Annotated in this window: 39 protein-coding genes and 1 pseudogene (1 of these 40 only partly in view); 14 read left to right on the top strand and 26 right to left on the bottom strand. The window is 35.8% G+C overall.

Features of this window, described 5'->3' with window-relative positions:
• Positions 1-336: 336 nt before the first annotated feature.
• The gene (locus RTP99_RS19060) at positions 337-693 is read left to right on the top strand and encodes a YgzB family protein (RefSeq protein WP_000511742.1); all 357 of its coding nucleotides are present in this window, start codon (positions 337-339) and stop codon (positions 691-693) included.
• Positions 694-889: 196 nt separating this feature from the next.
• Here RTP99_RS19060 and perR read toward each other — a convergent pair whose 3' ends face one another.
• From perR to RTP99_RS19030, 6 genes are all read right to left on the bottom strand, one after another.
• On the bottom strand, positions 890-1,318 hold the full coding sequence (gene perR / locus RTP99_RS19055; RefSeq protein ID WP_000237834.1) for a peroxide-responsive transcriptional repressor PerR: 429 nt from the start codon (positions 1,316-1,318) through the stop codon (positions 890-892).
• Between the two features lie 299 nt (positions 1,319-1,617).
• On the bottom strand, positions 1,618-2,073 hold the full coding sequence (bcp, locus tag RTP99_RS19050) for a thioredoxin-dependent thiol peroxidase (RefSeq protein ID WP_000633723.1): 456 nt from the start codon (positions 2,071-2,073) through the stop codon (positions 1,618-1,620).
• Between the two features lie 44 nt (positions 2,074-2,117).
• Positions 2,118-2,522 carry a potassium channel family protein gene (locus RTP99_RS19045; protein WP_000964350.1) on the bottom strand — a complete coding sequence of 135 codons (405 nt, stop codon included), beginning with the start codon at positions 2,520-2,522 and terminating at the stop codon, positions 2,118-2,120.
• A 72-nt stretch (positions 2,523-2,594) separates the two neighbouring features.
• A complete protein-coding gene (locus RTP99_RS19040) occupies positions 2,595-3,380 on the bottom strand; it encodes an ABC transporter permease (protein WP_000639354.1) in 786 nt (261 codons plus the stop codon).
• A 4-nt stretch (positions 3,381-3,384) separates the two neighbouring features.
• The gene (locus RTP99_RS19035) at positions 3,385-4,176 is read right to left on the bottom strand and encodes an ABC transporter permease (protein WP_000521517.1); all 792 of its coding nucleotides are present in this window, start codon (positions 4,174-4,176) and stop codon (positions 3,385-3,387) included.
• A complete protein-coding gene (locus RTP99_RS19030; protein ID WP_000843645.1) occupies positions 4,169-5,182 on the bottom strand; it encodes an ABC transporter ATP-binding protein in 1,014 nt (337 codons plus the stop codon). The genes RTP99_RS19035 and RTP99_RS19030 overlap by 8 nt, the downstream gene beginning before the upstream one ends.
• A 121-nt stretch (positions 5,183-5,303) precedes the next feature.
• On the opposite strand from RTP99_RS19030, the gene hemL reads away from it, so the two are divergent.
• The 3 genes from hemL (at position 5,304) to RTP99_RS19015 (ending at position 12,592) form a co-directional block, all read left to right on the top strand.
• Complete coding sequence (hemL, locus tag RTP99_RS19025; protein WP_011039977.1) at positions 5,304-6,608, top strand: glutamate-1-semialdehyde-2,1-aminomutase; 1,305 nt, start codon at positions 5,304-5,306, stop codon at positions 6,606-6,608.
• Positions 6,609-6,806: 198 nt separating this feature from the next.
• Complete coding sequence (locus RTP99_RS19020; protein WP_000932995.1) at positions 6,807-11,243, top strand: glutamate synthase-related protein; 4,437 nt, start codon at positions 6,807-6,809, stop codon at positions 11,241-11,243.
• 260 nt (positions 11,244-11,503) lie between these two features.
• Positions 11,504-12,592, top strand: coding sequence for an aromatic acid exporter family protein (locus RTP99_RS19015; RefSeq protein WP_000765784.1), 1,089 nt, complete (start codon positions 11,504-11,506; stop codon positions 12,590-12,592).
• Positions 12,593-12,605: 13 nt separating this feature from the next.
• On the opposite strand, the gene RTP99_RS19010 is transcribed toward RTP99_RS19015, so the two are convergent.
• The 4 genes from RTP99_RS19010 to RTP99_RS18995 form a co-directional block, all read right to left on the bottom strand.
• Entirely contained in the window at positions 12,606-14,366 is a 1,761-nt protein-coding gene (locus tag RTP99_RS19010; protein WP_001161621.1) for an ABC transporter ATP-binding protein, read from the bottom strand.
• A gap of 54 nt (positions 14,367-14,420) precedes the next feature.
• Complete coding sequence (gene ntdP, locus RTP99_RS19005; RefSeq protein WP_000506628.1) at positions 14,421-14,951, bottom strand: nucleoside tri-diphosphate phosphatase; 531 nt, start codon at positions 14,949-14,951, stop codon at positions 14,421-14,423.
• Between the two features lie 283 nt (positions 14,952-15,234).
• The gene (locus RTP99_RS19000) at positions 15,235-15,495 is read right to left on the bottom strand and encodes a YgaB family protein (protein ID WP_000997579.1); all 261 of its coding nucleotides are present in this window, start codon (positions 15,493-15,495) and stop codon (positions 15,235-15,237) included.
• A 189-nt stretch (positions 15,496-15,684) separates the two neighbouring features.
• Positions 15,685-15,966: a gamma-type small acid-soluble spore protein gene (locus RTP99_RS18995; protein ID WP_000039045.1), complete on the bottom strand. Its 282-nt coding sequence runs from the start codon at positions 15,964-15,966 to the stop codon at positions 15,685-15,687.
• A 124-nt stretch (positions 15,967-16,090) separates the two neighbouring features.
• Between RTP99_RS18995 and RTP99_RS18990 the strand changes: the two genes are divergently transcribed.
• Positions 16,091-16,315, top strand: coding sequence for a hypothetical protein (locus RTP99_RS18990; RefSeq protein ID WP_000275435.1), 225 nt, complete (start codon positions 16,091-16,093; stop codon positions 16,313-16,315).
• Between the two features lie 187 nt (positions 16,316-16,502).
• On the opposite strand, the gene mutY is transcribed toward RTP99_RS18990, so the two are convergent.
• Positions 16,503-17,600, bottom strand: a complete 1,098-nt coding sequence (mutY, locus tag RTP99_RS18985) for an A/G-specific adenine glycosylase (RefSeq protein WP_000171402.1) — start codon at positions 17,598-17,600, stop codon at positions 16,503-16,505.
• Between the two features lie 149 nt (positions 17,601-17,749).
• On the opposite strand from mutY, the gene RTP99_RS18980 reads away from it, so the two are divergent.
• Positions 17,750-18,730 carry a metal-dependent hydrolase gene (locus RTP99_RS18980; RefSeq protein ID WP_000379130.1) on the top strand — a complete coding sequence of 327 codons (981 nt, stop codon included), beginning with the start codon at positions 17,750-17,752 and terminating at the stop codon, positions 18,728-18,730.
• A gap of 24 nt (positions 18,731-18,754) precedes the next feature.
• On the opposite strand, the gene RTP99_RS18975 is transcribed toward RTP99_RS18980, so the two are convergent.
• Positions 18,755-19,021, bottom strand: coding sequence for a YfhJ family protein (locus RTP99_RS18975; protein ID WP_000998157.1), 267 nt, complete (start codon positions 19,019-19,021; stop codon positions 18,755-18,757).
• A 121-nt stretch (positions 19,022-19,142) separates the two neighbouring features.
• Between RTP99_RS18975 and RTP99_RS18970 the strand changes: the two genes are divergently transcribed.
• Both RTP99_RS18970 and RTP99_RS18965 read left to right on the top strand, forming a co-directional pair.
• The gene (locus RTP99_RS18970; protein ID WP_000517891.1) at positions 19,143-19,301 is read left to right on the top strand and encodes a small, acid-soluble spore protein K; all 159 of its coding nucleotides are present in this window, start codon (positions 19,143-19,145) and stop codon (positions 19,299-19,301) included.
• 38 nt (positions 19,302-19,339) lie between these two features.
• On the top strand, positions 19,340-19,492 hold the full coding sequence (locus RTP99_RS18965; RefSeq protein WP_000122093.1) for a YpzG family protein: 153 nt from the start codon (positions 19,340-19,342) through the stop codon (positions 19,490-19,492).
• Between the two features lie 64 nt (positions 19,493-19,556).
• On the opposite strand, the gene RTP99_RS18960 is transcribed toward RTP99_RS18965, so the two are convergent.
• The gene (locus RTP99_RS18960; RefSeq protein WP_001057035.1) at positions 19,557-19,874 is read right to left on the bottom strand and encodes a YfhH family protein; all 318 of its coding nucleotides are present in this window, start codon (positions 19,872-19,874) and stop codon (positions 19,557-19,559) included.
• Positions 19,875-19,883: 9 nt separating this feature from the next.
• Positions 19,884-20,696, bottom strand: a complete 813-nt coding sequence (gene recX / locus RTP99_RS18955) for a recombination regulator RecX (RefSeq protein ID WP_000268520.1) — start codon at positions 20,694-20,696, stop codon at positions 19,884-19,886.
• An 81-nt stretch (positions 20,697-20,777) separates the two neighbouring features.
• Between recX and RTP99_RS18950 the strand changes: the two genes are divergently transcribed.
• From RTP99_RS18950 to RTP99_RS18935, 4 genes are all read left to right on the top strand, one after another.
• The gene (locus RTP99_RS18950) at positions 20,778-21,683 is read left to right on the top strand and encodes a TIGR01777 family oxidoreductase (RefSeq protein WP_000684391.1); all 906 of its coding nucleotides are present in this window, start codon (positions 20,778-20,780) and stop codon (positions 21,681-21,683) included.
• 140 nt (positions 21,684-21,823) lie between these two features.
• Complete coding sequence (locus RTP99_RS18945) at positions 21,824-22,954, top strand: amidohydrolase (protein ID WP_000698300.1); 1,131 nt, start codon at positions 21,824-21,826, stop codon at positions 22,952-22,954.
• Positions 22,955-23,195: 241 nt separating this feature from the next.
• On the top strand, positions 23,196-23,753 hold the full coding sequence (locus RTP99_RS18940; protein ID WP_000914741.1) for a GNAT family N-acetyltransferase: 558 nt from the start codon (positions 23,196-23,198) through the stop codon (positions 23,751-23,753).
• A gap of 110 nt (positions 23,754-23,863) precedes the next feature.
• Positions 23,864-23,983: a YfhE family protein gene (locus RTP99_RS18935; RefSeq protein WP_000358480.1), complete on the top strand. Its 120-nt coding sequence runs from the start codon at positions 23,864-23,866 to the stop codon at positions 23,981-23,983.
• A 363-nt stretch (positions 23,984-24,346) separates the two neighbouring features.
• On the opposite strand, the gene RTP99_RS18930 is transcribed toward RTP99_RS18935, so the two are convergent.
• The 12 genes and pseudogenes from RTP99_RS18930 to nagE form a co-directional block, all read right to left on the bottom strand.
• On the bottom strand, positions 24,347-25,513 hold the full coding sequence (locus tag RTP99_RS18930; protein ID WP_000594712.1) for a diglucosyl diacylglycerol synthase: 1,167 nt from the start codon (positions 25,511-25,513) through the stop codon (positions 24,347-24,349).
• A gap of 412 nt (positions 25,514-25,925) precedes the next feature.
• On the bottom strand, positions 25,926-26,657 hold the full coding sequence (pflA, locus tag RTP99_RS18925; protein ID WP_000238472.1) for a pyruvate formate-lyase-activating protein: 732 nt from the start codon (positions 26,655-26,657) through the stop codon (positions 25,926-25,928).
• Between the two features lie 69 nt (positions 26,658-26,726).
• Positions 26,727-28,976, bottom strand: coding sequence for a formate C-acetyltransferase (gene pflB / locus RTP99_RS18920; protein WP_000195491.1), 2,250 nt, complete (start codon positions 28,974-28,976; stop codon positions 26,727-26,729).
• A 367-nt stretch (positions 28,977-29,343) separates the two neighbouring features.
• Entirely contained in the window at positions 29,344-30,906 is a 1,563-nt protein-coding gene (locus RTP99_RS18915; protein ID WP_001129987.1) for a glycosyltransferase family 2 protein, read from the bottom strand.
• Positions 30,899-31,864 carry an NAD-dependent epimerase/dehydratase family protein gene (locus RTP99_RS18910; protein ID WP_000037036.1) on the bottom strand — a complete coding sequence of 322 codons (966 nt, stop codon included), beginning with the start codon at positions 31,862-31,864 and terminating at the stop codon, positions 30,899-30,901. The genes RTP99_RS18915 and RTP99_RS18910 overlap by 8 nt, the downstream gene beginning before the upstream one ends.
• The gene (locus RTP99_RS18905) at positions 31,861-33,105 is read right to left on the bottom strand and encodes a nucleotide sugar dehydrogenase (RefSeq protein WP_001103214.1); all 1,245 of its coding nucleotides are present in this window, start codon (positions 33,103-33,105) and stop codon (positions 31,861-31,863) included. The genes RTP99_RS18910 and RTP99_RS18905 overlap by 4 nt, the downstream gene beginning before the upstream one ends.
• The gene (locus RTP99_RS18900) at positions 33,095-34,675 is read right to left on the bottom strand and encodes a glycosyltransferase family 2 protein (protein WP_000458459.1); all 1,581 of its coding nucleotides are present in this window, start codon (positions 34,673-34,675) and stop codon (positions 33,095-33,097) included. The genes RTP99_RS18905 and RTP99_RS18900 overlap by 11 nt, the downstream gene beginning before the upstream one ends.
• Positions 34,656-34,850, bottom strand: a complete 195-nt coding sequence (locus tag RTP99_RS18895) for an LSm family protein (RefSeq protein WP_000899480.1) — start codon at positions 34,848-34,850, stop codon at positions 34,656-34,658. Before RTP99_RS18895 ends, RTP99_RS18900 begins: the two co-directional genes overlap by 20 nt.
• A 16-nt stretch (positions 34,851-34,866) precedes the next feature.
• A complete protein-coding gene (locus RTP99_RS18890) occupies positions 34,867-35,268 on the bottom strand; it encodes an LSm family protein (RefSeq protein ID WP_000335523.1) in 402 nt (133 codons plus the stop codon).
• A 165-nt stretch (positions 35,269-35,433) separates the two neighbouring features.
• Positions 35,434-36,251, bottom strand: a pseudogene (locus tag RTP99_RS18885) (sugar ABC transporter ATP-binding protein).
• A gap of 238 nt (positions 36,252-36,489) precedes the next feature.
• The gene (locus RTP99_RS18880; protein ID WP_000349477.1) at positions 36,490-37,731 is read right to left on the bottom strand and encodes a serine hydrolase domain-containing protein; all 1,242 of its coding nucleotides are present in this window, start codon (positions 37,729-37,731) and stop codon (positions 36,490-36,492) included.
• Positions 37,732-37,995: 264 nt separating this feature from the next.
• Positions 37,996-39,489 (bottom strand): N-acetylglucosamine-specific PTS transporter subunit IIBC, encoded by a 1,494-nt coding sequence (gene nagE / locus RTP99_RS18875; RefSeq protein ID WP_000938882.1) that lies wholly within the window; start codon positions 39,487-39,489, stop codon positions 37,996-37,998.
• A 324-nt stretch (positions 39,490-39,813) separates the two neighbouring features.
• Here nagE and glsA point away from each other — a divergent pair, with 324 nt between their 5' ends.
• Both glsA and RTP99_RS18865 read left to right on the top strand, forming a co-directional pair.
• Positions 39,814-40,743, top strand: a complete 930-nt coding sequence (glsA, locus tag RTP99_RS18870; protein WP_001149853.1) for a glutaminase A — start codon at positions 39,814-39,816, stop codon at positions 40,741-40,743.
• A 172-nt stretch (positions 40,744-40,915) separates the two neighbouring features.
• Positions 40,916-41,212, top strand: the 5' portion of a protein-coding gene (locus RTP99_RS18865; protein WP_000766605.1) for a DUF3969 family protein. 45 nt of this gene lie beyond the right edge of the window; the window shows 297 of its 342 coding nt (coding positions 1-297); the start codon lies at positions 40,916-40,918; its stop codon lies beyond the right edge, outside the window.

The raw sequence follows: 41,212 nt of genomic DNA, 5'->3' as shown, positions 1-41,212 counted from the left end.
TTCAGTTTTCAAAGAACTACTTGGTCGCTCATTTGCGACTTCCTTATGTTAACACTTTCGTTTTTTGATGTCAACTAAGTTTTTTAATTTCTTTTTGTCGTTTTCTGCGTTTCTGCATCAGCGACGGTTATTAATATATCATGCAGTACATAAAGGGTCAATACTTTTCATAAAAAAATTTCACATCCCGTTAAAACTTTAAAATCATGTTCCAAAAGCCATTATAGCTTCCCTTCATCCTACTCCACATTTCATATCTTATCACTCTATCACATTTTTAGGCGAGTGAAAATTCTAAATTTTATGTTATATTATTATTATAGGAGCGTGGTGAGAATGGGCATTAAATATTCGAACAAAATCAATAAAATCCGGACCTTTGCATTAAGTTTAGTATTTATCGGTCTCTTTATTGCATACTTAGGAGTCTTTTTTCGTGAGAACATTATTATTATGACAACATTTATGATGGTTGGCTTTTTAGCTGTTATCGCTAGTACTGTCGTTTACTTTTGGATTGGTATGTTATCTACTAAAACTGTACAAATTATTTGTCCAAGCTGCGATAAACCTACAAAAATGCTCGGTCGTGTCGACGCATGTATGCATTGCAACCAACCTTTAACAATGGATCGAAATCTAGAAGGAAAAGAATTTGATGAAAAATATAATAAGAAGAGCTATAAGTCATAAGTATATACGGAGACAATGCATCCTTACAAAACTAAACATGAAAAGGTGATTTCTTAACCAAGAAATCACCTTTTGTATTTATCCTTAATTAAATCCTCCACTGAACATTTTAAATCATTCTGAACCTAACGTAATTCCCATATATAATAAAGAAAGAGGTTGACTTAAAGCCGTCAGCCTCTTTCTTTATTATATATTACGCCTTATGACACTCTGGACAAACGCCATAAATTTCTAAGCGATGACTATTAATAACGAAGCCTGTCGTTTTCGCAGCTTCCTCTTCAAGCTGTTCCAAACCTCCATAAGGAAAATCAACAATCTTACCACATTTTTCACAAATCACATGATAATGTTGACTTGTAACATAATCAAATCTACTTGAAGCGTCTCCATAAGTTAATTCCTTTACAAGTCCAACCTCTTTAAATACACGCAAGTTATTATAGACAGTTGCAACACTCATATTTGGAAACTTACCTTCTAATGCTTTATAAATTTCATCCGCTGTTGGGTGCGTCATAGATTCCACAAGGTACTCTAAAATAGCATGACGCTGTGGAGTAATGCGTACACCCGTATTTTTCAGCATTTCTAGCGCTTCTTTTAATTCTTCTTTGACCACCGTCATGCACCCCAATTCTATACGGATTATTATTTTATAATTCTTATAAAGAGTGTACTCCTTTTCTTATAAATCGTCAATATTTCTACTATAAGTATGTGGTTTATTTTTGTATATAGCCTTATTCTTATGTATCTTTCCCTATTTTTTATGCATTTACAATAGAAAAAAAGTGCGACATAATCGCACTTGGAATACTATCATCTGAGGAGGTATGCCCTACACTTCACTTTATGTAAGACAATAAAATATGTATAGACACTCGCCTTACTTCTATATATTTTATCTCCACAATGGATTTACTTTATATAAGAAAGAACATCTTCAACATGTCCCTTCACTTTCACTTTACGCCACTCTTTTACAAGCTCACCGTCTTTATTAATAAGGAATGTAGAGCGCTCAATTCCCATGTACTCTTTCCCAAAGTTCTTTTTCAACTTCCAAACATCATACAATTCCGCTACCTTATGATCTTCATCTACTAAAAGTACAAATGGAAGTTCATGCTTCTCAACGAACTTCAGATGTCTGTTCGCTGAATCAGGGCTTACACCAAGAATAACTGTGTCCTTCTCTTGAAATAATCCATATGCATCTCGAAAATCACATGCTTCAGTTGTACACCCTGGAGTCATATCTTTCGGATAAAAATATAGAACTACATTTTTACCACGAAAATCAGCTAAGCGAACTTGTTCCCCGTTACTTCCCTCTAATGTAAATTCTGGAGCCATTTCTCCTACTGTGATCATTGTTATCACTCCTACTCTTTTCTTTTACTATAACAAATGCTTCCTTATTTTTCATTGTCTATTACAGACCTCATTACAAAAGCAAACGGTAATGTATATCCAATTAGCGCTTCTCCAATCGCAATCCACCGCCCAATTCCAATCGGAGATATGTCTCCATATCCAACAGACAATAAAGTAACTGCGCTAAAATACAAACAAATTTCAACCAGTTGAAAAGAGTGAGCGTTTAAGCTTTCTCCATCCTCTTTCAAAACTGCAAAACCCATTTCCTCTAATACAACGTAACTTAATCCAAATGCAATCAATACTGTTGTATAAATCAAAAATAATGTAGCTAAATTATACAGCGAAAAAAAACGCGTTGAATCCGAATAGGAACTCCATAATAATTGGACACTCCTCAAAATAGCAATTGCTGCAATTAATAGAATAAATCCCCATAACATGTCCTCCACCTCATTTTATATGTATGAGACAGCCATTAGATTTATCCCTTAGAAACGAACAAGCTTTTATAATTAATTCCCTGCACCACGGTACCTTTTTACCCCTTGATTCCAAAGAGTAATTGCAATCGTAAAACAGATAACACCAACGAGCGGTGTTGCAAATGCATAGCTATTCCACTCTGTCTTCCTTAAAAAGTACGCTGCTGGATACACTCCGACAAACGCAAATGGTAGGACAAACGTTAAAATAAAGCGAATCACACGGTTATAAATATTAACAGGATAGCGGCCATAATTCCCTATGTTATACATTAGCGGCATAATCGAACTTTTCGCGTCCGACCAAAAACCAAGGCTTGCAAGCGTAACAAATATCCCTCCGTATACAAGTGCGCCCCCTCCTACCATCAACAAGAATAAGAAGATATCGTACCAGTAAAAAGATAATTGCAACTCCACTGCTGCGTAGCCCATTACAATCATTCCCGTAATCGCTCCAATTAAAGATTCAAGCTCCATTCTCTCTAATATAATTTGAAATAAACTATGAATCGGTCTCGTTAATATGCGATCCATTTCTCCTTTAATAATGTAACGATCATTAAAGTCCCATATGTTAAAGAAAGCTGAGAAAATGGCAAACGGCACTAAAAAGAAACCATAAATAAAGATGACTTCTTCTCTACTCCAACCTTTTAATGCTTGCGTATGTCCAAACACAACAAGAATAAAGATTAAATTAACAGCCTGTAGTGATAAATCAGAAAGTAACCCAACGATAAAATCGCCCCGATACTCCAATTTTGTTTTTATATATTGACTTGCATATTGCAAAAATAGTTTTATATATATCATCTCATCATCCCCCTTGTACAATTAGACGTTTTCTCGCCGTTCTCCACATGAGTACAATCGGAATAATAAGTACAATGGCCCAAATTACTTGGAATAATAATGCCTCATACAATTTACTTCCTTGTATACCTTCTGAGAAAATCATACTCGGAATATAACTAATAGCCTGAAACGGTAAAAACATCATTGCCTTTTGGGCCCATAACGGATAAAAACTAATTGGTAATAATAGACCTGAAAACAAATCAATAACAACACGTTTTGCATACATAATTCCGCTATTATTAAATAAGAAGAATGTGAGCATTCCCGTCATTAAATTAATTTGTGTATTAATAATAAAACTAAATATTAAAGATAAGAAGAAATATAACCACGTTTGAAAGTTCGTTGTAATTTGCAATGAAAATAATAAGGTAACGATGACCATACCCGGAATTGAAAAGAAGGCAAAGCGAAATATTCCTTCACCAAGACCTTGCATCACTTTCATCCCTAAATAGTTATATGGACGTATCAGTTCTACCGCTACACGTCCTTCTTGAATCTCCATCGCAATTTCCCTGTCTATATTATTAAAATAAAAAGCACGTGCCATCCACGCAATTGCGATATACGTAGTCATTTGCGAAATAGATAAACTTTCAATATTCTCTTTTCCGCTATAAATTGCTTGCCACAAAAAATAATATGCGCCGATATTAATTGTATAAATTAAAATCCCGCTATAGTAGTTTGTACGATACGCAAGCATCATTAAAAAGCGAATTCGAATCATTTCAATGTACTTACCCATGTTTAATACCTTCTTCATAAATGTTACGAATAATTTCCTCTGTAGACACTTCATTAATTTTTAAATCTTTAATTTGAAAGGCTTGTACCACTTTAGAAATAAGCATTGAAATAATAACTTCTTCATTCGGGATTTTGGCAATCCACGCGTTTTCCTCTTTCGCTTTCGACCAAACGACATGACTATCTGGCATAACCATTGATAAAGCCTGATAGGAAACTGGTGCGACAAACTGAAAATGTATTTCTTTCTCTGCTCCCCACTGCGTACGAAGATTATTTAAAGAACCGTCATACATAATATTGCCTTCATCCAGCATGATAACGCGCTCACATAAAGCTTCAATATCAGTAATATCATGAGTTGTTAATAAAATCGTTGTTTTATAACGTTCATTCATTTCTTTTAAAAATTCACGTATTTTCAATTTCACAAGTACATCTAACCCAATTGTTGGTTCATCTAAAAATAATAACGGCGGATTATGAATTAATGCTGCCGCTAATTCACAACGCATTCTTTGACCTAAAGATAGCTTTCGAACTGGCTTATCTAATAAAGGACCAATATCTAACGTTTCGATCACGTGCTCCATATGTTCTTTATACTGAGCGTCTGATACACCGTACACTTTTTTTAATAAACGAAACGATTCTTGTACCGCAATATCCCACCAAAGCTGTGAGCGTTGCCCGAAAACAACACCAATCGTTCTTACAAATTCTTCCCTCTGCTTATGCGGGTTCATCCCGTTTACTAAAATGTCTCCTGATGTCGGAGTCAAAATCCCCGTAAGCATTTTAATTGTCGTTGATTTACCAGCACCATTCTCACCGATATATCCAACCATTTCACCTTGTTTCACAGTAAAAGATACATCATTTACTGCTGGTACTATTTTATAATTACGATTTAATAAATCGCGAAATGCACCCTTTAAACCTGGACGACTTGAATAGGCTGTAAATTCTTTACGTAACCCTTGTACCTCAATTACCGATTTCATAACCGGACCCCCTTCCTAAATGTCACAACGAATAGTTTACCCAACTGCCTTCTCTATCACAAACAATACGTCTTTTCGAAAAACATGTTAGAATAATACATAGATTTTTGTAAGGAGATGAATGGTAGTGAAATTCACAAAATCAGAAGCATTACATAAAGAAGCTTTAGAACATATCGTTGGCGGTGTTAATAGTCCTTCTCGTTCTTTTAAAGCAGTTGGTGGCGGCGCTCCTGTTGCTATGGAACGTGGAAAAGGTGCTTATTTCTGGGATGTAGACGGAAATAAATATATCGATTATTTAGCAGCATACGGTCCTATTATTACTGGACATGCTCACCCGCACATTACAAAAGCAATTACAACAGCTGCTGAAAATGGTGTACTTTACGGAACTCCAACAGCGCTAGAAGTAAAATTTGCAAAAATGTTAAAAGAAGCAATGCCTGCATTAGATAAAGTCCGCTTCGTAAATTCTGGTACTGAAGCTGTAATGACAACAATTCGTGTCGCTCGCGCTTACACAGGCCGCACAAAAATTATGAAATTCGCTGGTTGTTACCACGGTCATTCTGATTTAGTACTTGTAGCAGCTGGATCTGGTCCTTCTACACTAGGAACTCCTGACTCAGCGGGTGTACCACAAAGTATCGCTCAAGAAGTTATTACCGTTCCATTTAATAATGTAGAAACTTTAAAAGAAGCATTAGATAAATGGGGACATGAAGTAGCAGCTATTCTTGTAGAACCAATCGTTGGAAACTTCGGTATTGTAGAACCAAAAACTGGCTTCCTTGAGAAAGTGAATGAACTTGTTCACGAAGCTGGTGCACTAGTAATTTATGATGAAGTTATTACTGCTTTCCGCTTCATGTACGGTGGTGCTCAAGACTTACTTGGCGTAACACCAGACTTAACAGCGCTTGGTAAAGTTATTGGCGGCGGACTTCCAATCGGTGCTTACGGTGGTAAGAAAGAAATTATGGAACAAGTTGCCCCTCTTGGACCTGCATATCAAGCTGGTACAATGGCAGGAAATCCTGCTTCTATGGCATCTGGTATTGCTTGTCTAGAAGTTCTTCAACAAGAAGGGCTTTATGAAAAATTAGATGAACTTGGTGCAATGCTTGAAAAAGGAATTTTAGAACAGGCTGAAAAACATAATATCGATATTACATTAAACCGCCTAAAAGGCGCTTTAACTGTATACTTCACAACAAATACAATTGAAGATTACGATGCAGCACAAGATACAGACGGAGAAATGTTCGGTAAATTCTTCAAACTTATGCTGCAAGAAGGAATTAACTTAGCACCTTCTAAATACGAGGCATGGTTCTTAACGACAGAACATACAAAAGAAGATATTGAATATACAATTGAAGCTGTAGGTAGAGCATTTGCCGCTTTAGCAAACAATAAATAATCCCGTCATTAAAAGGAAAAAAGAAAGCACACCTTTCTTTTTTCCTTTTTTCTATTTCATAAATCCCTTATTAATAGTATAATTATTCATAATTATCTGTTTAATTTTATTTTATATCCTTACTATCTTTGTATACAAGGCTGCTCACGCCTCGAATAGTAAGATTATTCAAACTTTCATAAGAGGGGGGATTGACGGATGCTCAATAAAACAAACACATGGACACCGTCTTTATTTCGAGATTACAAAAATGCAGAACACGATGCGTGTGGAATCGTTTCCGTTATGGAGAAACGAAAAATTCCTACAAAAGAAAATATTGACCTTTGCATACAATCGCTCGTCAAAATGAATCATAGAGCTGGTTTCATTAATGGCGAAGGTGATGGAATCGGTATTCACATTGATGTACCAAAAGCACTTTGGAATGAAAAATTAAAAAGTAGCGGATATAATCCAACGATCGTGGATCATCCCCACTTTATCGTTGGACATTTTTTTCTAAACAAAAACGAAAATATAGTTAATTTAAAAAATCATATTCGTACACAACTAAACAACGAAAACTTTGCAATTCTTTTCGAAAGTGATGATGTAATAAACTCCGATGCACTCGGTCCACTTGGTAAACAAGAAGAACCTTTATTTTGGCAAGTTGCTCTTATCGCAGAAAATGAAGTTACAAATATTGAGCAAACATTATTTACAGTAACGATAAAAATAGAAGAAAATGAAGCGATTCATGTTGCTTCCTTAAGTCGTGATCACGTTGTATATAAAGTTCTCGGTGCTGGTGATACACTTGTTGCCTATTACAATGATTTACAACACCCACTTATTGCTTCAACTATGACACTAGGACACAATCGCTATTCTACTAATACATTGTCTAACTTCTTTCGTGTACAACCATTTAGTATCCTCGGACATAATGGTGAAATTAACACAATTGCAAAATTACGCGATCAAGCTGAAATGATTCACGTTCCACTTACTGCTGGGGGCAGTGACTCCCAAGATTTAAACCGCACCTTAGAAACTCTACTTGTTCAATACAACTACAGTTTATTTGAAGCAATGGATATACTATTCCCGCCAATTATTAATGAAATTAAACTTTATGAACCACATTTACAAGATTTATATACGTATATACGTGAAGCATGGGGCCATTTTGCACAAGGTCCAGCTGGCATTATTTCACGTTATAAAGATGAAGCTGTTTTCAGCGTGGATTCCCTTGGGCTACGACCAGTATGGAAAGTAGAGACAGAAAGCTCTTATATTTTCTCTTCTGAACCTGGAGTTGTATCACCAACTGAATATGTAGCAGAACCAAAACCACTCGCTCCAGGGGAAAAAGTCGGACTAAAGTGGAATGAACAAGATGAGCTTGTTCTTTATGCATATGACAAATACCAAGCTCAAGTATATGACCGTTTTAAAAAACGAGTGGATACTAAAGATTATCATTTAAACTTATCTACTCCTGAAACGAAAGAAATCCAAGGATTATGTGATTCTATGCAAGTTGAAACAAAACAATACGTTGCTTTCGGATGGGATCGTGAACATATTCAGCTTCTTGAACAGATGGCAACAAAAGGCGTTGAGCCAATTCGCTCACTTGGGCATGACTCACCACTCGCTGCACTCGATACTGATAGACGAAATATCGCTGACTTCATTAAGGAAAGTGTAGCTGTCGTTACAAATCCAGCAATCGATCGCGATCGAGAAGTTGAACACTTCTCCACACGAACGATACTTGGCAAACGTCCAAGTTTATTGGCTGGTGCTAAACAGCCATTTGTAGTTGAGATGCTTTCCCCAATCATTTTAGAAGGAAGTGTAGCACAATCTATTGTAGAAGAATTACACACAATTACGTACGAGCAACTTATACAACTATTCAATACTCATAGCTCTATCGCTACAATCTCTGCTACATTCAGTCAGGCAGAAACTTTACAATGTGCCTTAAGTCGAATTAGTTCTGAAGCGATAACAGCCGTGAACGATGGAGCTTCCCTATTATTAATAGACGATGCTGATGCTCACCTAAATGGACGATTATGGATTGATCCGCATTTAGTTACCGCGAAAGTACATCAAGTATTAAGCGAAAATAAATTACGCCGAAACTGCTCTCTCGTTATACGTTCTGGTGCCCTTCGCTCCTTACACGATATCGTCACACTGTATGGATTAGGAGCAGATAGTATCAATCCATATTTACTATTTGCAACCGTAAATGATGGGACAAAAACACCAATTACGAATTTATATCATGCACTTAATAAAGGACTGGAAAAAGTCATTTCAACAATTGGAATTCATGAATTGCGTGGTTACGGTCGCCTCTATTCTTCTATCGGGTTACATGAAGAAATCGCAAATATATTGCAAATTACAAATTTCTTAGGTTCAAATGATTTAGCTTTTTCTCTTGAATCACTTGCTGAAGATGCACAAATGCGAGCTAACGATTATAACAATCCTAAAGTTAGAATGCGAAAATCTTTTCATATATTCCCGCGAATTTGGAAAGCAATCGGCGATGTTGCAAAGGGAAACTCTTATGATGATTACCGTGAAAAATTAAGTGAATTAGAAGAAAATAACCCAATCGCAATTAGACATCTTGTTCAAACGAAAGAAACAAAACATGTCGTTCCGGCTGAAGAAGTGTCCATCAGTATTCAAAATCATGATTTGCCATTTATTATTAGTTCCATGTCATTCGGTTCTCAAAATGAAATTGCCTTTCGTGCATATGCAGAAGCAGCCGATCAGCTAAATATGATTAGTTTGAACGGTGAAGGCGGCGAAATTAAAGATATGATTGGAAAATATCCACATACACGTGGACAACAAATCGCGTCCGGACGATTTGGCGTAAACGCCGAACTACTCAATTCATCAAACTTAATTGAAATAAAAATTGGGCAAGGTGCCAAGCCTGGTGAAGGTGGACATTTGCCAGGTTCAAAAGTAACAGCCAAAATCGCCGAAGCGCGTAATGCTACAATTGGCTCTGATTTAATTTCACCTTCTAACAACCATGATATTTATTCCATTGAAGATTTAGCTCAAATGATTACAGAAATTAAAACGGCTAATCAGCTTGCGAAAGTAGCTGTAAAAGTCCCTGTCGTCCCTAACATTGGAACAATTGCTGTTGGTATCGCAAAAGCTGGTGCTGATTTTATTAACATTAGCGGATTTGATGGTGGTACAGGAGCTGCACGTATTCACGCATTGCAACATGTAGGGCTTCCTGTAGAAATTGGTGTGAAAGCCGCTCACAATGCTTTATTAGAAGCAAATATGAGACATAAGGTAGAAATTTGGGCTGATGGTGGTATTCGAAGTGTGAATGATGCCTTGAAAATTATGCTCCTTGGAGCAAACCGCATTGGATTTGGTACATTATCCATGATTGCAATCGGCTGTACAACTTGCCGCGGATGTCATCTAGATACTTGTCACGTTGGAATTGCAACACAGATTGAATCTGAAGCTCAAGCGAAAGAACACGGATTACGCCGCTTCGTCCCGCGTGAATTAGAAAGCGCCGTGGCTGGATTATTACATTTATTCACTACTTTTGGCGAAGAACTAAAACGATTAACAGGAAATCTCGGCTATACAAATTTACAAGAAATTGTCGGGCGTTCCGATTTATTAAAACAAGTTCGAGGCAAAAATTTATTAAACTTATGTAATTTACTACAAACGATAGAACATCCATCTAGTACAAAAACAGAACACGTACTAGAAAAACAATTTGAAACAATTCATTCCCCCCATTCAAAAGAATTAGTAGGCGTTGGCGTAGAACAACGCGTTATGGGTGGTCTAGAATCTTGTTATCGCGTTCGTAGTAAATTATATGAAGACACGAAGCTTGAACCACTTACATTAAAGTATACAAATGGCTCGATTCCTGGAAATGGATTAGGTGCTTACAATAGTGAGAACTTATTTATACACGTAAATGGCGGCGCACAAGATGGTATTGGTAAAACCTCCTTTGGTGGTGGTATTTATATAACGAAAGCAAAAGGAAAAGACGGTCTATATTATAACGGTTCTGTCGGAAAAGGTTTTGGATACGGTGCACAAAAAGGGGCGCTATACGTTCAAGGTAACGCTGATGCTCGCGCTGGCATTCGCCTCTCTGGAGCAGACATGATAATTGGCGGACGCATGATAAAGCCACTCCGTGAAAAAGAGCAAGGGAACATAGGAGCATACTCTAATATTAAAGGTTTCGCTTTTGAATATATGACAAATGGGCGCGCTCTTGTTTTAGGGGATCCTGGTCCATGGATTTGCGCTGGTATGACTGGCGGTGTTGTTTATTTACGCCATGATTCAAGCTTAGGTTTAACAGAACAGGCCTTAAAAAGAAGAATCGCAAAAGGAGCAAATGTTACATTACAACCACTTAGTAAAAATGGTGTGCAAGATGTGACCGAGTTATTACTAGATTATATCCGTGTATTAAATGAACATGAGCAATACGAGGAAGTTGCTTTATTGACACCGTTACTCGATGATATGCCGCAACAGTTTTTTGAAATCATCCCGAAAAAAGAGCAGGCTGATCCATCTATCTCAACAGAGTGATATGCCTATTTTTCATCTTCAAGAAAAAAATTGACGAAGTACACTTCTCATAGTAATCTATAGTAACAATTTGAAACCTGCTGAAATTCAGCAGGTTTTTTTACTAAAAATTGATGTTTAAAAAGAATTAGGAAAAAGTATAAAATGAATCTTAATTTCTTATTAACGTCACTAAAATATCACTTGCTAACATATTGTAATGAATGTATAGTATCATGTTGTACATTCATTATGACAAGAGAAAGGATCTTATTAAGGGTATGAAACTTGGTGCTCGCATTTTAAAAACGGGTATTGCCATCACATTAGCTTTATTTGCTTGTATTTTACTTAACTTACCGAGTCCAGTATTTGCGGGAATCTCAGCTATCTTCGCTGTTCAACCGTCTGTATACCGTTCGTATTTAACTGCACTTGAACAAATTCAAGCAAACGTCATTGGTGCGGTATTCGCTATCGCATTCGCTACTGCTTTTGGACATAATCCTTTTATTATTGGATTAACATGTATATTAGTAATTGCTCTTACATTGCAATTACGATTAGAAAACACAATATCAATTGCTTTAGTAACAGTTATCGCTATTATGGAGTATCAAGGTGAAGATTTCTTTAGTTTTGCCTTACTTCGATTTGCGACGATTATGGTTGGAATTATCGCGGCTTCACTTGTAAATTTAGTGTTTATGCCGCCAAAATACGAAACAAAGTTATATCATCGCATCGTTGATAATACAGAAGAAATTGTAAAATGGATTCGAATGAATAGCAGGCAAGCTTCTGATTTTACAACATTAAAAACTGATATTGATCGTATGAAAGAAAAAATGATCAAACTAAACCATTACTATTTGCTGTATAAAGAAGAAAGAAGCTATACGAAAAAAGTAAAGTTCGCAAAAATTCGTAAGCTTGTTTTATTCAGACAAATGTTAGCGACGACAAGTCGTGCTTTAAGTACATTAAAATCATTACATCGTACTGAAAACGAACTGCGCTATATGCCAGAAGAATTCCAGGAATCTATTCAGAATGAACTTGATTCATTAACACATTATCATGAACAAGTTTTATTAAAATTTATTGGTAAAGCAAAAAAACAACAATCTGTTGAAATGCTTGATGAAGTTGAAACAGGTAAACAGGAATTAATTGATATTTTTATGGAATATCAAAACAAGGATGATGAGGAAGCATATAAAACATGGCTACATCTCTTCCCTCTTATTTCTGCTATTATTAACTATAGTGAAGAAGTAGAGCATTTAGATTTACTTGTGGATAGCTTCTACACATACCATAAACCAGAAGCAGAACTCAAAATCGACGATAAAAAAGAAGACGAATAAAAAACAGCTCCTTTTACGCTAAAGGAGCTGTTTCTGTTATATGTTGAAGTTGATATAAATTGTAATAAAAACCTCTTTTTTTCATTAATTCTTCATGAGAACCTGTTTCTTTAATTTCACCATCTTCAATGTAAATAATCGTATCCACATGCGTAATCGTCGCCAATCGATGCGCAATTATGATCGTCGTTCGATCAGCAGCTAACGTTTGAAGCGCCTCTTGAATATATCGTTCATTTTCTAAATCCAAAGCGGAAGTCGCCTCATCTAATATAAGTAACGATGGATTCTTTAAAAACACGCGTGCAATCGCTACACGTTGCCTTTGCCCACCAGATAACTTCACACCGCGTTCCCCGACGACAGTATCATAACCATCAGGTAACTCAATAATAAAATCATGAATTTGCGCAGCTTTGGCAGCTGCAATTACTTCTTCCTCTGTAGCTTTCGGATTCCCATATAAAATATTTGCCCCGATTGTATCGCTAAATAACAAATTATCTTGCAGTACAATTCCAATATGACTACGTAAATTTCTCATATCATACTTTCTAACATCTATCCCATCTACATAAACAGCGCCTGAAGAGACATCATAGAAACGCGGGATTAAACTAGCAAGAGATGACTTCCCTCCCCCACTCGCCCCTACAAGTGCTACCTTCTCTCCTGGCAACATAGTTAACGAAAGGTTATGTAATACCTCTTTTTCATCCGAATTGTAACGAAAAGATACATTATCAAATATCACTTCACCATTTAATTTTTTCGTTTGTACCGCACCTGGTACATTCACAATATCGTATTTTTCGTCTAACAGTTCAAACACCCGATCCATCGATGCGAAAGACTGTGTTAATGTCGTAGAGGAATTAACAAGGCGGCGAAGTGGACTATACAAACTATCCATATATCCAACAAAGGCAACCATAGTTCCTAATGTTAACTGCCCCTGAATCACTTCATACGCTGCAAAACCGATCACGAGTAGCGGCCCTAAGTCTGTTAACGTATTTACTGCCGAAAATGTTCTCGCCGTCCAACTCGTATGCGTTAACGCTTTCGTCAAAAATTCATTATTTCTTTTTTCAAATTGCTTCCCTTCATACTCTTCTAATGCAAAGCTACGTGTCACTTGCATCCCTTGAATACGTTCATGTAAATACCCTTGCATCGTTGCTAACGCTTGTGAACGCTCTTTCGTCAATTTTCGAAGACGCCCGAAAAAATATTTCACTGCCACTACATAAATAGGTAAAATTAATAGCGCAACAAATGTCAATTTTATATTCATAGAAAACATAACAATAATAGCAATAGCAATTGTTGCCGTATCTAACCAAACATTCATCAAACCAGTAATTACAAAATCCTTCGTTTGTTCTACATCATGAATGACACGTGAAATAATCTCCCCTGTTTTTGTATTCGAATAATAACGTAAACTCAACTTTTGTAAATGGCCAAAAATATGTTTTCGCAAATCATATAGTATTGTATTTGCGATACGCTGCGCAAAATATTGACGATAATATTCAATCGGCGGTCTTAACACTGCAAAAATAAAAAAAGCAATCCCAATCGCTGTTACTAGTTGGGACGTCTTATCTTGAAATGACCCTCCGCCCTGAATAACATCATCAATAATATACTTTAATAACCACGGCATAATGAGCGGGATGCCGAATTTAACTAGACCAATCATAATCGTAATAGCAATAAGCCATCGATATGGTTTAACAAATTGCAAATATCTTTTTATACCTTGCACATAATCCCCCCTCTAATAGGACAAACCTGCGGGGAAATCCCCTGCAGGTTTGTTTTAATTTCTGTACATTAAATATCTCTCATACCACATATCTACAAAGTCTGGTGCGAATGGCCCTTTTCTTTGATGAATCCATTGTGTTAGTTGTGCTACATTTCGTTTTAAAATCGTATCAATTACAGGTGGATATTGCATAATTTGACTATGTTTTTCATATTCATCTTCATCTAAAAGTGTATATGTCATATCTGGATACACTTTAATATCTAAATCATAATCAATATACTTTAACGCTTCAGAATCATATGCAAAAGGTGAGCTTAAATTACAATAATAATATACGCCCTCTTCCCTTAACATTCCAATCACATTAAACCAGTAGTTTGCATGAAAATAACAAATTGCTGGTTCACGAGTAATCCATGTTCGGCCATCTGATTCTGTCACTACTGTACGATCATTTGCTCCGATCACAAGACTTTGTGTCCCTTTTAAAATCGTTGTCTCTTCCCACATTCTATGAATGGAGCCATTATGTTTATAACTATGTATTTGTACTTTTTCTCCTTCTTTGGGAAATCCCATATATGCTCCCTTCCTTCAACTGCAAATGCCCTTTGAACTGCATTCACTTTTTTTCTATTATAACTTTTTTGTCGAAATTTTAAAACTAAAGCAATAAGACTCTATGTTTCACACTGAATACCATATCCATAGTCTTTCTTAGGGAGCGGGGCCAAACGAGGAACGGAGAATAAAGTGAAACTTTAATCAGTGGGGGTCTTACTGCCCATTAAAGTGGGATAAAAAAAGTCCTTCCTCATTTCCATGTACAGAAGGACCTTTCACCTAAAGGCAACAATATATCTTATCCTAAATTTGAAATCATTTTTTCAGTTTCAAAAGATTGAATCACACTATTTGTTTGCTCTTCAAATTTCTCATGTAATAACTTAAGTGCTAATTCTGTTCTATATATTTCTTGGCGAATAAAATGTAATTCCTTTTTATCGCACATATCCTTTTCGCTCATTTCAATTTGCTGATACTTCTCTAGGTGAGCTTGTAACTTCAACAACTCATCCATCGTTTCCAATTGCTCTCCTACCAACTTATCAAAATCGTTCATTACTTACCCCCTTTTGGATTTATTTATCAGTTATTATTTCCTCATTACATATTTCTAATCTTTAACTTCCTTCTCCTTTGACTACATTTGTTGACTTATTAGAAGTTATGTCGTTCGTTTTATTTTCATTACCATGACCAAAGCACAAAGAAAACACTTCTCCCGAATTAGAGAAGTGTTTTTCTTTCATTACTGATTTGAACTAGAAGATTGTGATTGTTTTGCAGCTGATTGTGCATTTTGTTTTTTCACAGCATGCACGTCTGTTTCAGTTGCAAATTCAGTACCATAACTAGCGTTTGCACTTTGTGCACCAGAAGCTTGTGCTTTCTTTGCTTCTGATTGTGCGTTTGCTTGTTTTACTGCTTGCACATCTGTTTCAGTTGAAAACTCTGTACCATAACTAGCATTTGTACTTTGAATGCTAGCACCAGAAGTTGCCTTGTTATAACCTTGTTGTTTTTTACTCATCTTTCTCACCTCCACAACCAATAATGTAACCAATTCACTTAGAAGCTATCCGTGATTTTCTTTTTTTAATCTCCGTATATATCTCTTGTCACTCATTCAAACTATAGAAAATGGAGGTGGAAATATGTATATAGGACGCGATATGACTGAACTAACGATGATTTCAAAAAATGAGTGGAAAGAAGATGAATTGGCTTATTTTCATCATTCATTACAACAGATTCTGCCGTATTTAAATACAGAAGGTCAAAGTATCTACAAAGAAATTGTAATAGAAATTGAATCAAGAGGCGGCTTACAAGAAGGTGATGCTAGTTGGACTCATGGGACAAAAATTTCTTACGATTAAAAAAGTGTTCCCAATCTAGGGAACACTTTTTTGTTTATCCCGCTTTAATGGACAGTAAAACCCCCACCTCAAAATGCAGCGAAAGCAAAGAAGTTAGGTGGGGGGGCGGGCTGCCCATTAAAGTCCGATTGGTGACGGCTAATAATCAGTGGGGGATGAAAAACCCCCCACTGATTAAAGTTTCACTTTATTGCATTGTAATTTTTTCAACACAACTCTCATAAATCGTACGATGCGATTTAGAGAAAGGTAATTGCTCAAATGCTTCTTTCGATACAATTTTCAATGTATCTGTTTCAACAATGTCACCAGTTACTTTTCCGTAAAATACGAATATATCCCAAGTGCGATGTGTAAACGTATGTTGTACATTCATTGCGTATTCTTCAATAGAAATCGAAAGCTCAAATTTTTCTTTCATATAATCTATAAGCTGTTCCTTCTGATTACGAATCCCTTCGCCAAGTTCAATATTCGGAAACTCCCACATATTGGCTAATAAACCGGTACTTGGACGTTTATTAATGACGTAACGACCATCTTCTGTTTGAAGTACTCCTGCAACAATCGGTACCATCGTAGGGGCTTTCGCTTTACTTTTTACTGGTAATTCCTTTTGAACACCTTCAGCATATCCCCTGCAATGCTCACGTACAGGACAAAGTAAGCATGCTGGATTTTTAGGAATACAAATCAGTGCTCCTAATTCCATCAAACCTTGATTAAAATAAGATGGATTTTCAGCCGAAATAATTTCACGCACAATCTCTTCAAACACTTTTCTCGTTTTCGGTTTTGCAATGTCATCCCATACTGATAAAATGCGAGATAATACACGCATAACATTTCCGTCAACTGCCGGCTCTGGTATACCATATGCGATACTTAAAATAGCACCTTTTGTATAGGGACCGACTCCCTTTAATTTCTCAATCTTCTTTACATCACTTGGCACAATCCCGCCATATACTTCTTTTACTTCTTTTACGGCTGCATGTAAATTTCGCGCTCTAGAATAATACCCTAAACCTTCCCATGCTTTTAACACTTCTTCATCATCAGCATTTGCCAAAGCTTCTAGAGTAGGAAACTTCCCCATGAAATTTGCGTAATATGGTTTTACAGCTTCTACCCTAGTTTGCTGCAACATAATTTCCGAAACCCAAACACGGTATGGATCTTTATTTTTACGCCACGGTAAGTCGCGTTGCTCTTTTTCAAACCAACCAATTAAATCATTTTGAAACTGCTCTATGTTAAAATTATTTAATATTTCAAGTGTCAAACTTGGTCCCCCTCATTTTTTTGCATATAAGTACTATTATAAAGATTTTAGGAAAAAATTTAAGTAAGATGACATAGGAAATAGAAGGCAAAGGACTTGAGGTATCGAATAAAAAGAGTTACATTAATAAAAAACGGAGGTGGATTTCTATGGACACAGCCACTCACCTTGTTATGGGCGTTACTCTAGGCAGTTTGGCCACGTTAGATCCAGCCATAGCACAAAGTGATATTGGGCCACAAGCAGTTATGCTTGCTACAATTGCCGGCTCCAATATTCCTGACATCGATACAGTTTTAAAATTGCGTAATAACGCTAAATATATAAGAAATCATCGTGGGATTACTCATTCCATTCCTGCAGTGATTCTTTGGTCTTTCCTTATAAGTGGCATCTCTTTCGCCTTCTTTTCAGACGCTCCATATTTGCATCTACTACTTTGGTCCTTTATTGCCGTCTTTCTTCATGTCTTTGTAGATATTTTTAATGCCTACGGTACACAAGCATTACGGCCCTTCACAAAAAAATGGGTAGCGCTCGGCATCATTAATACATTTGATACCGTCATTTTCTTTATCCATATACTCGCAATTGCTTGTATGCTCGTAGGTTCCCATAAAGGATATACTGCCTTAGCTGCGTATATATTAATGATCGTTTACTACATCGGACGGATTATGATGCATAGAAATATAAGAAGCGTTGTACAAAAACGTTTCAAAAATGTTGAGAAAATAATCATTTCTCCTTCTTATCGATTTTATCATTATCATTTAGCAGTCGTTACAACCGATTATTACTACGTTGCTAGATGGCATCGCGGTAACATCATGATTTATGATAAGTTCGATCGGGTACCGTTCCCAGATAATGCTATTATGCACGCAGCTAAACAAGATGAAAACATCTCAGCATTTTTATCTTTCTCCCCTGTATATCGCTGGGACATTTTCGATTATGATCATTATTATGAAGTTCGATTCATTGATTTGCGATATCGCAGTAAAGACTATTATCCATTCGTTGCGATCGTTCAACTCGATCATAATTTAAATATTATTAGTTCCTATACAGGATGGATTTTTAGTGAAGAAAAACTTCGAAAAAAACTTGAGTTACTTCCACATTAAAAAAAGCGACTTCAGTCGCTTTTTTTAATGTTTCAAATGATCTTCTTGATTGATTAGATGGCTATATTTCGGATTATTTGTACGCATTTCATGAAGGCGTCCTCCATGATTATTAATCCATGATCGCACAACTTGTTCAGTCATTTCTTCTCCTTGATAACGACCTGATTTCGCATAAGTCGTTTGAAAATCTTCCCATAGTAATTCAACCCACGCACGAGCTTGCGCGTAAGAAAGCTTGTCATTTTTGTCTAATAGTTCTTTCGTTAATGCTTCATAAATATCATTCATGTTCTAGTCTCCTTTACCTAATTATCCCTTCATTTCTAAAGGATAGTTTCTTCTATTTTGCACATTCTATAATTGATACTTCTTCAAGAGGTATCAACTGATGATGAGGAGGGCGTTCGCAATGGGTAAACAAGCCGAATTTTGGTCTGAGTCAAAAAACAACAGCAAAATCGACGGTCAACCGAAAGCGAAATCACGCTTCGCTTCGAAACGACCTAACGGCACAATTAACACGCACCCACAAGAACGTATGCGTGCTGCAAATCAGCAGGAAGAGTAGTAACAAAGTAACTTAACTTCCTACACGAGGTGATAAAGATGAGCTACCGTGATCGCTTAGATAGTCGTTCTGAATTATTTAACCATACGTGGACTCGTCCGAAACATGCAAAAGCGCAAGTTAACGGACAGACGCAACAAACCCAGTCTCTCATTATATTGGCGAATGAATGTAAAAAACGCCAATTTTAGAATCTCCTATCTCCTGTAACGCCTACCAAAGATGAAAACCAGAGAGATATTCGCTCTCTGGTTTTTATTTTTCTTGCAATAAAGAAATCGGTATTCCAATCTCTTCATTATCATTTTGCTTATGTCCCCAAGCAAATACCCCATTGAAATACGTAATTTCAAATAATATACCAGGTTCTTCTACTAATTCATATGTCTCACCGATATGGAATTTGTTTATGTCAGTCATATAAGCGCGAGCCATTGCTATCTTTCGCATTAATACATCGAACTCATTTACAATTCCAAGTTGCTCAGCTTTTATCGCTTGCTCTTTCAAAACCCCAATTTCTTCCCTTAGCTCATATGGTGTCATTTCACTGTAGCGTTTTGGCATATTCATTTTATTCCCTCATCCCTCTTCGCGTTTCATTTGTAAAAATATCTCTATCTCATCAATAGAGAATCCTTTACGATATAACGCTTGTTTCATCTTATTTTCAAATGTCCATCCATCATACTTCTTATATTTCTCATAATATTTATTCCCATGATAGTGTAACGCTTCTTGTTGCTTTTCGTCATCTTTTTCGTCTTTCAATTCTTCCAAACAAATTTGAATCACATCTCTAGAATATCCTTTACGAACAAGCATTTCGTCTAACTTTAGCTTCATTTGTAAAAAGGAATGCTTTTGATAAGATTTCTTTTTCTTTTCTATAAGAATTAAAGCATTCTCAATTTGCTTTTCCTTCGGATATTCTTGTAAACTGTGCGTAATAATTAGATCCTGAACACCTTTATTTAACAACTCTCTTTTAATAACCGTTGGACCTTTTCGATTCACATTACTTTGTGTTCTCGTATATAAAATAGCATACTCTTTATCATTAATATATCGGTCATGTAATAATTTCGAAACGACTTCAGAGATGATGGCTTGTCCCACTTCTTTTTTTCGTAAAAAATCTTCTATTTCTAGTTTCGTTCTCATTTGATAGGATAAATAGGAAATTGCTTGTAAATATGCTTTTTGTACCTCTTCATTGTACAAAATATTTCCTAACGCTATTTCATCAATTTCTAAGCCCTTTTGTAATCCGTGTTTTATTAAGATTACTTCATTCACACTAAATCCGTATTCTTCACCTTGACCTTTATCGATATAAATATTAAACCGTTCTTTCGATCGTTTTTGCACTTCTATTTTTGTAATGACAGCCATACTCTCACCTCTCTATTATTTTAACATAGTCAAGGAACGTTTTTGCTTTTCAAGAATATATATAATGAGGAGGAAATAATTGTGAAAATCGCAATTTCTGGTGGTACCGGTTTTATCGGTAAATACCTTTCTACTTTTTTTATTCAAAAAGGATATACTGTTTACATTCTCTCGCGAAAAAAAACTGCTGAAACTTCCGATCCTAACCTTCAGTATGTACAATGGACACCAGATTTACAAACCTTCCCCCTCTCTTCTATTGATGTAGTTATTAATCTAGCTGGAGAGTCTATTAATAGTAGATGGACAAAGAAACAAAAGAAAGTCATTTTAAACAGTAGAATTCAAACAACAAAAGGACTCATTAAACAATTGCAGGCACTCCCCACAAAACCACACACATTTATTAACGCAAGCGCAATTGGATACTACGGAACGTCTGAAACTGAGTCTTTTACAGAACAGCATGCGACTCCTGGAAATGACTTTTTAGCAAATACAGTATATTCATGGGAACAAGAAGCATCTAAAGCACGTTCTCTCGGAATACGAACAATCTACGCAAGATTCGGAGTCGTATTAGGGCCAGACGGAGGAGCTCTTCCAAAGATGCTACTTCCCTATCAATTTTATATCGGAGGTACAGTCGGGTCTGGAAACCAATGGTTATCATGGATTCATATAAATGATGTCGCTTGCATGATTGATTTCATCATACACAAAGAAGAAATTGATGGACCTCTTAACATTACAGCTCCCGAGCCTATAAGAATGAAGGAATTTGGAGAAATCATTGCAACTATCATAAAAAAACCTCATTGGTTACCTGTCCCTTCATTCATGCTTCATGCTTTACTTGGTGAAATGAGCATACTTGTACTAGAAGGGCAACATGTATTACCTAGTAAAGCAATTGAGCATGGGTATCAATACACATTTCCGTCAATAGACCATGCATTACAAAATATACTTTCGCATACAATGTAGTACTTCTAAAACACAATTTTACAGAGGGCCCTTTCAAAACTTTCATTTTCTAGCATCCGGAGCATTATTACACAAATAATCTTTCAGTTACTTTCCTTTACATTCCATTAACATTATAAAGTAACAGAAATGAGGTACCTATGAAAATATTGCTCAAACAAGCCATTGTCTATCCTATTACATCCCAAAAATTTCAAGGGGATGTACTCGTTATAGGAGAAAAAATTGCTGAGGTCAAGCCTTCCATTCAACCTACTCAAGATATGACAGTTATAGACGCACGTGCTCTTCATCTCTTACCTGGATTTATTGATGTCCATACCCATCTTGGTCTCTATGATGAAGGTACTGGTTGGGCTGGCAATGACGCAAATGAAACATCTGAAGTTTCAACACCACATATCCGTTCTTTGGACGGAATTCACCCTTTTGATATTGCATTTCAAGATGCGGTACAAAATGGAATCACAACTGTTCACGTTATGCCAGGAAGTCAAAACATTATCGGTGGTACGACTTGTGTAATAAAAACAGCTGGAACTTGTATTGATCATATGATTATTCAAGAGCCTGCTGGCTTAAAGATTGCCTTTGGAGAAAATCCTAAAAAGGTCCATAGTAATGGCACAAAAGAGTCCATTACGCGTATGGGAATTATGGGATTACTTCGGGAATCATTCTATGAAGCACAGCACTACGGGCATGAAGCTGATTTTCGAATGCTTCCTATCTTAAAAGCATTACGCCGTGAAATACCCGTACGTATCCACGCTCACCGAGCAGATGATATTAGTTCTGCTCTACGCTTTGCAACAGAGTTCAATCTTGATTTACGTATTGAACATTGTACAGAAGGACACTTTATTGTTGAAGAGCTTTCAAAACACAATTTGAAGGTTTCAGTTGGCCCCACGCTTACACGCCGTTCTAAAATCGAACTAAAAAATAAAACATGGGATACTTACCATATATTATCAAAAAATGGAGTGGAAGTTTCCATCACAACAGATCACCCCTATACACCCATTCAATATTTAAATGTTTGTGCTGCTGTCGCAGTAAGGGAAGGATTAGACGAAAAAACTGCACTAGAAGGAATCACTATATTTCCAGCGCGAAATTTACGTTTAGAGGATAGAATTGGAAGCATTGAGACTGGAAAAGACGCCGATCTTGTGCTCTGGACCCATCATCCTTTCCATTATTTAGCCAAGCCTGTACTAACTATGATTGATGGAAAAATAATTTACAAAAAAAATAAAAAAAACTAGTTTATTTTTTTGACTAGATAAAGTATTATACGATTATAAACTGAATGAAACCATAATCAATTTGTGTCGTGATTATCATTTTCAAATTGATGAATGGGGAAGGCAAATGGTGCGCCACCAGCGTTAGAAACTGGTTCTAGTGGGTTCGATTCCCACCCCGAAATTTTTTAAAGATTGATATAAAAATTTCGAGGGTGGGGTGTTTTTTCGTCATGCTACCCTCGTGTGAGGAGGAGTTAGTATGTTGAAAAAACGCGACTTACACGACAGCCACGTTCTATACGAGTTAATGGTGGATCCAGCTGTCTTCCCTTTTGTGCGTCAAAAGGCTTATTCTTATGAGGAATATTTATTTTTAACGAAACAAACGATTGAAGCTGAAGAGCGTGGGGAATTAATTTCACGCACAATTTTAGACGAATGGGGTAACCCTATCGGAACAATTACTTTATTTGATGTGCAAGAAAAAGCCGGCTTCCTTGGAACATGGCTTGGCAAACCTTATCACGGAAAAGGCTACAATAAATTGGCAAAAGATTCATTTTTTAGCGAACTTTTCTACGAGTTAGATATTGAAACGATCTTTATGCGTATTCGCAAAATAAATATTCGTTCTATTAAAGCTGCAGAAAAATTACAATATGTAAATCTAGCAAACGAAACAAGAAAATCCGTTTATGATGAAATTAACGCGAATGAAGAAGTATATAACTTATATGAAATTCCAAAAGATCAATATACACTTGCTACAATGCGAGATACAACGTTCCAAGATTCTCATCACTTAAAAGAAGCGTAATCTAAATTTTCAGAAATAATAATTAACCATTAACATTTTGATATATACGTATATCACCCCATGTCTCTGGAAACGATATATAGTAACTTTAGGACACGAGGTGATTTGTAATGGATAAAAAGAAACGTGACAAAGCAAAAAACGCATTATCTAGTACACAAGAAGTTCTCTACCAACGAGAATTTCGTAAAGCAGATCGCGCAGCGGGTTATCGCTCAAAAAGTATTTAAAGTGAGAATGAATAATTAGAAGTTCTCCCCCCTAATTATTCATTCTCATTACATATTTTTTCTACGTGATAGAGTAGAAAAAAGGTTCCTTATAAATAAGGAACCTTTTTTCTGTGGATAACGTTATCCACAGAATTGATAGAATTGTGAATAAATTACAAAAACCCTTCACAAGTTTGTATGTTGTAACGCACATCAAATGTTAGAATTGTGGATATTTTTCTAAAAATTGTGGATAATGTGGATATAGTTGTTAATATTCCGACTTTACTGTTTAATGAAAGCGCACTCTTCATGTGGATAAGTCTTTATCTTGGAAAACAATAAAAAACCCTCTTTAAACATACAAAAGAGGGTTTCATATTAAGTAAATGATTGTGCAAGAGCAGGTGATTTAATAGGTATATGATTCGGTTCTACATGATTTTCTGCCAAAATTGTATCCACAATATGATCAGCTGGCTCTGGGCGATAAATGCTTTTCATCGCTTCTTTCATTTGAAGAAGCTTCATATCATCTTGTAATAACGCCTCTGTTTTTGCAAAAACCTCACTATCATCACGAATGACAACTGCAGCCCCTTTTCTTTCAAAGTACATCGCATTTTCATTTTCTTGTCCTGGAACAGGCTTATATAAAATGACAGGTACTTGCAATGCTGCCGCTTCACTTAACGTAATACCGCCTGGCTTTGTAATCATACAAGAAGTAACACGGAATAGTTCATCAATATTTTCTACATAACCAAACACTTTTAATGCATCAGGATTTTTTTCCTGTAACCCTAATAAATCCTGTTTTAACGCTTCATTTTTCCCACAAACGACAACTACTTGTAAATCAGGTACTGACATAAATGATTGGCATAGTTCTTTTACACTTCCTAATACTCCATGAGCACCTGCTACAATTAGTAAAATCTTTTTATTCTTACATAACTGATATTTATTATATATAATATCTGAATTGATCTTTAACTCAAAACTACTACGAATCGGAATTCCAGTTTCAACAATTTGCTCCGCAGGCACACCAATATCAACCATAACTTTTTTTACGTGATCAGTTGCTACAAAATAACGATCTACTTCCCGATGAATCCATATTTTGTGCACACAAAAATCCGTTAATACGTTATACACAGGAATTGAAATACCTGTTTGCTTTTTTAATTCTGGTACAGCTATAATCGGAAAGGTATTAATAACAATATCCGGTTTCTCCGCTTGTAAAAGTAATTTCAAACGTTTTCTTCCAAAATTAGCATACCAAGATGCTATTTTTTTATCATAAATTTTTTCTACGCCATAATAAAACAAGCGGTACAATTCTTTTCCTATTGTATAACTTTTTAAATATAAATATTTTGTAATATCGGTTATAACCGGATGTGATTCTCCGAACAAATCGCATACAATTACATCTTTAATTCCTTTTTGGCGAAATGTTTGTTCTAATGTTTTCGCTACTTGCACATGACCGTTTCCGTAATGTGCAGTTAATATTAAAACCTTGGGGTTTTTTATCAAACAAATCCACTCCTAGCTTATTGTTTCTCCATATTGCATATACGACAATAGGAAAAACATTTTCCTTAAAAATTACATAAACAGACTCTAATATTTCTCTTTCAGCTATGTACCTGTCGTGGATATGCAAAGCATATAAGATTGACCCCTTAATCCTATCTGTGCTCATATCTTTACATTATACTTTCCTATAAGAGCTTTCGCAATAACTTACAAATGTTCTCTATTCCATGATACTCACTCTTTTACTTCTTAATTCTTTTTACTATTTTGATTTCCCTTTACAATTATGTAAATTTCTCCACTTATTCCTTACAAAAATATGGATATTCTATTTTCAGTATACTCTTTTCTCCATATATACTCTAGGTTTTATTGTAAAGAAAGCAAAAAGCCTAACCCAATATTTGGATTAGACTGCTTGTAAAATATGTCTTGCTTCTTCTACATTTTTTTCAGTAGGCGGTTCTACATTTGCGAGTGGATACTTATGCCCAAGTGCCTCCCATTTATATACACCAAGCTTATGGTATGGTAGCACTTCAACTTTCTGAACATTAGACAGACTTTGAATAAAACTAGATAGTTTTTGTAGATCCTCCTCATTATCAGTAATACCAGGAACTAATACGTGTCGCACCCAAATCGGTTTATTTTTATCCGATAAATAACGAGCAAATTGTAAAATATGTTCATTTGGTTTTCCTGTTAATTTACGATGTTTCTTTGAATCAATATGTTTCAAATCCAATAAAACTAAATCTGTGTACTCCATTAAAATATCTAGCTTATTTTGGAATTCTGGTTCTTCAGAATAACAACCCCCTGAAGAATCAATTGTTGTATGAATTCCAATTTCCTTACATTTCTTAAATAATTCAATTAAGAAATCTAATTGTAATAATGGTTCCCCACCACTAACTGTTATACCGCCTCCGGAAGCTTCAATAAAAGGAAGGTAACATGTCACATCCTGCATTACTTCTTCGACTGTTATTTCTTTTCCTTTACCGATCTCCCACGTATCAGCATTATGACAATATTGACAACGTAATAAACACCCTTGTGTAAATATGACATAACGAATTCCTGGGCCATCAACAGTACCACAAGACTCTACAGAATGAATTCTTCCTTTTACCATGTTACTTCCTCCTTTATTGAAACAGCCTCCCTCTGCTATTTATAAAATGCAGAGGGACACTTTTTTCATTTACATGCTTTCATGCATTGTACGGTTAATTACATCGATTTGTTGTTCACGAGTTAATTTAATAAAGTTTACAGCGTAACCAGATACGCGAATTGTTAATTGTGGATATTTCTCAGGATGTTCCATTGCATCCATTAATGTTTCACGGTTAAATACGTTAATATTTAAGTGATGTCCTTCTTTTACTGCATAACCATCAAGCATTGATACTAAGTTACGTACTTGTACTTCATCCTCTTTACCAAGTGCTTTTGGAATAATAGAGAATGTATTAGAAATGCCATCTTGTGCATCTTCATATGGTAATTTAGCTACAGATAATAATGAAGCTAACGCACCTTTTGTATCACGTCCATGCATTGGGTTCGCACCTGGTGCAAATGGTTCTCCAGTACGGCGACCATCTGGAGTGTTACCAGTTTTCTTACCGTATACAACGTTAGATGTGATTGTTAAGATTGACATTGTATGAACAGAATTTCTATATGTTTTGTGTTTACGAAGTTTATTCATAAATGTTTTCACAAGATTTACAGCAATTTCATCTACACGGTCATCATTGTTACCGTATTTAGGGAAATCTCCTTCGATTTCAAAGTCAACTGCAATTCCGTTTTCATCGCGAATTGGTTTTACTTTTGCGTATTTAATTGCACTTAAAGAGTCTGCTACTACAGATAGACCCGCGATACCTGTTGCCATTGTACGAAGAACATTTGTATCATGAAGTGCCATCTCAATACGCTCGTAGCTATATTTATCGTGCATGTAGTGAATAACATTTAATGTGTTTAAATATAGACCCGCTAACCATTCCATTGTCATATCAAACTTATGCATAACTTCTTCATAATCTAATACTTCAGAAGTAATCGGTGCATACTCAGGACCAACTTGTGCTTTAGATTTTTCATCTTTACCACCGTTAATTGCATATAGTAATGCTTTTGCTAAGTTTGCACGTGCGCCGAAGAACTGCATTTGTTTACCAATTCTCATTGCAGATACACAACAAGCAATTCCGTAATCATCGCCGTAGTCAGCACGCATAATGTCATCATTTTCATATTGAATTGCTGATGTTTTAATAGACATTTTCGCACAGTAGTTTTTAAAGTTCTGTGGTAATTGTTTAGACCAAAGAACTGTTAAGTTTGGTTCTGGAGCTGGTCCTAAATTATCTAGTGTATGCAAGAAACGGAATGAGTTCTTTGTTACTAATGGACGGCCATCTAATGCCATACCGCCGATAGACTCAGTTACCCAAGTTGGGTCACCAGAGAATAATTCATTATAATCAGGTGTTCTTGCAAATTTCACAAGACGTAATTTCATAATGAAGTGATCCACAATTTCTTGTACGTCTTCTTCTGTTAAAGTACCATTTGCTAAATCTCTTTCAATATAAATATCTAAGAATGTAGAAGTACGGCCAAGACTCATTGCAGCTCCGTTTTGCTCTTTAATTGCTGCAAGATATGCGAAGTATAGCCATTGGAATGCTTCTTGAGCAGTTGTTGCTGGCTTAGAAATATCAAAGCCATGAGAAGCAGCCATTTGTTTTAACTCTTGAAGTGCACGTATTTGCTCAGATAACTCTTCGCGTAAACGCATTATATCTTCACTCATTACACCGCCAGTTAAATTTAAATCTACTTTCTTCGCTTCAATTAAATGATCTACTCCATATAATGCTACGCGGCGGTAGTCACCGATAATACGTCCACGTCCGTATGCATCCGGAAGACCAGTAATAACACCTGATTTACGAGCAGCTCTCATTTCTGGTGTATAAGCATCAAATACGCCTTGGTTATGAGTTTTTCTCCAATCTCTGAAAATACGACTAAGCTCTTTATCCATTTCGTATCCATAAGATTCACAAGCTTGTTCCGCCATACGAATACCACCATATGGTTGTAAAGAACGTTTAAATGGTTTATCAGTTTGGAAACCGACTACTTTTTCAGTCTCTTTATTTAAATATCCTGGTTCATGTGATGTAATAGAAGAAACAATTTTTGTATCCATATCAAGAACGCCACCGTTTTCACGTTCTTTCGTTGTTAAATCCATTACTTGATCCCAAAGTTGTTTCGTTGCTTCAGTTGCTCCCGCTAAGAAAGATTCATCTCCCTCGTAAACGTTTACATTATTTAAAATGAAATCGCGAACATCAATCTCTGCTTTCCATTTTTCACCTTTAAAGTTTTCCCATGCGTTTTTAACATTTTCTAATACTTGAGTCATCCTAATCTCCTCCATTTTTGATTAGTACAGGACTAAGATTTTTTATATAACAGCTTACACACTTAGAATACTACTTTTTTACGAAAGTGAACGAAATAGTTGTGACATGTTTGTGAAATATTGAGCAAACTACTATATACATAGTGTTAACTTCATTTGAAAGTCTTTAAAATTAACCCTTTCCTTAATTGTATTTTTTTGGTATTCTTATATACGAGTCCTATTTTGTAATATAAGAACAATACCCATTGTAGAGCTGTAATACTCTCATCTCCTAATCTGTTATAGTTTTTATAGCAGAACAAAAAAGTGTACATATGTACACTTTTTTGTTACCTATAAAATGAAACTTTAATCAGTGGGGGTCTTACTGCCCATTAAAGTCGGATAAAATATCTCTTTTTCTATTTCCATCATGGAATCCACCACGACTGCCTGTTAATACAATTAATTGCTCTAACCCTTCTATATGATCACCAATAATTCGAAGTACAGCTGGTGGATGACCTATTTTAGCAAAATGTTCACTGGGTCGAATACGGTTCATCTTATCGACTTCAACACGACTTACACATGCAACTTCAAATCCTGAAAGAATAGCTTTCACTTGAGCTACACACGGTGCCAGTAAAGATCTATATCCAATTTCTTTCAAACACTTACGACTAAACGCATTCGGTACAGCGATAAGAGAGCCTACGCCTAGATCTTTTCTATCACAAGCTAAATTTAATGCATATTTAAATGCAGTTACAAGATGAAGCGGTACTCTTAAATCTAAATAATGATTTAGATCATTTAATGCAACGTCTGTTCCATCTGCAATAGCTTTCGCAAAAGGATATAACTCACTCGCTGGAATAACAAAATCGCCGTCTATAAATAACACAATTTCTCCTTTTGCGAAATACGTTCCAAGTGAGCGCCCCACATCATTTCCGAGTGCTTCTTTATATACAATTGTCGTTGCTCCCTTTTCTTTTGCAATCGTTGCTGTTTGATCAGACGAACCATTTACAACAACGATAATTTCAAAAGGTTCAATTTTGCGAAGCTCTTCTATAACGTTTCCAATTGTTTTCTCTTCATCTTGTACAGGAATAATGACCGATAATTGCTTTCCCTTATACAAATTCGATGTAACGCCCCATCCTTGATAAAAATCTTTAAAATCTAAAGTATGATAGACACTATCTCTTTTCCTATTTCCATCATAATACCCTCCGCGTTCATCGCTACCTACTATTCGCTCCGCTACAGCTTCTATATGGTCACCTATCATCCTTTTTTCAGAATGAGAAAGACCCGTGCCATACGCAGCATGCTCGGTCGGCCGAAATTTATTTGGTGTAATAACGTCAATTGCACAATGTCGACTAATTCTCCATTTGCTTTGAATAAGGCGTAAATGAGCGACAATAGGATTAACAAAACATTCATACCCAATGCTTTGAACAACTTCTTTCGTCAACGCGTGAGGTACAGATAATAAAGAATCAATCTTTAACTCTTCACGCTCTAGCATTGCATTTAATATTTGGCGCCATACTGTCACTGAGTGCGGTTTTTGTTTCTTTAAAAATAACGCATCCAAATTATTTAAAACGATGTCGGCCTGATCATGTAAAATTGGATTTAGGAATAATTGTAACTTTGAAGTTTGAATAGCAAAATCTCCATCTATAAATAGTAATACGTCACCTATCGCGTGTTTTGCGCCAACTGCACGGCCAACATCATTCCCCAGTAGCTCTGTATACTTGATTACTTTACACCCTAAACGATCAGCAACCTCTTCTGTTCCATCATTACAACCGTTTGCTACTACAATAATCTCTACTGGATTTAATCCTTTTGCCGATTGAATAACGTCTGAAATCGTATCCGCTTCATTACATACAGGTATAATAATCGATAGTGACTTAGCCATTGTTTTCTTCACGAAACCATTTAATAGTTTCTTTCAACCCTTGTTCCCACGTTACTTTCGCTTGAAATTGAACAAGTTCTCTTAATTTCGTTACATCTGGTCTTCTATTTGGAATTTCTTCAAAGCCATGTGGATATACCTCTTCGAAAGGAACTTGAACAATCTTTGAAGAAGATTTCGTTAGCTTTTTAATTACTTCTGCTACTTCTTTTATACTCTTTTCATTCTCAGAACCTATATTAATAATCTCACCATTTACCTTCTCATCCATTGCTCGAATCGTTGCCTCTACCGCATCACTTACATACGTAAAACAACGTGTCTGTTTTCCATCTCCATATACGAGAATGTCTTCTCCTTGCAGTGCTGCGCGGATAAATCGCGGGATTACCCCTGCATACGGACCATCTTTCGCTCTTGGACCATAAATATTAAAATAACGAACAATCGTTACAGGTAAGCCTTCTAAACCGTATCCTAAACATAATGTTTCTTCTAACGTTTTACAAACTGCATAACTCCAACGTATTTTAGAAGTTGCACCGTATAATCGATCTCCTACTTCAGAAAAGGGTGGCTTTGCCTTACCATATACTTCTGAAGTAGACGCAAAAACAACTTTCTTCTTTCCTTTTAGCGCTGCTTGTAAAATGTTTCTCGTTCCATCAAAATTCGTTTCAATAAGCTCTATGCTCTTTTCCATTGTCGTTTTCACACCTAAAATTGCTGCTAAATGAAACACTACATCATGTTGATTCACTAATTCATAAATAGAATTTCGATCTAAAACACTTATTGGAATAACCCGAATTTCTTTCATTAACTCATCATGATATTTATTTTTCCCTTTATAGAAATTATCAACGATAGTGACATCATAACCTCTTTTCACCAGCTCTTCAGCTAAATGTGATCCAATAAATCCTGCTCCACCTGTAATTAAACATTTCTTACTCATACACTCACCTTCTTTATAATTCCACGTGTATCTACGACTTGCTTTATCCCTTTAAAAATCTTCCAATCGATATTAGAGTGATCTGTTAAAATTAAAATACAATCCGCTTGTTTAACGACTTGTTCATCCAAAGAAACAGATTGATACACCTTATCTCCAAATTTTGCAGAAGAAATATATGGATCGTGATACTCTATCTCATATCCTTCTTTTATTAACAATTCAATAATTGGTAACGCTGGTGATTCTCTTAAGTCATTTACATCTTTTTTATATGCAATCCCTACAATTAAAACCGTTGCAGGTGATTGCACCACACCTTTTACTTTCCGGACCATTTTTTCTGGCATTTCCTCATTAATTACATGTGCCGCCTCAATTAATCGACTCATTGCTCCATTCTTTTTTATTCTCCACTGGAAATATAAAGGATCTACCGGAATACAGTGTCCCCCTATCCCTGGTCCTGGCCAATACGGCGTAAATCCAAACGGTTTTGTAGATGCCGCTTCAAGTGCCTCATAAAAATCAATTCCTAAACTTTCACATAGTATATTTAACTCATTTACTAATGAAATATTGACTAAGCGCTGAATATTTTCAAATAGCTTACACATTTCTGCTACTTTCGGGGAGCTAACTGGAACAACTACATCAAATATAGTGCTATACAAAGCCTGTACTTTTTGTTTACACATTTCTGTTTGTCCACTAATGACTTTTGGAATCGTTTGAACGGAATATTGACTATTAGCTGGATCAATTCTCTCAGGAGAATATCCAATATAGAAATCTTCTCCTACCTTTTTTCCTGTTTGAGAAATAATCGGAATAATAACTTCCTCGAGCGTACCTGGATATGTGGAACTTTCGAAAATGAAGGTTTGTCCTTTTTGAAGGTTTTGTTGTATATAATGCGAAGCTGAAATGAGGGCACTTAAGTCTGGTTCTCTTTGTTCATTAATTGGGGTTGGGACAGTGACAATAACGTAATCACTATTTTGAAAATCAGCAATACCTTGATCCGGTGTATTTACTATTAATTTTTTTCTAGTCAATAAACTTTGTAACAATTTAGAAGAAACATCTGGAATATAACTTTCTCCCTGTATAATTGATTCTATTTTTCTAGTATCTTTATCTAATCCAAGTACTGTATGTCCTCTCTCTGCAAAATGAACTGCCAAAGGAAGACCAACATATCCTAATCCGATAATGGCAACTGTACTACTAACATTCATCTGTATTCTCTTCTTCCTTTCTCAATTGTTGAATGATATTTCTATCCCGCTCTCCATCTGTAAAACTCCCGCGCTCGTCTGTGGATTGCAATAAATATGCAATCGCCTCGAGTTGATCACCGAAAATACGATCGAATGCCGGAATACGCCCATTTACAAATCCATGTTGCTCTGGGCGTACTCGATTTGTTTTTATAACATCTACAAATTCTACCGCTGTAATAGAGAATCCCTCCAAAATAGCTTTCATTTGAGCGAGTGGCGGAATGATAAGAGAATCATATCCGATTTTCTCTATTACTTTTTTATGCATAGCATGTGGTACTGCCGTTAATGAGTTATTCCATAAATCTGGTCGTTTCGCTACTAAATTCACAAAATATTTTCCCATGCTAATTGGGTCTGCCGGATGAAACATATCTAATAAACACTGTAAATCATTCAATGCCACATCATTTCCATCTTCAATAGCATGTAAAAATGGAATTAGTTTTTTTCCTGGAATAACAAAATCACCATCGACAAATAAACAAATATCGGCCGTAGCATGCATAGCTCCTATCGCTCGGGCTACATTATGTCCAAGCGCTTCCTCAAATTCAATAACAATGACATTCTCTAGCTTCGCTTGTTTAATTGTCTCAACGTCCGCTCCATTCGCAACAACTATAATTTCATCTACACCTGATTTTTTCACTTCTTGTATAACAGATCTTATAGTCGTCTTTTCTTCTGATACTGGGATAATCGCACTATATTTCGCTTTTTTCTTTTGTAATAAAACTGGTTTATACTTTCCTATAAATGCTCTATCCCTATTTCCTTCCGAAAAGCCACCACGCTTACCATATATTTCGATTACGTATTGCAAAGCACGTAAATGATCCCCCATAATACGACTAGTCGCTTTCGGATAAGGAGAGCCAGGTGATGTACCAGTATGAACGGGACGCACTTTATTTGTATGAATGACATCGACAGAAGCCATATCAACAATATCTACTCCTCTAGACATCGCTATCGCTTGAAATAATGCTGGATCCGCTAAATTCCACCAACCAAATTTTTGAATAACTTCCCTACTCATTGCATGCGGAATTGCGATTAAAGATCCAACAACAAGCTCTTTTTTATTCAAATAACGATTCAACATAAATTTGCCAACTGTCGTATAATGCGGTCTCATCTTTAAATAAACAGACCATGTTAAATTATTCACAACAATTTGGTGACCTTGCTGAATGCCTTTTATAAAACGTTGTAGCTCTTTATTATCAATGACGATATCACCGTCTAAAAACAAAACAATGTCGCCTTTCGCTTCTCTTGCACCAATTGCCCGTCCAACATCATTACCAAGAGAATATTTATAATAAATGACATGGCAATGATGTTGTAAGGCTATTTCTTTTGTTCCGTCTGTCGATCCATTATCTACTACGATAATTTCATATGGTTTCAATTTCTCCACTTCTACTAAAACTTGTGATAAAGTACTCGCTTCATTATGCGCTGGAATAATAACTGATACCCTCATACTTGTACCACGCTTACCCTTCCAAGCGAACATAAGAAATGATAGGAATACGTACAACTACATCTTCCGGTGGTCCATAAGAAGGAGAAGTACGAACACTTACTGCCCCGTCTGTCACAGATAACAGAATACCTGCAACAATTTCGGCCGCTGTCACAACTTGCACTAGCTCACCAACATGATTACGTAATTCTTCAGTAAATAACATATATAAGTCTCCTTTCTTACGCTTCTTTAATTGATATAATACTTGTAAATGGCAATAAAACTTCTGTTCCTATTCCTTCTTGCAGTGTTAAGAAATCATCACCAATTGCTACAATCACACCTGTTAACTGTCCAACTGTCACCGTAATTTCTACGTTTTTACCCAAATACTGCTCTGCAATTTCTTTAAAAGGTGATGTATTACATTCTTTTAAAATGTTACAAATAATAGATTGAAATCTACTTGATTCAATAAATTCTTCCGTAGCTTGCTTAGAGTTTCTTTGAATAAATCTCGCGAAGTTTTGTGAAAATAAAAGTCGTTCCACAGCAGGTAATAACTTATTATCTAAAAAATAATCTAATTGTCTATTAAACAATCTCGATAACCTTTTCCAATAATTACCAAATAAACACATACACTTCTCCTCCTATTATTTTTAAATTATAAAAATATATCCATACATCTTAATGTATACAAAGCAGACTTTTTTTGTGATAGGTAAGACATACATTTTTCAACGAAACAATATGTTCTAATTACAAAAAAGATAGATGGTATCCCATCTATCTTTTTTTATATCTTAATTTTTAATTGTAACTATCGCAGAGACACTATAATAAACCGCTCTCGGTAATGCTGCCTGTTCACTTATATAAGCTGTAACAAGAGAACCACCGCTTGCCGAAAAATACTTAACAGCTTCTAATGGAATACCATCTTCTTTCACATCAATATGCGTTCCATCTCGCCAGTCTATTTTCTGCATTGTTGCTGAAAGATCCCCAGTCACTTTACCACATTCTTTACCATCCACCCCTAAAAAAATCCATTCCCACTTTGTTAAACTTAGTACTTGTTTCAACTCTCCAATTTTCTTTCCATCTACATTAGAAAAAATATAAAAGTTGCGTACTCCCATCTTCTTTTGAACACGCAATAATCTTTCTCCCGAGTGATTATATAAATAAAATTGTTGCTTATGTAGTCCCTTAAAAAGAAAAGAGAGTACAGCTTGCCATATACTTTGAATCACAAAATCATACTCTTCTTTTAAAAATCCTACTGCACTGCCATCTAATCCAAAGTATGTAATCACTTGAAATACTCCTACCTCTTTGCGAACAACAAATTTTTGTTGCTCCAATAATTCAGAAGTCTCTATATTATAATTTTCCTGTTTGAGCATTTTTGATCTTCGTTTTTCTATAAAGCTATATATTAATAATCCAAATGCCGGTATTACAACACTTATTAATTTCAAATTTTCTTTCTCCGAAGTGAATAGCGTCCCTTTTTTATATTCCATCACTAATCCAATTGCGACGATAATCCATACAATGATGACAGATACAAAAAAATGCGTTTCGCATTACGTGCGTGATACCTATGTATGCTCATATCCCTCCCCCTTTTCCATTTATCCCGCTATTCGCCGGGCAGTAAGACCCCCACTTCAAAATTCAGCAAAAGCAAGGAAGTTAGGTGGGGATCGACTGCCCGTAAAATCCCGATTGGTTCAACTAATAATCAGTAGGGGATGAAGAAACCCCCGACTGATCAAAGTTTCACTTTATTTCATTATCCCATTGCACATACACTTCCTCAATAAAAAAAGACTATCCAATAAGATAGTCTCTTACACTTCAATATTTCGTAACATCGTATAAATGTCATTATTCACTTTACCAAAGGATTTAATATTGTTTTGAATGTTAGATAATAAAACGACATATACACTTCCATTTTTACTAAATCCATTTAAACAGTTCCAGCCTGGCATTACACCGTGGTTCGAGTAACTTCCCGGGTCTACATACCATCCAAACCCGTAATCTTTTTTTCCACCTGTAAACATTTGATCGTAGCTTTCTTTTGAAATCAACTTTCCAGAGAAGAGCGCTTCATTAAATAAATATAAATCATGGGCACTTGTATATATATCACCACAACCATAAAGTTGTGACATACTTGGAATATTAGGTGTTGTCATATTGTTATTTACTATTTTATAACCTGTCGATGGAAATCTTGTTTGTTCTAGCTCTCTACCAAAACCAGAATGTTTCATACCAGCAGTAGCAAAAATATGTTGTTTAATATACTCTTCTAACGGTTGTCCGCTTACCTTCTCAGCAATATAGGCGAGTATTGAATAGTTAGAATCGGAATACTTCCATTTCTCTCCTGGACTTCCAATACGCTTTTGTTTTCCTATTCGTTTTATCAATTCTTCATGAGAGATATCCTCTGTTCCCTGCTCATACTCTGGAATTCCTGATGTATGTGTTAGTAAATGTTTTAACTGAATACCATTACCTTGAGGGAAATCTGGAATATACTTCGCAATCGTATCCTCTACATGTAACTTATTTTGATCTCTTAATTGCATAATAGTAGTCGCTACAAAAGCCTTTGAAATAGAACCAATATAAAAAGTTGTCTCTGAATTATTCGGTACTTGTTTTTCTTTGTTCGCCATACCGTATCCTTTATTCAAAAGAACCTTTCCGTTCTTCACAATAACCGCTGTCCCGCTAAATCCTGTTTTTTGCAAATATTGATCTAATTGAGCGTTTTCATTAATTTCTTGAGGTGGTCCCTCAGCAGGCTTTTCCACAGCTTGTGCTTGCTTCACTTGTTCTTCCTGCTCTTTTTGTTTTTTTGCTTCTTGCTTCTTTTTTTCTTCTTTCTTTTTTAGCTCTTCTTGTTTCTTCATTTCTGCTGCTGCTTTTAAAGTTTCTTCTTTCTTATTATGCGCAACAATTTTTGTATACATGAAATATACAAGTGAAAATAGTAAGACGAGAATGATTGTTCTTTTTATGTATACAATTGGCCGACGTGATTTCCCATTCGCATTATTTTTTTCGTGATCCATGATTGCTTTTTTCCCCTTATTTACCGATAATTTAATTCCACTACACAAGATTCATTCCGGATCTTTTTCATAGATTTTCGACATTCCATTCGATGTCATCCCTACTTTATCACGCACTGCACATATTACCAACCTATATGCACAAAAAAGAAAAAGAAAATTTACAAAAGTAAGATTCCCGTTAAATTTTTAATATAAAAAAAGAGGATACCCTCTAAAAAACTGATGTTATCAATTTTTTTGGATATCCTCTTATCTAATTATTTATACGTGTTTTTTCATATCATCGGCAACAGATTCAACATTTGTACCTACGATAACTTGGACACTCGTGTTACTTAATTTCATAACACCTTTTGCACCAGCACGTTTTAATGCTGCTTCGTTTACTTGACCAGCATCTTTCACTTGTAAGCGTAGACGTGTTGCACAGTTATCAATAACTGTTAAGTTTTCTTTTCCACCTAAAGCTGCTACGTAAGTTTCACCAATTGAACCTGCAACTGGAGCTTCTTCACCTTCAGCTACTTCCTCTTCATCTTCACGACCAGGAGTTTTTAGGTCGAACTTCTTAATTAAGAAGTAGAATACTACAAAGTAAATTGCTGCGTAAATTAAACCAATTCCTGCTAATAATACTGGTTTTGTTGCAATACCGAAGTTTAAGAAGTAATCGATTGCCCCAGCACTAAATGAGAAACCATCGTGTATGCCAAGTGTTGTTGTAATGAATAGAGACAGACCTGTTAATACAGCATGAATACCATATAATACTGGTGATAAGAACATGAATGAGAATTCAATTGGCTCTGTAATACCAGTTAAGAATGAAGTTAATGCTAGACCACCTAACATACCTGTAACCATTTTACGTTTTTCTGGTTTAGCAGCTGCAATCATTGCGAAACATGCTGCTGGTAAACCGAACATCATGATCGGGAAGAAACCAGTCATAAACATACCTGCTGATGGATCTTTTGCAAAGAAGCGTGCAATATCACCATGAACGATATCGCCAGCCGCATTTGTAAAGTCACCAAGTACGAACCAGAAGTATGTGTTCATTACGTGGTGTAAACCGATTGGAATTAATAAACGGTTTAATAATCCGAATAAACCAGCACCAATTGAACCTAAGTTTACGATACCATGTGCTACTGCATCAATACCACTTTGAATTGTTGGCCAAATTTGACCGAATACTAATCCTAAAAGTAACATTACGATTGAAGTAATGATTGGTACGAAACGTTTTCCTGCAAAGAACCCTAACCATTCTGGCAGTTTAATCTTATGGAATTTGTTGTATAGTAATCCCGCAACAACCCCTGCAATAATACCACCGAGTATGGCCATATTGATTTTCGGCGTTAACGCCGCTGCTTTTGAAACCTTTGTCATTGTATCTGCTAATTTAGTTGGATCTACTGAACCGACTAAATCTTGAACACTTTTTAATTTATCATTTAACTCTGCTGCTGAATACGTCTTACTTAGAGCATTCGTTGTATTTTGTAAAACAAGATATCCGATTGCTCCGGCAAGTCCAGCTGCTCCACTACCGTCAACAGACAAACCGATTGCAACACCAATTGCAAAAATAAGTGCTAAATTATCAAAAATTGCTGCACCGGCCTGTGCCATAACAGGAATGTTAAATACGTCTTCTTGTCCTAAACGAAGCAATAATCCTGCTGCTGGTAGTACGGCAATTGGAAGCATTAACGCTTTACCAATACGTTGTAGAAACTGCAACATTTTAATTCCCCCTATCAAATTTATGAAATCGTTATCATTATAAGTACGCCTTAGAAAACGCTTTCTATTTACATAACCATAATAACATATAGTTGTATAGATGTGTAGTTTTTATTTTTGAATTTTTTATGGATAAATCTCCTATTTCCAAACTGTTATATAAAAGGAAATTTCTCCTTTTTTACTACAGAATATTCAAAACGAAAGACCCTCTATAGAACATGCAACTTTCGTTTTATCATTCCACTTTTTCATGTTATTATTTATTTCCGAGCATATCGGGAAAAGTAAACTTAGTTAATTCGAAATAGGAGCGTTGGTACTATGCAGTGCATTGAAACAAACAACTTACAACAGTTGTTAGAACAAGTAAAACCATATACGAAAAAAGGAAAGCTTGCTACTTATATCCCCGAACTAGGAAATGCCAATCCAGATGATTTAGGGATTGCCATTTTCCATAAAGAAACAGAATACATCCATGCTGGCAACTCACAAACACTATTCACTCTTCAAAGTATTTCAAAAGTAATTACACTTGCACTTGCCCTTTTAGATCGTGGTGAAGAATATGTATTTTCTAAAGTTGGAATGGAACCAACTGGTGATCCATTTAATTCTATTATTAAGTTAGAAACGACAAGTCCTTCTAAACCACTTAATCCAATGATTAATGCGGGGGCACTAGCCATTACAAGCATGTTAGCAGGTAAAGATAATGAAGAAAAAATGGAGCGCATTCTTCATTTCGTACGTGAAATAACAGATAATCCTACTATTAATTATTCTTCTAAAGTTGCTAATTCAGAATTAGAGACAGCTTACTTAAATCGCTCACTTTGTTACTATATGAAACAAAACGGAATTATCGATTGTGACATTGAAGAGCTGATGGATTTATACACTCGTCAATGTGCAGTTGAGGTAAACTGTATCGATTTAGCACGTATCGGCTTAATTTTTGCGATGGATGGATATGATCCATATAAGAAAAAACAAATTATCCCTAAGCATATTACAAAGATTTGTAAAACATTTATGGTTACATGCGGTATGTATAACGAGTCTGGTGAATTTGCGATTCGTGTTGGTATCCCCGCAAAAAGTGGTGTAGCTGGTGGCATTTTCGGCTGCGTAAAAGGAGAAATGGGAATTGGTATTTTCGGACCAGCTTTAGATGCAAACGGAAATAGCATCGCTGGTTTTAAAATCCTTGAACTTCTTTCTGCTCAAGAAGGTTGGAGCATTTTTTAATTCAGAACCATCCTGCTATACTAGCAGGATTTTTTTGCATAAAACCCTCAATTTTATTAGCTACCGATCCCCTTACAAAAACCGTGCTGAAAGTTTCTCTATATTATGCATATTTGCTCCCCCCTCCTGAATAATATAGTACAACCTAGCGCTATATGTGGAGGTGTGAAAGATGAAACTAATATTTCAAATGGGAAAACAGCCTGTTCTTGAAAAAACAATTCTTCTTTTTATATTGAGTATTGTAGAAAGCTTAAAGTTAAAAGTTGTTTCACTCGATGAAGCTCACCGATACATATTCAATTTAGAAGTACTTGAACTATTAATGGATCGGAACATCGATGATCAAGTACTTGAACTTATTCATTTCGGAATGGGACTTGAAGACGTTCATCATGTGCTTCCTGAAGAATTTGAGCATACGATTGAAGAATTAAAGTGGCTTTGTATCCAAGTATTAAGTGAGTAC

This window comes from Bacillus sp. (in: firmicutes), assembly GCF_031983925.1.
GTDB lineage: Bacteria > Bacillota > Bacilli > Bacillales > Bacillaceae_G > Bacillus_A > Bacillus_A pacificus.
This window is presented reverse-complemented; position numbering and strand designations above follow the sequence as displayed.

Excerpts from the sequence above, each read along its gene's own strand:
- RTP99_RS19020 (WP_000932995.1), top strand. The coding sequence starts at position 6,807 with ATGCTCAATAAAACAAACACATGGACACCGTCTTTATTTCGAGATTAC.
- pflB (WP_000195491.1), bottom strand. The coding sequence starts at position 28,976 with ATGACTCAAGTATTAGAAAATGTTAAAAACGCATGGGAAAACTTTAAA.
- RTP99_RS18960 (WP_001057035.1), bottom strand. The coding sequence starts at position 19,874 with ATGAATATGCCAAAACGCTACAGTGAAATGACACCATATGAGCTAAGG.
- RTP99_RS19040 (WP_000639354.1), bottom strand. The coding sequence starts at position 3,380 with ATGATATATATAAAACTATTTTTGCAATATGCAAGTCAATATATAAAA.
- RTP99_RS19045 (WP_000964350.1), bottom strand. The coding sequence starts at position 2,522 with ATGTTATGGGGATTTATTCTATTAATTGCAGCAATTGCTATTTTGAGG.
- ntdP (WP_000506628.1), bottom strand. The coding sequence starts at position 14,951 with ATGGGATTTCCCAAAGAAGGAGAAAAAGTACAAATACATAGTTATAAA.
- RTP99_RS19035 (WP_000521517.1), bottom strand. The coding sequence starts at position 4,176 with ATGGGTAAGTACATTGAAATGATTCGAATTCGCTTTTTAATGATGCTT.
- RTP99_RS18935 (WP_000358480.1), top strand. The coding sequence starts at position 23,864 with ATGGATAAAAAGAAACGTGACAAAGCAAAAAACGCATTATCTAGTACA.
- bcp (WP_000633723.1), bottom strand. The coding sequence starts at position 2,073 with ATGATCACAGTAGGAGAAATGGCTCCAGAATTTACATTAGAGGGAAGT.
- RTP99_RS18905 (WP_001103214.1), bottom strand. The coding sequence starts at position 33,105 with ATGAATGTTAGTAGTACAGTTGCCATTATCGGATTAGGATATGTTGGT.
- RTP99_RS18895 (WP_000899480.1), bottom strand. The coding sequence starts at position 34,850 with ATGTTATTTACTGAAGAATTACGTAATCATGTTGGTGAGCTAGTGCAA.
- RTP99_RS18945 (WP_000698300.1), top strand. The coding sequence starts at position 21,824 with ATGAAAATATTGCTCAAACAAGCCATTGTCTATCCTATTACATCCCAA.
- RTP99_RS18890 (WP_000335523.1), bottom strand. The coding sequence starts at position 35,268 with ATGTGTTTATTTGGTAATTATTGGAAAAGGTTATCGAGATTGTTTAAT.
- pflA (WP_000238472.1), bottom strand. The coding sequence starts at position 26,657 with ATGGTAAAAGGAAGAATTCATTCTGTAGAGTCTTGTGGTACTGTTGAT.
- RTP99_RS18915 (WP_001129987.1), bottom strand. The coding sequence starts at position 30,906 with ATGGCTAAGTCACTATCGATTATTATACCTGTATGTAATGAAGCGGAT.
- RTP99_RS19015 (WP_000765784.1), top strand. The coding sequence starts at position 11,504 with ATGAAACTTGGTGCTCGCATTTTAAAAACGGGTATTGCCATCACATTA.
- RTP99_RS19060 (WP_000511742.1), top strand. The coding sequence starts at position 337 with ATGGGCATTAAATATTCGAACAAAATCAATAAAATCCGGACCTTTGCA.
- RTP99_RS18980 (WP_000379130.1), top strand. The coding sequence starts at position 17,750 with ATGGACACAGCCACTCACCTTGTTATGGGCGTTACTCTAGGCAGTTTG.
- RTP99_RS18900 (WP_000458459.1), bottom strand. The coding sequence starts at position 34,675 with ATGTTCGCTTGGAAGGGTAAGCGTGGTACAAGTATGAGGGTATCAGTT.
- glsA (WP_001149853.1), top strand. The coding sequence starts at position 39,814 with ATGCAGTGCATTGAAACAAACAACTTACAACAGTTGTTAGAACAAGTA.
- RTP99_RS18940 (WP_000914741.1), top strand. The coding sequence starts at position 23,196 with ATGTTGAAAAAACGCGACTTACACGACAGCCACGTTCTATACGAGTTA.
- hemL (WP_011039977.1), top strand. The coding sequence starts at position 5,304 with ATGGTAGTGAAATTCACAAAATCAGAAGCATTACATAAAGAAGCTTTA.
- nagE (WP_000938882.1), bottom strand. The coding sequence starts at position 39,489 with ATGTTGCAGTTTCTACAACGTATTGGTAAAGCGTTAATGCTTCCAATT.
- RTP99_RS19000 (WP_000997579.1), bottom strand. The coding sequence starts at position 15,495 with ATGAACGATTTTGATAAGTTGGTAGGAGAGCAATTGGAAACGATGGAT.
- RTP99_RS18910 (WP_000037036.1), bottom strand. The coding sequence starts at position 31,864 with ATGAGTAAGAAATGTTTAATTACAGGTGGAGCAGGATTTATTGGATCA.
- recX (WP_000268520.1), bottom strand. The coding sequence starts at position 20,696 with ATGGCTGTCATTACAAAAATAGAAGTGCAAAAACGATCGAAAGAACGG.
- RTP99_RS18965 (WP_000122093.1), top strand. The coding sequence starts at position 19,340 with ATGAGCTACCGTGATCGCTTAGATAGTCGTTCTGAATTATTTAACCAT.
- RTP99_RS18880 (WP_000349477.1), bottom strand. The coding sequence starts at position 37,731 with ATGGATCACGAAAAAAATAATGCGAATGGGAAATCACGTCGGCCAATT.
- RTP99_RS18995 (WP_000039045.1), bottom strand. The coding sequence starts at position 15,966 with ATGAGTAAAAAACAACAAGGTTATAACAAGGCAACTTCTGGTGCTAGC.
- RTP99_RS18990 (WP_000275435.1), top strand. The coding sequence starts at position 16,091 with ATGTATATAGGACGCGATATGACTGAACTAACGATGATTTCAAAAAAT.
- RTP99_RS18975 (WP_000998157.1), bottom strand. The coding sequence starts at position 19,021 with ATGAATGATATTTATGAAGCATTAACGAAAGAACTATTAGACAAAAAT.
- RTP99_RS19030 (WP_000843645.1), bottom strand. The coding sequence starts at position 5,182 with ATGAAATCGGTAATTGAGGTACAAGGGTTACGTAAAGAATTTACAGCC.
- RTP99_RS18970 (WP_000517891.1), top strand. The coding sequence starts at position 19,143 with ATGGGTAAACAAGCCGAATTTTGGTCTGAGTCAAAAAACAACAGCAAA.